This is a genomic window from Bacteroides sp. AM16-13 (genome assembly GCF_003602705.1).
Lineage (GTDB): Bacteria > Bacteroidota > Bacteroidia > Bacteroidales > Bacteroidaceae > Bacteroides > Bacteroides xylanisolvens.
In genome coordinates, this window is record NZ_QTLK01000005.1 from 46630 (window position 1) to 104300 (window position 57671).

38 protein-coding genes and 1 pseudogene (1 of these 39 running past the window's edge) are annotated in these 57671 nt (G+C 43.6%); 7 read left to right on the forward strand and 32 right to left on the reverse strand.

The annotated features are described in order from the left end of the window. Positions 1-454: 454 nt before the first annotated feature. From DW173_RS05060 to DW173_RS05100, 9 genes are all read right to left on the reverse strand, one after another. Positions 455-1663, reverse strand: a complete 1209-nt coding sequence (locus tag DW173_RS05060; protein ID WP_120143948.1) for a PepSY-associated TM helix domain-containing protein — start codon at positions 1661-1663, stop codon at positions 455-457. Positions 1664-1752: 89 nt separating this feature from the next. After that, positions 1753-3141 (reverse strand): DUF4374 domain-containing protein, encoded by a 1389-nt coding sequence (locus DW173_RS05065; protein ID WP_049702344.1) that lies wholly within the window; start codon positions 3139-3141, stop codon positions 1753-1755. Positions 3142-3181: 40 nt separating this feature from the next. Continuing rightward, entirely contained in the window at positions 3182-5596 is a 2415-nt protein-coding gene (locus tag DW173_RS05070; RefSeq protein WP_120143950.1) for a TonB-dependent receptor, read from the reverse strand. A 191-nt stretch (positions 5597-5787) separates the two neighbouring features. Beyond that, positions 5788-6639, reverse strand: a complete 852-nt coding sequence (locus DW173_RS05075) for an SDR family oxidoreductase (protein ID WP_008770745.1) — start codon at positions 6637-6639, stop codon at positions 5788-5790. Further along, positions 6636-7859, reverse strand: a complete 1224-nt coding sequence (locus DW173_RS05080) for an NADH:flavin oxidoreductase (protein WP_004315786.1) — start codon at positions 7857-7859, stop codon at positions 6636-6638. Before DW173_RS05080 ends, DW173_RS05075 begins: the two co-directional genes overlap by 4 nt. 51 nt (positions 7860-7910) lie before the next feature. Further along, complete coding sequence (locus DW173_RS05085) at positions 7911-8672, reverse strand: DUF1295 domain-containing protein (protein WP_087320508.1); 762 nt, start codon at positions 8670-8672, stop codon at positions 7911-7913. 193 nt (positions 8673-8865) lie between these two features. Next, on the reverse strand, positions 8866-10209 hold the full coding sequence (locus DW173_RS05090; RefSeq protein ID WP_004299485.1) for a citrate/2-methylcitrate synthase: 1344 nt from the start codon (positions 10207-10209) through the stop codon (positions 8866-8868). Between the two features lie 20 nt (positions 10210-10229). Then, entirely contained in the window at positions 10230-11426 is a 1197-nt protein-coding gene (gene icd, locus DW173_RS05095; RefSeq protein WP_008650282.1) for an NADP-dependent isocitrate dehydrogenase, read from the reverse strand. Positions 11427-11429: 3 nt separating this feature from the next. Then, positions 11430-13673, reverse strand: a complete 2244-nt coding sequence (locus DW173_RS05100) for an aconitate hydratase (protein WP_008024798.1) — start codon at positions 13671-13673, stop codon at positions 11430-11432. 66 nt (positions 13674-13739) lie between these two features. On the opposite strand from DW173_RS05100, the gene DW173_RS05105 reads away from it, so the two are divergent. After that, entirely contained in the window at positions 13740-15677 is a 1938-nt protein-coding gene (locus DW173_RS05105) for an AAA domain-containing protein (protein ID WP_055236385.1), read from the forward strand. A gap of 143 nt (positions 15678-15820) precedes the next feature. On the opposite strand, the pseudogene DW173_RS05110 reads toward DW173_RS05105, so the two are convergent. The 6 genes and pseudogenes from DW173_RS05110 to ilvD all read right to left on the reverse strand — a co-directional run bounded on the left by DW173_RS05110 (position 15821) and on the right by ilvD (position 24074). Next, positions 15821-17789, reverse strand: a pseudogene (locus tag DW173_RS05110) (LruC domain-containing protein). A gap of 191 nt (positions 17790-17980) precedes the next feature. Continuing rightward, entirely contained in the window at positions 17981-19024 is a 1044-nt protein-coding gene (gene ilvC, locus DW173_RS05115; protein WP_008024804.1) for a ketol-acid reductoisomerase, read from the reverse strand. A 67-nt stretch (positions 19025-19091) separates the two neighbouring features. Then, positions 19092-19835 (reverse strand): acyl-[acyl-carrier-protein] thioesterase, encoded by a 744-nt coding sequence (locus tag DW173_RS05120; RefSeq protein ID WP_087320514.1) that lies wholly within the window; start codon positions 19833-19835, stop codon positions 19092-19094. 5 nt (positions 19836-19840) lie between these two features. Beyond that, positions 19841-20398, reverse strand: coding sequence for an acetolactate synthase small subunit (gene ilvN / locus DW173_RS05125; RefSeq protein ID WP_004299476.1), 558 nt, complete (start codon positions 20396-20398; stop codon positions 19841-19843). A 57-nt stretch (positions 20399-20455) separates the two neighbouring features. After that, positions 20456-22150, reverse strand: coding sequence for a biosynthetic-type acetolactate synthase large subunit (ilvB, locus tag DW173_RS05130; RefSeq protein WP_004313582.1), 1695 nt, complete (start codon positions 22148-22150; stop codon positions 20456-20458). A gap of 124 nt (positions 22151-22274) precedes the next feature. Next, the gene (gene ilvD / locus DW173_RS05135) at positions 22275-24074 is read right to left on the reverse strand and encodes a dihydroxy-acid dehydratase (RefSeq protein WP_004306743.1); all 1800 of its coding nucleotides are present in this window, start codon (positions 24072-24074) and stop codon (positions 22275-22277) included. Between the two features lie 481 nt (positions 24075-24555). Here ilvD and DW173_RS05140 point away from each other — a divergent pair, with 481 nt between their 5' ends. After that, positions 24556-25134 (forward strand): peptidylprolyl isomerase, encoded by a 579-nt coding sequence (locus DW173_RS05140; protein WP_004313581.1) that lies wholly within the window; start codon positions 24556-24558, stop codon positions 25132-25134. 134 nt (positions 25135-25268) lie between these two features. On the opposite strand, the gene DW173_RS05145 is transcribed toward DW173_RS05140, so the two are convergent. Then, positions 25269-26555, reverse strand: a complete 1287-nt coding sequence (locus tag DW173_RS05145) for a serine dehydratase subunit alpha family protein (RefSeq protein WP_087320519.1) — start codon at positions 26553-26555, stop codon at positions 25269-25271. Between the two features lie 133 nt (positions 26556-26688). Between DW173_RS05145 and DW173_RS05150 the strand changes: the two genes are divergently transcribed. Then, the gene (locus DW173_RS05150; protein WP_087320523.1) at positions 26689-27774 is read left to right on the forward strand and encodes a PCMD domain-containing protein; all 1086 of its coding nucleotides are present in this window, start codon (positions 26689-26691) and stop codon (positions 27772-27774) included. 121 nt (positions 27775-27895) lie between these two features. Next, on the forward strand, positions 27896-28681 hold the full coding sequence (locus DW173_RS05155; protein ID WP_008997271.1) for a porin family protein: 786 nt from the start codon (positions 27896-27898) through the stop codon (positions 28679-28681). A 104-nt stretch (positions 28682-28785) separates the two neighbouring features. Here the strand turns inward: DW173_RS05155 and DW173_RS05160 are convergent, their stop codons facing one another. Then, on the reverse strand, positions 28786-29352 hold the full coding sequence (locus tag DW173_RS05160) for a calycin-like domain-containing protein (RefSeq protein ID WP_087320526.1): 567 nt from the start codon (positions 29350-29352) through the stop codon (positions 28786-28788). 162 nt (positions 29353-29514) lie between these two features. On the opposite strand from DW173_RS05160, the gene aroC reads away from it, so the two are divergent. Both aroC and DW173_RS05170 read left to right on the forward strand, forming a co-directional pair. After that, positions 29515-30591: a chorismate synthase gene (aroC, locus tag DW173_RS05165; protein WP_008024813.1), complete on the forward strand. Its 1077-nt coding sequence runs from the start codon at positions 29515-29517 to the stop codon at positions 30589-30591. Next, positions 30591-31955 carry a dipeptidase gene (locus tag DW173_RS05170; protein ID WP_087320529.1) on the forward strand — a complete coding sequence of 455 codons (1365 nt, stop codon included), beginning with the start codon at positions 30591-30593 and terminating at the stop codon, positions 31953-31955. The genes aroC and DW173_RS05170 overlap by 1 nt, the downstream gene beginning before the upstream one ends. A 113-nt stretch (positions 31956-32068) precedes the next feature. Here DW173_RS05170 and DW173_RS05175 read toward each other — a convergent pair whose 3' ends face one another. From DW173_RS05175 to DW173_RS05200, 6 genes are all read right to left on the reverse strand, one after another. Further along, positions 32069-33127 carry a linear amide C-N hydrolase gene (locus DW173_RS05175; RefSeq protein ID WP_120143951.1) on the reverse strand — a complete coding sequence of 353 codons (1059 nt, stop codon included), beginning with the start codon at positions 33125-33127 and terminating at the stop codon, positions 32069-32071. A 169-nt stretch (positions 33128-33296) separates the two neighbouring features. After that, positions 33297-34118 carry a hypothetical protein gene (locus DW173_RS05180; RefSeq protein ID WP_120143953.1) on the reverse strand — a complete coding sequence of 274 codons (822 nt, stop codon included), beginning with the start codon at positions 34116-34118 and terminating at the stop codon, positions 33297-33299. Continuing rightward, positions 34115-37045, reverse strand: coding sequence for a tetratricopeptide repeat protein (locus DW173_RS05185; protein WP_120143955.1), 2931 nt, complete (start codon positions 37043-37045; stop codon positions 34115-34117). Before DW173_RS05185 ends, DW173_RS05180 begins: the two co-directional genes overlap by 4 nt. 26 nt (positions 37046-37071) lie before the next feature. Beyond that, positions 37072-38163, reverse strand: a complete 1092-nt coding sequence (locus DW173_RS05190; protein WP_117810010.1) for a carboxypeptidase regulatory-like domain-containing protein — start codon at positions 38161-38163, stop codon at positions 37072-37074. A gap of 41 nt (positions 38164-38204) precedes the next feature. After that, positions 38205-40244, reverse strand: coding sequence for a hypothetical protein (locus tag DW173_RS05195; protein WP_120143956.1), 2040 nt, complete (start codon positions 40242-40244; stop codon positions 38205-38207). 109 nt (positions 40245-40353) lie between these two features. Continuing rightward, positions 40354-42531, reverse strand: coding sequence for a DNA topoisomerase 3 (locus tag DW173_RS05200; protein ID WP_008024816.1), 2178 nt, complete (start codon positions 42529-42531; stop codon positions 40354-40356). Between the two features lie 123 nt (positions 42532-42654). On the opposite strand from DW173_RS05200, the gene DW173_RS05205 reads away from it, so the two are divergent. Further along, a complete protein-coding gene (locus tag DW173_RS05205) occupies positions 42655-44217 on the forward strand; it encodes an ATP-binding protein (RefSeq protein ID WP_008641128.1) in 1563 nt (520 codons plus the stop codon). 47 nt (positions 44218-44264) lie between these two features. Here DW173_RS05205 and DW173_RS05210 read toward each other — a convergent pair whose 3' ends face one another. The 9 genes from DW173_RS05210 to DW173_RS05250 all read right to left on the reverse strand — a co-directional run. After that, on the reverse strand, positions 44265-45983 hold the full coding sequence (locus DW173_RS05210) for an ATP-binding protein (protein WP_008015586.1): 1719 nt from the start codon (positions 45981-45983) through the stop codon (positions 44265-44267). A gap of 285 nt (positions 45984-46268) precedes the next feature. Beyond that, a complete protein-coding gene (locus DW173_RS05215; RefSeq protein WP_117683237.1) occupies positions 46269-47036 on the reverse strand; it encodes a DNA-binding domain-containing protein in 768 nt (255 codons plus the stop codon). A gap of 199 nt (positions 47037-47235) precedes the next feature. Beyond that, on the reverse strand, positions 47236-48816 hold the full coding sequence (locus tag DW173_RS05220; RefSeq protein ID WP_120143958.1) for a BT_3987 domain-containing protein: 1581 nt from the start codon (positions 48814-48816) through the stop codon (positions 47236-47238). Between the two features lie 35 nt (positions 48817-48851). Continuing rightward, positions 48852-50150, reverse strand: coding sequence for a DUF1735 and LamG domain-containing protein (locus tag DW173_RS05225; protein WP_120143959.1), 1299 nt, complete (start codon positions 50148-50150; stop codon positions 48852-48854). A 12-nt stretch (positions 50151-50162) separates the two neighbouring features. Then, positions 50163-51065, reverse strand: a complete 903-nt coding sequence (locus DW173_RS05230; RefSeq protein WP_008024826.1) for a glycoside hydrolase family 18 — start codon at positions 51063-51065, stop codon at positions 50163-50165. 25 nt (positions 51066-51090) lie between these two features. After that, entirely contained in the window at positions 51091-52731 is a 1641-nt protein-coding gene (locus DW173_RS05235) for a SusD/RagB family nutrient-binding outer membrane lipoprotein (RefSeq protein ID WP_008024828.1), read from the reverse strand. Between the two features lie 5 nt (positions 52732-52736). After that, positions 52737-56099: a TonB-dependent receptor gene (locus DW173_RS05240; protein WP_008024830.1), complete on the reverse strand. Its 3363-nt coding sequence runs from the start codon at positions 56097-56099 to the stop codon at positions 52737-52739. A gap of 228 nt (positions 56100-56327) precedes the next feature. Then, the gene (locus DW173_RS05245; protein WP_004313561.1) at positions 56328-57335 is read right to left on the reverse strand and encodes a FecR family protein; all 1008 of its coding nucleotides are present in this window, start codon (positions 57333-57335) and stop codon (positions 56328-56330) included. Positions 57336-57398: 63 nt separating this feature from the next. Further along, positions 57399-57671, reverse strand: the end of a protein-coding gene (locus DW173_RS05250; RefSeq protein ID WP_004313560.1) for an RNA polymerase sigma-70 factor. It continues 279 nt past the right edge of the window; 273 of the gene's 552 nt are visible here — the last part of the coding sequence; the start codon falls outside the window, past its right edge — the gene reads right to left on this strand; its stop codon occupies positions 57399-57401.

Here is a 57671-nt window from a genome sequence, read left to right on the forward strand (position 1 = left end):
TGTTGCAGATAGGTTGCAGATCAAAGTATCTGCAACACAGTATAAGCCTTGCAAAGCCAATTCTCCATGGGTGCAAAAGTTTATTATATACATTAACTTCCCGTTTCCAGGCGGGGAACTGTCGTTTCCGGCATTAGAAATTACAGTTTCCACGGCAGGAAACGAGAGTTTCTAAGGCGGGACACTACAGTTTCTACGTAAGGATACTGTCGTTTCCCCGTAGAGACACCACAATTTCTCCATAGGGTCACCCCAATTATCCCATAGCTTTGCACAAAGGAAGCAAGGCTTTTTCTTTGATTATATAACGTGTTGCAGATACTTTATCTGCAACCTATCTGCCACAGGTATCTGCAACGTTACAACTATCTATTGACTAGTGTATTACACGCGTTTCGTTGCAGGTGGCAGATGTTTTTATGTTTTTCAACTTTATAGTAGGAAAAAATTTCATTCATTTCCGTACCTTTATGAGTCTTTTTATCCATAAATAATATCCAGTCAGTGGTAGTGCAGCCCCCAATAAGGCAGCAATAAAGGTAAGTATGCGAGTAAACATTCCTCCCCAGTTACCAACATGCACAGAATAAATCCAACCACGAATCTTTCCCGACTTGTCTTGATGTTGATAAAGACTTGTTTCTGTAAATTCACCATTATCCGTATTGAAAGAATAACGGTCAGATGCCCGCTGATTCCCGAAACGGTTGAAAGACACGCTTGCCGTACCAGAAGAAATACTGATTTGCTTATACTCCGGATTCTGACGTCTTAGTTTATCATAAATCTCCTGCCAATAAACGAATGGTGAAGTTACCGAGTACATATCACTGTGATTGTTTTCCGGACGTCTGCTTCTTTCACCCTTTCGAACCTCATTTCCTTCTCTTTTCTTTTCCCGATGGGCTGCCAGTTTGGTATCCCTCTTTTGAGCATCACTTTTCTGTTCATGTCCTTGGGCGGCACGTTGCTGTACTTCCACCCCGAAGACCTTATAGAAAGCTGTCCGATACCACGGAAAAGACCAGGTCAATCCCGTCAGTGCCATAGCCAGTAGAAAGATCAGAGCATACATTCCACCTGCCACATGCAAGTCATACCAAAACCTTCTCCAACCTTTTGTTGCTGTTATTTTCAGGCTATTCTTCAATGCTTTACGTGTACGCGGCCACCAAATGACAATTCCCGAAATCAGTACAAAAACAAGTAAAAGCGTACTGACACCTACAATCATTTTGCCCCAAAAGATCCCTTCATTTCCCGGATTCATACTATCCAGCAGCCAGCGATGCATTCGGAACATAAACATAAAAAAGCCGCTACGCTCACTTTTTCCTTTTACTTCGCCCGTATACTGGTCTACATACAAAGATGCACGACGTGGTTTGGAAAGACTAACCTGATACGCACGTCCGGGATCAGAAGATATGCTGACACCGGTCACCGATACACTGTCAGGCAATGTCGTTGCCACTTTTTCAAGCAGCTTATCCATAGAAAGAGGAGACTCCTTTACCGTTTCTACGTAGTAAAGATCGCGTCGAAACCACTCATTCACCTCATTTTCAAATACCAGCATGGCACCGGAGAAGCAGACAAGAGTTATTATCAGTCCGAAAGGGACGGAAAGCCACAAATGTATCTTTCTGAATATTTTTTTCATGTTTTCAATCCTATTTCTTGAAAAAGCCTGCAAAGCTTTCCGCTCGGCAGGCTTTTATATACAAAAGATTCTCTATTTAACCGACTGTATTATTTTGAAAGATATTCCATCTTACCTACCGTAGTGATAGCGTCAGCTTCTACCGTCAAACCTTTGACTGCCTTGCCTGTTTTTGCGTCTATTTTATAGAAGGCCGGTTTCTCGCCCGTAGTCACAGTGACAGCCATATAAGCATACCCTTTTTCTCCATAAGGCTCGCCACCAAACTTTCCGTCAGCCGGCAGACCTGTAACAGGCATAATCGTCTGATCTTCCGCCTTGAAAACAGCTAATTCGCTGACATCTGCACTTGTACCGCCATTAATCATATCTTCCGCTCCCTTTTTATACAATTGAAGCAGGAAGTAATCTTCAGAGATGTGCCAGCAACGGAAAATAGGGTGTTTTGTGCCTATCTCTTCAAAGTTCACATAGTAATCCGGATCGAAATCTGTTGCGCCTGCTTTGATACGCATTGCGCCCGAAGGCTTCTGTCCTGTTACCTTCTTCAAATCTGAAGATGAAACTGCCGTACGTCCATATCCGGGAGAGAACACATAGACGTCACCATTATCAGCAGCCCAAATGGTCTGATAATATTGTGAACGCATACGACCGCATGCATAGCCTATTTTATCAGTCTTGGCAATCACCGGAGTCTCATTGAAGTTCGTGCCACTATAAATTGCCACGTAAGCATTATCCGGGTATTGTGTAGAAGGAATAACACCGGCTGTATATGCACCGCTGCCGCTACCACCGTCAGTCTTAGTCACAAGTTCCTGATCTGTCACAGCTTCCGGCCATTTTTTAATACCGTACTTACTCATTCCCATTGGGATGACAGACGTATAAATCTTATTGTTAGCTTCAACCAGACCTGCCCATGAAACTTTTTCACCATTACCCAAGTAATTTTCGGCAAGCAAGGTACCCTCTTCCTGACTGCCGTCGGTTGCATCCAGATAGTTGAACAACAATGCTTGAGCCACATTCTGATCCTCATCCGTTATTTTCGAGTCCCCGGTGGAAACAGTCACCACTTTATCCCCCCAGGTTCCATAAGACGTGATACGATTATAAGTGTATGTGTACTTTTCTTTCATTTTACCATCTGCACCCAGATAATAGGAAGCTCCTGTACCTGCGCCACCTTTATTATAAACTAAAGCAAACACATAATCCAATCCTTTATATACCCAATAGGTACCGCCAATCACTTCAGTTCCATTCCCTTGAGTCGACACTGTTCCTTCATCCAAAGAATTGGCTACTACCAAATAACTTGCTTCACCAGTTGTGGCAGCCACCACATAAGCCGTTTCTCCATCAATCGGAGGGTTATCCACCGAATTATTATCATCGTCGCAAGATGCCACAAACACACCGCTACTCAAACAAAAAGCTACAGCAAAAGCCTGTAATAAAAACTTCTTCATATATTCTTTATTATTGATTGATACTAAAAACTTACTCTTATTATTTACCGAAAAACACTCTGAACTTTCCATAGAATGCGCGCCCCGCTTTTTGCAGGCTAAAATTGTCAAACAGTTGGGCATCGGTGAAATTCCGACATTCAAATGATACATTATAACGTCCATTCTTCATGGTGTAGGACAAAGACAGATTATGAGAAAACTGTTCCGGCACCATATTCTTTGAATCTTTATCTCCGAGATTTTCCCAATAAAGAGGAAAATCGTGCTGCCAGTAGCTATCATAGCCGATGCTCAACACATTTCCTTTGACAAACAGGTCATTCCAATAAAAATTTGCATTGATATTAGCATAACGATAGGGCAGATTCGGCATACGCACCTTATAGTGCATGCTTTCCTGCAAAGAAGAACCCGCCAGAAACTTTTCGTAATCACGAGTATCGATGCTATTGAATGTTCCTCCTATATCAAACCAATGCGAGAAGCTATAAAGCAATGACAAATTATACCCTTTGGTCCTTACGTGACCGTGGTTCTCATAATATCCGTAGCTTGTTCCTCCCAATACGTCCAGTCCTCTTTTTATGTAATCTTTCGTATCCCGATATATCAAACCGGCCTCGGCATACAATCCATGCTTGCCAAACTGATGATTATAGCTGAAACTCAAATTGACATTATCACTTTTCTCCGGTTTCAGATTCATTTTGCCAGCTTCAAGGTCTTCATCTCCAAAGAGTTCGTCCGTGGTCGGCAGGCGGAAAGCCTTTTCGTACGAAAGTTTCACCTGAAGATCTTTCCATATAAAATAGGTACCTGCCGCTCCATATCCAAGAGCGCTTGCCGTATTGGACAGATTGATATAATTGCCTATTCCATCCGTATTCTGCGATACCGGTCCCTTGTTGTATTGCCGGTAATATTTGGCAAATGCCGACACATTCCATCTGTCCGACGGCATCAGACGGTAAGAAAGCCCGCTGACGTTTTTACGGGTGATTTTAGGAATAGAAAAGTCCGTGAATTTGGAAGAAGCACCGATGGTAGAGCGGCTCGTACGTTCAAAATCACTGATTACATGACTGAAAGTAAACGTATGCGCCTGTCCGATATGATAATTCATCTTCAGCGTCCCATTCCAGTTTTTATTTTTAGATTCACTGTTCTGGTAAGACTGTTCTCCCCGGCTACCTTTTTCATAAAAATCTCCACGCCAGTTGTAAGCCCGCGAAGCGGTATCGACATTATTGGTGATATTATGATTGTAATTGGCAGTCAACAGCAGATCCAGGTTTTTCACCAATAAGTTCTTTTTGTAATATTCTAAAGAAGGGACCAACGAATGTCCTTTGCGGAATTTTTCACCGAACACGACATCTTGATAAACGCCTGTTTGTATCTCTTTATAGAAATGAGAATAATTGAAACTCAACGCCAAACGATCTGCCCATTTCTTTCCTACCAGGCCGATTTTTCCAATCACGGCTTCATTATGATACTGGTCATTAAAACGTTTCAGATGATAAATCTTATTTTTGTCAAGTGGCGGAAAACGTACGCTTCCATCTTCTTTAATCTCAAATTCGCGTACATAAGTGTCTACATAATAATCATTATCCGAGAAATTCTGAAAAGCATTGACCTCATACATAAAACCATTCTTGAACGTTTGTCCGAAGCGCACGTATGATTTATGAGTATTAAATGACCCGTAAGAATAGGAAGCGTCCATAAACCACTTTCCGGGTTGCTTGTTGGTGACAATATTAACCACTCCCCCAATAGCATCGGTTCCGAATCCTACAGGAACTACTCCTTTATAGACTTCTATACGGTCGGCAAAATTAATAGGAACATTGTTCAAATCGAATGCGGCACCGGCTCCCTCCTGTGGTATGCCGTCAATGAAGATTTTCACATGTTTCCCGCTAAAGCCATCGATATACAATTGCATATCCGACCCCACTCCACCTGATTCGCGGAGTTTTACACCGGGCACTTTAGTCAGTGCACCTGCCAAAGTCTGCGTACTATTATGCAATTTCTTCGCATCAATGGCTACCGCATTAAAAGCAGACTGATTCACACGACCGACTCCGGATGTCGTGACCAGCACCTCTCCCAGTTCTTTTACCGCCGGTGCGATAGTGACGTTTACTTTTATTCTTTCTCCCTTGGCTAATTTAACTTTCTTTTCTACCGTTTGATAACCGATAGCCGAAACGACAAGTGTATATTCACCGGCTGTAGTTTTCAAATGATATATACCTTTTTCATCTGTATAGCATCCTTGGTTGGTTCCTTTCAGATAAACTGTCGCAAAATCCACCACTTCTTTCTCCGTGGACATTACTCTACCCGAAATTAAACTATTACGGTGACGCCCATGTTGTGAATATACGGATACGGAAAACAAGAATGCCAGAAAAACCAAAAAATATTTATTGCTCATCTCCTTTTTACCTTTTTACTTTATACCTTTTCATTGCTCTAAAAGCGATGCAAAGGTAAGCAGAAAGAGGGATGCCAAACAATCCCTATCTATTGGTAAAAATAAGACAACAAAAATGAGATATATAGATATGTACAATACCTATATATAAGTAAATACTGGATAATTTAAATAAAAAAAGAAAAGAAAACCTACTTCAGCCAACTCGCCAACGCACGTTCCGTTACCTCCCACAACTGCTCTTTTTGCACATGATTCGTGTATTTATCAGACAAGTTTTTCCGGTGGTTATTGACATACAGTTGTCCTGTCACACCGGCTTCCTTTTCGTCCAACAGTAAACCGATTGCCGTAGAAGCCCCTTTCTTGGGTTTACGGATAAAAGGACGGAAAAAAATATCCGTTAACGGATCGAACCACTTGTGCATAGTGATGATATCAGTAGAAACAATTCCCGGATCGGCAGCATTGACGGTAATCCCCTTCTCTCGAAGTTGCTCGGAAAGCTCGAAAGTAAACAATAATAAAGCCAACTTCGTGTTACTGTAAACAGGAATCCGCCAAAACGTTCCCGTTTTCCCTCTATGAAAGAAATCTGGGAAGTCGAGCTTGCCGATTGCGTATGTACAGGAAACCATATTTACGATACGCGCTCCACGCACCATCAACGGAATTAATTTCCGGGTAAGCAGATAAGGTCCCATGTAGTTCACACTTACTGTTCGTTCGAATCCTTCGGAAGTAGTATGAAAACCTGTCTCCATCGTTCCGGCATTATTCATTAACAAAGAGATGGGAAGATTCCTTTCTAAGATCTGACTGGCAAAAGCAACTACGGATTGCATAGAAGATAAATCGATAGCTATTACTTCCAAATCCGGGTTTCCAATTTCCTTGCTCAAACGTTCACGAACAACCTCCGCTTTCTTCGGATGATAACAAGCCATTATGATTCGATAACCGGCTTTGGCTACGGCACGTGTTATTTCTGTTCCCATTCCTCCGTCCGCACCGGTGATGATTGCCCATTTCATTTCACTCATTTTTTCTCCAGTTTATCAATCTCCTTTTGTAAAGAGGAAGGTAATTGTTCTTTCAAATGTTGATGACAAGCCATTTCTATCGTATACATACGTCCTATGCAATAATTACTGTGTCCACAGTTGCAGCGTGCTTGTTCCTCCTGTTTCATCCGGTTCACGAATCCCGGTTCGTTCAGTAATGCTCTCGCCATCTGCACGGCATCAAAACCGGAATCGAGCACTTCATCTATTTTCTGACGGGAAACAAGACCACCGACATAAATCAACGGCGCATCCGGAAGAGCCGCACGGAATTTCAGTGCATCTTCAAGGAAATAGGCCTCTTTGAAGGGCACAGAGGGGATCATCCATTTGCCAAACATACGGACTCCGTATTTCAGCCACCAACAATTCATATAGTAAGACATCGAACGAATCGGCATGGCACCTCTCATTACATACATCGGCGCTTTGCTGACAAAACCACCACTCAACACCAATCCATGAGCGCCAAGTTCCAACAGTCGTTTAGCCACTTGTATGGATTCGTCAATCTCCATTCCTCCTTTGAAACCGTCGCGCATATTCATTTTTACGAAAACTGCCATATCACTGCCTGCCGCTTTCATCACTTCTTCCATCACCATATCCATAAAACGCATCCGGTTTTCGAGCGAACCGCCATATTCATCTTTCCGATGATTGGTGTAGGGAGACAGGAATTGACTAATCAAATAGCCGTGCCCCGCATGTACTTCAACGGCGTCAAATCCGGCTTTCCTCGCCAGATTGACTGCATTTCCATACGCTTTCGCCATTTCCGGCAGCTCCTCTTTTTCCATTCCACGCACAAACGTAGGAGAATAGAGGTTGAAGCCTGAAGATGCGGATATAGGAGTGACACCACATATATTTTTATGGGACATATTTCCACAATGCCCGATTTGTATACCTACTGCGGCACCTTCATCGTGCACGGCTTTTGTCAGTTCGTGTAAACGGGGAATAATGGACGGACGCAACCACAACTGACGGTCGAAAGAAAGTCCGCTTTGTGTCACGGCAGCATAAGCCACTGTTGTCATACCCACTCCCCCCGCAGCTACCGACCGATGGTAATCCAGCAACATCTGCGTGGGAGTATTCTCCGGACACATGCTCTCAAAAGCTGCCGAACGGATTGTTCGATTCCGCAGCGTCAAAGGACCAAAGGTGACCGGGCTAAAAAGTTTAGATTCCATAGTAGTTGATATTTTATTTAAGTCATACGTAAGTCGTGATGAAAAGCGCCCCTAATAAAGAAAAGGGAACACTCGTTTCCGTTCTCCCACTGCGTCTCCGAATTCTTCGCGGTAACGGCACCAAATAGCGTTGGCACGGGGAACAAGGTTAGCAATCGTCCACCAAAGGAAGACCAGACCGGAAAGTGAACAAGTGAGTATCGCCCAACCTGCCCATTCTACTATCTCACCGAAATAGTTGGCGGAAGTGACATAACGGTACATTCCTTTTTGAGGCAGATAATGCCGGGTGTCTCCCGGTTTGCGCAAATGACGGATGATATAATCCGACTGCCAGTTCAACAGCATACCTGCGAAAAAGAGCAGTGTGCCGATAATAAACCACGGTGAAGTGAACCAACCGGATTGATACATCGTTTCGGGAGCAAGATAGAAAATCCATTTTCCTTGCATATAACCATTCAGCAGATTAAAAAGAACTCCCATCGACATGATTGCCAGCGGCATCTTACTTTTTCCTTTCAATAGCAAAGGGAAGATGAAAGCACGCTGAAAATAGTGAATCTGAAAGAAGAGGAAGAAAGTGAAAATCACCGGCTCGAACCGACGTTCGGAATAGATCCACATCACGCACATCACCACGAAAACCGGAGCTTCCATCAATATCCAGGCTAGTTTATTGGAGATAGCTACTCCCCACGATGCTGTGCGGAAAATACCATATCCGGCTTTCACAAAGTAAAGGGCGATAAAAACAAACAAAGCAATCAGGCTCATCACCCCCAGAAACAGATTAAAAGTATCTATACTCATACCGATCTATTTTGTAACACGCAAAAATAACAAAAATGAGATAAATGACGATACAAAAAATAGAAAGAATCTGAAGTACATTCTTTTACGAACATAAAAAAGGAGAAAATGTAAAATTTCCCGGATGCGCTTCTGAAATGATCGGGCACACATCCGGGATTACTTATCTATTTAATAAAAGGATTTGTTCTTATCAGCGTTTCTTAATTGGGATATAAGCCAAATCATCAAGTACATTTTTATAAGCCGGGCGGATAATCCGTTTACCGTCGAAGGTTAATTCTTCATTGCGGTGTGCACACCAGCCTACGATACGCGCCATGGCAAACAGTGGAGTGAAGATTTCCTGCGGCAAACCGATCATTTCATACACGAAGCCCGAATAAAAGTCGATATTGCTGGACACTGTCTTTCCGTTGTTTTTAACCCGTCCGAAAGTAGCGATGGCACGTTCTTCCAGCAGTTCAAGAAAAGCAAATTCGCTTTCTCTGCCTTTTTCACGGGCAAGGTCGCGAGCCAGTTCTTTCAATAGAAGAGCACGAGGGTCGGAGATGGTATAAACGGCATGTCCGATACCATAGATCAATCCGGTTTTGTTATACACTTCTTTGTTCAACATTCGGGTGTAATAAGTGTCTATCTCATCTACACTTGTCCAGTCTTTAATATTTTCCTTCAGGTGCTGAAACATGTCGGCAACCTGAATATTGGCACCTCCGTGAAGCGGGCCTTTCAGCGAACCGATACCGGCGGCGATGGCCGAATAAGTATCTGTTCCGGTAGAAGAAGTAACGCGAACGGTGAAAGTGGAGTTATTACCACCACCGTGCTCTGCCTGAAGAATCAATAACAAATCGAGGGTACGTGCATCCAGTTCGGTATAGTCTTTTTTCAGCATATACAGGAAATTCTCGGCAATAGAGAGCTTTTCCTGCGGATGGCGGATATGCAGAGAACGTCCGAAAGTAGCATGACGAAGCATATTATAAGCATAAGCGATGATAGTGGGGAACTTTGAAATCAGTTCAATACTCTGACGCATCAGGTTATCCCGGGAGGTATCATCCGCATTTGCGTCAAAACGATACATTTCCAATACGCTGCGTGAAAGAATATTCATGATGTTGTTTCCTTCCAACTCGATGATGTTCATTTTCGTTTTCTGTTCCAACGGCATATTGTCATTAATCAACTCACGGAAAGAAAGCAATTCTTCTTTATCCGGCAGACGTCCGGAAAGCAATAGGTAAGCCACTTCTTCGAAGCCAAAGCGTTTCTCTTTGATTATAGCGTGAGAAATATCTTCTACATCATAACCGCGATAGAACAGTTTTCCCGGTATGGGTTTCAGTCCCCCCCCCGGAACACGTTCATATCCTACTACATTACCGATTCTGGTTAAACCTACCAATACACCTGTGCCGTCTTCATTACGCAATCCGCGCTTCACATCAAACTTGGAGAACAATTCTGTATCAATCCGGGTAGCTTCCTTCATTTCCTCGGAAAGCTTGTAAATCAAGTACTCTTTTTTCATCTTTCTTCGTTTTTTATTCGTTACTTTTGTTTTTCAATTCTTTCCACGATCTCACGAGTGAAAGCGGAAGTAGAGAGGGAGGTTCCATTCGGCATAAAACGGGCTAAATCGTGTGTAGCACGAGCGTCCAAGAAGCTTTGTTCCAAGGCTTTCTCTATCAGAGCAGCCGCTTCTTTCCAGTCAAAATATTCGAGCATCATTACTGCCGAAAGGATAATAGAACAAGGGTTCACCACATCTTTTCCCGCAATATTGGGGGCTGTTCCGTGAGTCGCTTCAAAGATGGCATGACCTGTCTGGTAGTTGATGTTTGCTCCCGGAGCGATGCCGATACCGCCTACCATGGCCGCCAGTTGGTCGGAAACGTAGTCTCCATTGAGGTTTAAGGTGGCTATTACGGAATATTCTTCGGGAATCAGGAGTGTATTTTGTAAGAAAGCATCTGCAATGCAATCTTTTATCACCAGTCTGCCATCTGCCAAAGCATCGCCAAATTCACGTTGCGCCAGTTCGTAGCCCCATTTTTTGAAACCACCTTCGGTAAACTTCATGATATTCCCTTTATGCACCAGTGTTACGGAAGGCAAATGATGGTCGAGCGCATACTGGCAGGCAGCACGTACAAGACGCTCCGTGCCCTCACGTGATACAGGTTTCACACCGAAAGAAGAGGTTTCCGGGAAACGGACTTTTGTCACGCCCATTTCGTCTTTCAAGAATTGATAGAACTTTTCAGCTTCCGGAGTTCCGGCTTCCCATTCGATACCTGCATAAATATCTTCCGTATTTTCACGGAACACACACATATTCACTTTCTCCGGTGATTTGACAGGCGACTGTACTCCCTGATACCAACGAACCGGACGAAGACAGACGTATAAATCAAGTGTCTGACGCAGTGCTACGTTCAACGAACGGATTCCACCTCCGACAGGAGTTGTCAACGGACCTTTGATTCCTACCAGGTATTCCTGAAAGGTTTCCATTGTTTCATCCGGCAACCAGGAACCAGTCGCGTTGAAGGCACGTTCTCCCGCCAACACTTCTTTCCATTCGATCCGACGTTTGCCGCCGTATGCTTTCCGGATAGCTGCGTCCACTACGGCTTGCATGGCAGGAGTTACTTCGGCTCCTACTCCATCGCCGGTAATATAAGGTACGGTAGGCACATCGGGTACCAACAGCGTACCATCTGTTTGCATGGTTATTTTGCTCATTTTTTATCTTGTATTTAAGGCAGAACCGGCACGGAACCAAGCTATCTGCTGTTCATTATAGGTATGTTGCACTTCAAAACTTTCTTTCGTTCCGTCTTCGTGATGAAGAATAATCGTCAGATTGCGCCCCGGTGCGAAATGGACTAAGCCTGATACGGACAAAAGATCGTGTTCCCGAATCTTGTCATAGTCTACTTTATCTACAAAAGTAAGAGCAAGCATTCCTTGTTTTTTCAGATTTGTTTCGTGGATACGGGCAAAACTCTTAGCCAAAATGACACGTACATTGAGGAAGCGTGGTTCCATGGCTGCATGTTCACGGCTGGAACCTTCTCCATAATTCTCTTCGGCAACAACAATAGACGGAATACCTTCGGATTTATACATCTTTGCCGTACCGGAAACTGTTCCATAAGTATTTGTCGAACGATTCCAAACACTATTCGTTTCACCATTGAAAGCATTGACAGCTCCCATCAGCATATTGTCGGAAATATTCTCCAAATGTCCCCGGAAGCGGAGCCATGGACCTGCCATAGAGATATGGTCGGTAGTACATTTTCCCTGTGCTTTAATCAATAAAGGCATGTTCAGCAAGTCCTGTCCGTCCCATGCCGGGAAAGGAGTCAGAAGCTGGAGACGTTGGGAATCCGGTTTTACCCTGATTTCCGTTTTTGCTCCGTGGGGGGCAATATATCCCTCATTTCCCTGTTCAAAACCTTTCAAAGGAAGTTCATCTCCTACAGGCTCGGAGAGTTTCACTTTTTCTCCGTTATGATTCACCAGTCTGTCTTTCAACGGGTTGAAACAGAGATCACCGGCTATTGTTAACGCCATCGTTAGTTCCGGAGAAGCTACAAACGCGTATGTGTTGGGATTACCGTCAGCGCGTTTGGCAAAATTACGATTGAAAGAGGTGACGATTGAGTTTTTTCGTGTCGGATCGTCCGTCTGACGTTTCCACTGACCGATACAAGGTCCACAAGCATTTGCCATAATCGTGGCTCCCAACCGTTCAAAAGCTTCAATCATACCGTCTCTTTCGGCAGTAGCCCGGATTTGCTCCGAACCCGGATTGACGATCAGCGGAGAAGCGACGCTCAAATTCTTTTCTGTCACCTGCTTTGCCAGAGAAGCTGCACGGCTCAAATCCTGATAAGAAGAATTGGTACATGAACCTATCAAGCCCACCTCCATTTTACGAGGGTAGCCGTTCAATAACACTTTTTCTGCAAATTCAGAGATAGGAGTAGCGGCATCCGGTGTAAACGGCCCGTTTATATAAGGTTCGAGTTCTGACAAGTCAATTTCAATCACACGGTCGTAATAGTTGGATGGTTCGTCGGTCACAATGTCGTCTGCACGAAGGTCTGCACCAACAGATTCAGCCCAATCGACTACACAATCTCTTCCGGTAGCTCTCAAATAAGTAGCCATGCGTCCGTCAAACGGGAATAAAGAGGTAGTAGCTCCAACTTCGGCACCCATATTGCAAATGGTAGCTTTCCCGGTAGCAGAAAGGGATTCGGTTCCGGGACCAAAATATTCGATAATAGCATTCGTTCCTCCTTTTACGGTAAGGATGCCGGCCAGTTTCAGAATCACGTCTTTCGGAGAGGTCCAACCGCTTAGTTTTCCGGTCAGACGGACACCGATAATCTTCGGCATTTTCAGCTCCCATTCCATTCCTGTCATCACATCCACGGCATCCGCACCACCAACACCGATAGCCACCATGCCCAGTCCGCCTGCATTAGGCGTATGAGAGTCTGTTCCCACCATCATACCGCCGGGGAAAGCATAGTTTTCGAGCACTACCTGATGGATAATTCCTGCTCCCGGTTTCCAGAAGCCGATACCATAACGGGAAGATACATCACGGAGGAAGTCGTATACTTCTTCATTGGTTAGTCTTGCCGTAGCAATATCCGCCTTTGCACCTTTATACGCCTGTATCAAGTGATCGCAATGCACTGTTGAAGGCACAGCCACCTGATCCTTACCTGCATTCATAAATTGAAGCAATGCCATCTGCGCAGTTGCATCCTGCATAGCCACACGGTCGGGACGGAAATTCACATAATCCTCCCCCCGTTTGTAATCTTTCAAATCGGCTACATCATACAGATGAGCATACAAAATCTTCTCGGCCAACGTCAAAGGGCGTTTCAGTATAGCCCGTACGTGTTCTACCTTTCCTTTATAAGCAGCGTAGAAAGCTTCTAACATAGTCACATCATATACCATATTGCTTTTTGTTTTTTTAGTCTATCTATTAAAATAACGAACGACGTTCGAGTAATGTTTAACAAAATGAAATATTTTTTCTACCCGGAACGAAGATTTGTTACCTTTGCGCCTATTATGAGTAATAATCCGAAAAGTCCCATTATAGACCTTCAGCAGCAGCAACTCCTCCTGCGGATGGAGTATGAATATGAGAAGGAAGAATTTAAGCGGCAGACCGAAACAATGGGCGTTGCCCGTAAAGTGAAGCGCGGTCTCTGCTGGTATCCTGTCTCTCTTGGCCGAAGTTACTACAATTCGCTGAATCAGCTTGTAATAGATATTACACGGACCGAAAATAAAGAAATAGAGCATTCCTTTGAGTTCGGCCGTCCTGTTTGCTTTTTCCACCAGTCATTCGAAGGAAAAGTGAAGTATATGGATTTCATCGCTACCGTCAGCTTTGCCGACGAAGAACGAATGGTCGTTGTACTCCCCGGAGCGGGAGCTTTAGCGGAACTGCAAACTGACGGTATACTGGGGGTACAACTTTATTTTGACGAAACATCGTACCGGGCCATGTTCGAGGCACTGGAAGACACGATACGCGCCAAAGACAACCGCCTGGCGGAACTGCGCGACATTTTGTTGGGTACCCAAAAACCGGGATTCCGCGAATTATATCCTGTCCGCTTTCCATGGCTGAACAGTACACAGGAAACAGCAGTCAACAAGGTGCTATGTACGCGTGACGTATCTATTGTTCACGGTCCTCCGGGAACCGGAAAGACAACGACTCTTGTCGAAGCGATTTACGAAACGTTACACCGGGAACCACAAGTGCTTGTCTGTGCACAAAGCAACACGGCTGTCGACTGGATTTGTGAGAAACTGGTAGACCGGGGAGTACCCGTGCTCCGCATTGGAAATCCGACCCGAGTCAACGACAAAATGCTTTCATCCACCTACGAACGCCGGTTTGAAAGTCATCCTGCCTATCCGGAGCTTTGGGGAATCCGTAAATCTATCCGCGAAATGGGTAGCCGGATGCGCCGGGGTAGTTATTCTGAACGGGAAGGAATGCGTAATCGCATGAGTCGTCTCCGCGACCGTGCCACGGAGTTGGAAATACAAATCAATGCCGATCTTTTCGACAGTGCCCGTGTGATTGCTTCTACCCTAGTCAGCAGCAACCACCGCCTGCTCAACGGACGTCGTTTTTCGACTTTATTCATCGACGAAGCTGCACAAGCCCTCGAAGCTGCCTGCTGGATCGCTATCCGCAAAGCAGACCGGGTCATCCTTGCAGGAGATCATTGTCAGCTTCCGCCGACTATCAAATGTATAGAAGCTTCCCGTGGAGGATTGGATCATACATTAATGGAAAAAGTCGTTCAACAAAAACCTTCCGCGGTCTCTCTATTAAAAGTACAGTACAGAATGCATGAAACCATCATGCAGTTTCCCTCCGACTGGTTTTATCACGGAGAACTGGAAGCTGCTCCGGAAGTACGCTATCGGGGGATTCTTGATTTCGACACTCCCATGAACTGGATCGATACTTCAGAGATGGACTTTCACGAAGATTTTGTAGGAGAAAGCTTCGGACGCATCAATAAGCAGGAAGCCAACCTACTACTGCAAGAACTGGAAACTTACATCGAACGTATCGGCAAAGAGCGAATACTGGATGAAAGAATTGATTTCGGTCTGATTTCGCCATACAAGGCACAAGTGCAATATTTGAGAGGAAAAATAAAAGGAAGCAGCTTTTTACGCCCTTTCCGCAGCCTCATCACCGTGAATACGGTAGACGGCTTTCAGGGACAGGAGCGAGACGTTATTTTCATCAGTCTCGTACGTGCCAACGAGGACGGACAAATCGGGTTTCTAAATGACTTGCGAAGAATGAATGTAGCGATTACGCGGGCACGAATGAAACTTGTTATATTAGGAGATACCTCCACCCTTGCCAAGCATCCTTTCTATAAAAGGTTGATGTTATTCATTAAAAAGGAGGATTAAATACTTAATCCTCCTTTTAACAAAGCACACTTTCTCCCGAAACCACACTTTTTTTAACACAAACAAAACAAACAATATTTTACATCAGTACTATTCTTAATTTTTCACCCTCAAAGATAGTCGATTATTCCAATGCACTCCAACTATTTCCACCATTTTATTTGCGGATCGCGCGTTTTTGCCCATTCTGCAAATTTAGGATATGTTTTATCAATGCGCTGATTCTCCTTTTTAAGATCTAAATTCAAAATAGAAGCGTCCAAACGAGCATCTACATGAATTGCAAACGGAAAACCATCTTTGCAAATGAAATAGGCACCATCTACATCACCACGAGAAATATCAGCTCCGGAAGGGAAACGATTATTCGCACCAGTCGTCGGCTTATGATCTGTCAGATGGACTTCTGTGGCAGAGTTGAATACTTTTATAAAAGGGTTATAAGGAGCTACCACCACTGATTTATCAAGAGTAGGGTTATTAAATTGTATGGATACCGTATATGTCTTCTCTTGAATATTCTGATTAATCATATCCTCCGCATTCACATTGGATACTCCCAATTCAGCTTTAGCATCCTTGAATAATGTTATCACATTACCTGAATAGGAAGTAATTTCATCGCCATTGATTATTACTTGGGACGCTTTACTCAAATCGAAAGGAACCTCATACGCAAACGAGTTTTTATAATTAGCTCCCGTCCAAGCCAATGTGAACTTATCAATAATATTAAGAACTTTATTATCTATATTATAATCAACACTTGACTGATATTTCATGACTACATCATTCAAGTCATAATCTCCTTGTTCAGGCCAGTTATCTTCAAAGCCAAGCACTCCAGAATACTTTTCTGTTCCTTGTCGATCACCCGGATTAGGAACATCCGGAACTTCAATAGCAGCAATAGGATTAGAAGAGATAACGAAAGCAACATCATTATAGTCATTTTCACCGTTTTTCCAGTCTTCCATAGTGATAACATTCACTCTATCACCTGCTTTATTTTTTGCTGCAAAAATTGCAGTGTGAGAAATTTTGTCACTATTCAAAGATTTGGTTGAGTAGAACATATTCCCATTAGCCTTAACACCTCTCCAACCGTCATTCCAAATTAGGAAACCAATCTTTGTACCTGCTGGGATACGTTCCGGTTCTTCTTCCGGAAAGCTGCCTGTCTCATCAATATATTTCAAATTCACCGCAACCCCACTATAATTACCCAGACTACTTTTATGTACATTAGGGAAGATTACACATGCATGCTTTGCAGCTTGTCTTATTTTATCAATACTGGCATTTTCCGAATAACAATAGTAAGCAAACACACTTTGCGCACCTGTATCTCCTCCGAAATAGTTGACAACGACATTCGCATCTTCTTTTATCAGAATATCAGCATCATCAGAGACTAAATTAGTTCCTACATTATTCTTTCCTTCCGGAAAATATGTCGTTATATAACTCTTGAGAGTTGCGTCCACATTTATTTTTTTGGAAGCATCCAGATAGTTAGGTCTACCAGTATTTACATTCCAAGTTCCTAATACATTCGGAATTACATTTGTAATAAATTTCAAAGAGGATCTTGTTTGTGCACTTCTCGTTGATGAATCCACAGGAGTAACATCAAGAGCATTCTCGAAGGTTATTTTTGCGCTGACATCCGAACCGACAACTTTAGTTTTATACAAAGTCGGCACACCAAAATCCGGAGAATAAATATAAACTTCTGAAACAGCTGTCGGGAAAGAAGCCGGTTTGATATAACGTCCTTGTATATCTGTAAATCCGGTTGCAATGTGTGACACCCCTGCTTTCTTTATAATCTGACCGCCTTCTGCCACATAAGAAAGCGGATTTTCAGCATAAACTTCAAAATAAGCTCTAGGACATTCCTTTTCCATAATCAATATTCAATTGAATATTTTTAGTAGTAGCAAAGTCGAAATAGTTATCTAAAGTAACCTCCTCTTCTTTATCTCCTGAATTAGCAGGATCATATACATCTTTCTGCAAACAGCTGGAGAAAGCAACAGAAACAACACCAATAACACATACTAATTTAGTAATGTTAATCATTCTTTTGGGCAAGTTAAAATACATCATACTTCTCGTTTATTTTATTTGATGGTGCAAATATAAACATAAACTTGCATATTTTAGTCATATTATAGATATATTTTTCTAAAAAAAGCAATTTAAAGGATTCACTCCTCCTTTTATACAATGTATTTCCAATAAAAAAGGAGAGAACTATTTGCTCTCTCCCCTCTTAAAACTTGTATAATTTATCCAGTTTAATTATTCTCCGGACGAAGTTTACGAACAGTTACAGCAGTCTGCCACATTTCGCTCTCGCGTAATTGACGGAGTTCTTCGTTCAATTTTTCACGATAATCAGGTTGTGAATTACTGTCGATAGAAATCTGTGCTTCGTTACCAGTCTTCACACTGTTATACAACTTTTCAACTACCGGTTTGATAGCATCGTGGAATGGGCCCATCCAATCGAGAGCACCACGTTGAGCAGTAGTAGAGCAGTTAGCGTACATCCAGTCCATACCGTTCTTTGCGAACAACGGCATCAACGACTGTGTCAGTTCTTCCACTGTTTCATTGAATGCTTCAGAAGGAGTATGACCGTTTTCACGCAATACTTCGTACTGTGCCAGCAACAAACCTTGGATAGCCCCCATCAATGAACCACGTTCACCTGTCAAGTCAGAAGTAGCTTCACGTTGGAAAGTTGTTTCGAACAGATAACCAGAACCGATACCGATACCCAGTGCGATGGTTCTTTCGTAAGCCTTGCCTGTAGCATCCTGATAGATAGCATAAGAAGAGTTCAAGCCACGTCCTTCGAGGAACATAGTACGCAAAGATGTACCCGACCCTTTAGGAGCAACCATGATAACGTCGATATCAGCAGGAGGAACTACACCTGTACGGTCGTTCCAAGTGATAGCAAAACCGTGTGAGAAATAAAGAGCTTTTCCGGCAGTCAGGTAAGGCTTGATAGTAGGCCATACTGACATTACTGCTGCGTCAGACAACAGACACATTACAATAGTACCTTTCTCGCAAGCTTCTTCGATGCCGAACAAAGTTTCACCCGGAACCCATCCGTCTGCTACTGCTTTATCGTATGTTTTTCCTTCACGTTGACCAACGATTACATTGAAACCGTTATCACGCAAGTTCAGTGCCTGTCCAGGACCCTGTACGCCATAACCGATTACAGCGATTGTTTCATTTTTCAATACTTCACGAGCTTTTTCCAATGGAAATTCGTCACGGATTACTACAGTTTCAGTAGTACCTCCAAAATTCAACTGTGCCATTTTCTTTTTGTTTTTAGTTTTTGATGACTTACGCCATCCGTTATTAATTGATTTTATATTCTCACATTTATTCAAATATCACTTTCGAGCGGCAAACAACTTCGCTGCCATTCTTCTTCACTTCTACATGAAACTCGCTTGCGTTCACTTCATCGCAGAAGAAAGAGAGTTCATCACCAAAATAGCTTTCCGCCACATACGCCATTTCAAAACGACGGATACGTTTGGTCTTATACAGCTCAATCGGGAACAAATCAAGGATATGCTCGATGTAACGGATGCTGTTCACATGACCGTTAATATCTATATCACTGTATTTTGCCGTCAGGGTAGCTATCGGCTGATCGCTTGTCACTTTGATGCGTGAAGGCTTTTCAATAGGGCAAGGTTCATCACAAACATAGTCTACGATACTTCCTCCGTGCAAGGTCAGCAAGTCGGCAGGCTTGCGGGTATTAAGATTAATCATTGCCCATACGGAACGTGCGTAGCCAATCTTCTTCCCATCCTTATCAATAATAGCAAAATTACGGTCCGTAAACAAGCGGTAGACATTTTCCACCCACGTCTGAACCGAGAAATTCTCATACTGATAAGGCATTTCATCCAACTCAATAGCCAGACGTGAAAGCACCCATGTGTAATTGTCCTCATTCAGCGTTGCAATACCAAAACCACGGTCATTGGCGTGAAAACCTGCACAATTCAGCAGATGATTTCCCAGTACCCCCATAGTCAGACGTCCGTTGAAGTCAACATGGAACGGTTCTGCCACAAACTGATAAGTCCCTATTCTATTTTCTTCATTCATTATTCTTATTGGTTTTTACTTTGGTTATACATAGCTTCCCGTCCATCGAGAAACTCATTCACCCGTTCAAAACAGCTGGTAGTAATCGCTACACGTCCCGAACGAACAAACTGCAAAACACAATTCAAAGCCTTCAGTTCACCATAGAGCGAAGTTATATCTTCGCTCATTCCATTTTTCTCGACAATGGAAAATACCGGATTGACTTCCACTATACGTGCATTGTATCTACGGATCAGCTTGGATGCTTCCGGATTCTCCTGAAAAGCAGGAGTAGACACCTTATATAATGCAATCTCGTGGAAATAAATTTCATCCTCTGTGAAATAATGTGCCTGAATCACGTCGATCTTCTTTTCGATCTGTTTCACTACCTTCTCAATGATGTCCTTATCAGTCCAGGCTGTTATTGTATACTTATGTACACCTTTAATAGAAGAAGCAGATACATTCAGACTCTCAATATTTATTTGCCGACGGGTAAATACAGCAGTTACCTGATTCAGCAACCCGGCTATATTCTCCGAATGAACAATGATTGTATATAACGTTTTATCACTCATAACTCTAATTTTTTAAATGCGAACCCTCAACTCTCCATTCTCAACTCTCAACTTCTCCTAGCACTCCAGCAACATCTGGTTTACCGAACCACCTGGAGGAGTCATCGGCAAAACATTGCCTTCTTCCACCACGCAAGCTTCGAGCAGGAACGGACCGTCCGTTGCCAGCATTTCAGCAATAGCTTCCTTCAGTTCTTCACGAGTGAAAGCACGTTTGGAAGGAATATCATAAGCCGAGGCCACTTTCATATAATCCGGATTCAACATCGGGGTAAACGAATAGCGACGGTTGAAAAACATAGCTTGCCACTGACGTACGTTTCCGAGGTAATTATTGTTCAGGCAGATAATCTTCACCGGAGCCTTCTGCTCCATAATCGTACCCAGTTCCTGAATATTCATTTGCAGTCCGCCATCTCCCATAAATACGCATACGGTACGTTCCGGTGCTCCGAAAGTTGCCCCGATAGCTGCGGGAAGCCCGAAGCCCATTGTTCCAAGTCCTCCGGAAGTAATGATACTGCGTTCTTTCGTATATTTAAAGTAGCGTGCAGATATCATCTGATTTTGACCTACATCTGTTACCAAAACAGCTTCATGGTGAGTAGCGTCACTTACCGCACGTACCACTTCCCCCATACTCAACGAGTTTGTGGCAGGATGAAGTTCAGGACGGATTACTTTTTCCTCCTCTACTTTCTCATATTCTTTGAAGCTATCAATCCATTCGGTATGAGTGTGCTTTTTCAGAAGTTTCGTCACAGAAGCCAGTGTTTCCTTGCAATCTCCCAATACAGCTACATCTACCTTTACATTCTTATTAACTTCCGCAGGATCGATATCAAAATGAATCACTTTTGCCTGTTTGGCATAAGTAGCCAAATTACCGGTCACACGGTCGTCAAAACGCATACCGACAGCAATCAGCACATCACATTTATTGGTATTGATATTCGGTCCCAGATTGCCGTGCATACCCAACATACCTTTATTCAACGGATGTTCTGTTGGCAAAGCCGAAAGCCCGAGCAGCGTACAACCCGCAGGCATATCCGCTTTTTCGATAAACTCGCGCAATTCGCTCTGTGCATTTCCCAGTTCAACACCTTGTCCAACCAATACAAGCGGACGTTCAGCGTTATTAATCAGTTCGGCAGCAGCCTGTACAGACTCCTCGTCCGTATCGGGAACAGGAACATAGCTACGGATAAAATCGACTTTCGTCGGTTCGTATTTCGTTTTCTCTACTTGCGCATTTTTGGCAAAGTCCAGTACCACCGGCCCCGGACGACCACTACGGGCAATGTAAAACGCACGTGCTACCGCCCAGGCTACATCTTCCGCACGGCGAATCTGATAACTCCATTTAGTGATTGGCTGGGTGATACCTACCAAGTCAACTTCCTGAAAAGCATCCGTCCCAAGAAAGCCTGTTCCGACCTGTCCGGCAATCACTACGATAGGCGTACTATCGATCATCGCATCCGCAATGCCTGTTACCGTATTGGTTGCTCCGGGACCGCTCGTCACCAGGCAAACACCTACATCACCCGATACACGGGCATAACCCTGTGCGGCATGGGCAGCTCCCTGTTCGTGACGAACCAAGATATGATTCAATATATTTTGATGATCGTACAAGGCATCGAATACCGGCATAATAGAACCACCGGGGTAACCAAAGATGGTAGTCACTCCCTGATGTTCCAAGGAGCGCATCAAAGCCTCTGCACCTGTTATTAAATCTTTCATATTAGTTGATAGTTGATAAATGATAAATGATAGTTGAGAAATGACAGTTGAAAATGAATGGTTTACAATCATTGCGCTAAGTGCTGCGCAGCTAACTATTACCTATCAACTATCACCAACTATATTATATAATTCTCACTGCTCCCTTATCGGCAGAGCTTACCATGCTGGCATACGCCTTCAGGCTCTTCGGTACATAACGGTCACGAGTAACAGGAGTCATCGGACGGGCCGCCAGTTCTTCATCCGTCAGTCGCACGTTAATCTTCCGGGCCGGAATATCGATTTCGATAATGTCTCCGTCTACAATTTTTCCGATATTGCCTCCAGCTGCCGCTTCAGGAGAAATATGTCCGATACTCAATCCGGAAGTTCCACCGCTGAAACGTCCGTCGGTAATCAAAGCACATTCTTTTCCGAGATGACGGGATTTTATATAAGAGGTAGGATAAAGCATTTCCTGCATACCGGGACCACCCTTCGGACCTTCGTGCGTGATGACGACGACGTCGCCACTGACGACTCGACCTCCGAGGATGCCTTCACAGGCTGCTTCTTGCGAATCAAATACTTTGGCAGGTCCGGTAAACTTCCAGATACTTTCGTCTACACCTGCTGTTTTTACTACACAACCATCTTGAGCAATATTACCTTTCAATACGGCCAGTCCGCCGTCTTTGCTGTAAGCATGTTCCAAGTCACGAATACATCCGTTTGCACGGTCCTTATCCAGTTCCTTATAGTACATGCCCTGTGAACCAAGTACGAGATTGAATCTATTTCCGGCTGCACTCGAATATTTTTTAATTGCCTTTTCGCTCACATTCGGGCTGGTGATTGAATATTCGTTAATGGCTTCTGCCAGTGACATTCCGTCTACCCGACGAACGGATGTATCTATCAAACCGCCCTTTGCCAGTTCGTCCATAATGGCAATGATACCACCGGCACGGTTTACATCTTGAATATGATATTTCTGTGTATTGGGAGCCACCTTGCAGAGACAAGGAGCCTTGCGGGAAAGCATGTCGATATCATCCATCTTGAAGTCTACCTCTGCTTCGTGAGCAACGGCCAACAAGTGAAGAACCGTATTGGTAGATCCCCCCATTGCTATATCCAGCGTCATGGCGTTCAGGAAAGCCTGACGGGTAGCGATGCTACGGGGAAGTACACTTTCGTCTCCTTCTTCATAATATAATTTTGCATTTTTCACGATCAGTTCCGCAGCGTCTTTGAAAAGTTGCGTACGGTTTTCGTGTGTCGCTACAATGGTTCCGTTGCCGGGAAGAGCCAGTCCGATTGCTTCATTCAGGCAGTTCATCGAGTTGGCGGTAAACATACCGGAGCAGCATCCGCAAGTAGGACAAGCATTTTGCTCGATATTCGCTACTTCCTGATCGCTAACACTTTCGTCGGCCGATTTAATCATCGCATCGATCAAATCCAGGTGCTGGCCATTCCATTCTCCCGCTTCCATCGGACCACCCGATACAAATACGGCAGGGATATTCAGACGCATAGCCGCCATCAACATTCCGGGAGTGATCTTATCGCAATTGCTGATACATACCATTGCATCTGCCTTGTGCGCATTGACCATATATTCTACGCTGTCTGCAATGATGTCACGTGAAGGAAGCGAATAAAGCATACCGTCATGTCCCATTGCTATACCATCGTCGATAGCTATTGTATTGAATTCCGCAGCGAAGCATCCCAGCTTCTCAATCTCTGCCTTCACCAGCTGACCGATTTCATGTAGGTGTACATGCCCCGGGACAAACTGTGTGAACGAATTGACGATAGCGATAATGGGTTTACCCATCTGATTCTTCTTCATGCCGTTGGCTGCCCACAATGCACGGGCTCCCGCCATCCGACGGCCTTGTGTACTAAACGAACTGCGTAATTGCTTTTTCATTTCAATCTATCTTTTAATTAAAGAGCCTTCCTCACACAAGTGAGAAAGGCTCTAAATTCTATCTTTTATGGTACGAACACATACAACACAAAAACCTTTCTCACGCTCTTGATGGGACCACCACGACGCGAATAATATGCAGGACTGCTAGGTTAATAGATGTATGTAACATATTCATATCTTCTTTTCTTTATTTTCGTGCTGCAAAGGTAAGGGCTTTTTTATTATATCCAAACAAATCGAAGAAAAAAATCACTTAAAAGCGAATAATTGTAAGAAAAGAGAGGTATTATTTCTCTATTTTATCACTTAAAGGTTGAATTTACAACTATTATCTAACTGCGCGCCTCACTTTCTTTTTCTGACAAAAGCACTTAATAATCTGAAATTTACCCTCCCTATACCGGAGTACAAGCAAATAATTCGTATCTTTGTAGACCCGTATTTACGGGAATTATTAATCAGAAACAAAAAAGATCAGATGGAAACAGTAGAAAACAAGTACATTACCGTTGCATACAAACTATATACAATGGAAGATGGTGAAAAAGAGTTGTTCGAAGAAGCAAAAGCAGAACATCCCTTTCAATTCATTTCAGGATTAGGAACAACACTCGAAGATTTCGAAAATCAGATAACTGCTCTTTCTAAAGGTGATAAATTTGATTTTACCATTCCGGCAGATAAGGCTTACGGACAATATGACGAACAACACGTTATTGACCTCCCCAAAAATATTTTTGAAATAGATGGCAAGTTTGACAGCGAACGTATTAAAGAAGGTAACATCGTACCTTTGATGACTGGCGACGGTCAGCGCGTGAATGCCAGCGTAGTAGAAATCAAACCGGATGTTGTAGTAGTTGACCTCAATCACCCGTTGGCTGGTGCCGACCTGATTTTCGAAGGTGAAATACTGGAAAGCCGTCCTGCTACCAACGAAGAAATCCAGGAATTGGTGAAAATGATGAGTGGCGAAGGTGGTTGCGGTTGCGGATGCGACAGCTGCGGTGATGGCTGTGGCGACGACTGCGGTTGCGAAGGTGGACACTGTCATTAATTGAAGTATTAAGTATAAAGTATTAAGTATTAATTTCGTGCGGATATAGCCGGAGTTTTAATACTTAATACTTTTTTTATGCCGTCATTCCGGCTAATACTTAATGCCTAATACTTAATACTTGATACTTAAAATCAGCATCCTTTGTGCGTCATGATGTCAAGTACCATTTTATCCGTTTCGTTCATGGCTTGCGAGCCGATTCTTGTCAGGTTACGGATACTTTGGTCTACATCTTCATCTATAATTCCTTCTACGGAAGTCACACAACGGTCTTCCATTGCCATCATGGCAGACAGTACGGCTGTCGAAACTCCGGTAGTTACCTTCAAAGCACAACTCGGTTTTGCGCCGTCACAAATCATTCCTGTCAGATTGGCAATCATGTTTTGAACAGCGAAAGCAACCTGATTGTAGTTTCCTCCCATTAACCAGGTGATTCCACAACTGGAACCTGTGGCAGCTACCACACAACCACACAAAGCAGACAGACGTCCCAAACTTTGTTTGATATATATAACAGTGAGATGGCTAAGCATTAAAGCACGAATCAGTTCTTCTTCACTTTTTCCGTTTTCTTCTGCAAAGACAACGACAGGAAGTGTAGCGGATATCCCCTGATTACCACTGCCGGAATTACTCATTACAGGAATCATAGCACCGGCCATACGGGCGTCGCAGGCAGCCGACGTATAAGAGAGGATATGAGAAAACACGCTATCCCCCATCACTTTATGTTCATAAGTTCCCCGAAGCATTTTCCCTAAAGAATGTCCGTAGTTACCTTTAAAGGCTTGTTCGGCAGCAGCTTTGTTCAAACGGGCTGTGTCAAGGATGAAACGGATTTCATCCAGCGGAGCAGTCAGTGCAAAGTCATATACTTTACGCAAGTTTAGTTCGGGCGAAGCCTCTTCCTCTTTCTCGCTGACTGTCTGTTGCTTGTCGAGCAACGTTTGTTCATTTTTGGCTATATATATAAAGGTAGTATGTCCACCGGCAATGATGGCTTTAGCCGTTTTATCTTCCGTTTTACAGATTACTTCGATATAAAGCTTTTCCGTAATATCTTCTTTTAGAGAAATACAAATCCGTTTTTCTGCGATAAACAGTTTTCCCTGTTCCACCGCTTCCGGCGTACAATCTCTCAATACCTCCAACTGATAATCTGATTTGCCAATCAACGCACCCAAAGCAACCGCTATGGGAAGCCCGACCATACCCGTTCCCGGTATTCCGACTCCCATGGCATTCTTTAATATATTAGCACTTAACAGGACTTCTATCTTTTCCGGTTTCGCTCCCAGTGTTTCGGCAGCTTTAGCTACACAAAGTGCTACTGCGATAGGTTCCGTACATCCGATAGCCGGAATGACCTCCTTCTTAATCAATTCTATAATTTGCCTTCTTTCTGATTCAGTCATAGACTTATAAGTTTTGATTCCACAAAAATAGGAAATTCTTTCTTTTCCAACATTCTATAATGAACAAATAAAATCTCATATTGTTATAAAATCTCCCATATACCAAACTTTAACAGAAAGAATTGATAGAAAAATGAAAGCAAAACACGTAATTGTCTATTTGCTACTAGCTATTGTTTCCTCTTCATGCATCCGCGAAGAAGCTCTCAATGCAGAAGCAGACATATTAAGTTGTATACTACCGGGAGTAGCCATGACAACCAGCCCTATTATTAACAATAATTCCATAACTATCTTTGTCGGTCCGGGAACTGATATTTCAGAACTCAAACCTGAATTTACATTGACTCCAGGAGCTACGATCAGTCCACTTAGCGGCACAGAACGAAATTTCAATACCCCACAGGAATATACTGTCACAGCTGCCGACGGTATTTGGAAAAAAGCATATACAGTATCAGTGATCGACACGGAACTTGCCACGAACTATAACTTCGAAGATACACTGGGCGGAAAGAAGTACTACATATTTGTAGAACGCGAAAGAGATAAGGTCGTCATGGAATGGGCCAGCGGAAATGCGGGTTATGCCATGACCGGAGTAGCCAAAACAGCCGATGATTATCCCACTTTCCAAATAACGGACGGAAAAGCCGGCAAATGCCTCTCCTTAGTGACACGCAGTACCGGATTCTTCGGTCAGATAGCAGGAATGCCTATTGCAGCAGGAAATCTGTTTATTGGTTCTTTCGATGTGAGTAACGCAATGAGCAATCCACTGAAAGCGACTAAATTCGGCCTTCCTTTCCGGCATGTACCCACTTATCTGGCTGGTTATTATAAATACAAAGCAGGAGATCAGTTTACAGAAGGAGGAAAACCTGTGAACGGGAAACGGGACATCTGTGACATATATGCCATCATGTACGAAACCAGTGAATCTGTTCCCACTCTCGACGGAACAAATACATTCACCAGTCCGAACCTGGTTTCAACAGCACGGATTAATAATGCCAAAGAAACGAACGAATGGACTTACTTTAAACTTCCTTTCACCACTCTCCCCGGAAAATTCATTGATAAGGAGAAGCTAAGGGATGGGAAATATAATATAGCCATTGTGTTTACCTCAAGTCTGGAAGGAGATCATTTTAACGGAGCAATCGGAAGTACATTACTGATCGACGAGGCCGAATTAATCTATCACTCGGAAAATTAGCGGGATTTCGATGAAGGATTTTCCATAACAATACCTCATAATACACTCAAGCAATGTACCCACACAAAACGTGCACATTATCAAACGAACGGAATTAAATAACTTTATAACAACCATAATGATGAAAATCTATCCGTATATATTCAGTTTATTAGCCTGTATAGGAATAGCTCTCCCTGGCTATTCACAGGTAGACCGAAATGAAACGCTGATCCGTTCCGCCCTTCACGGACTGGAATATGAAATCAAAGCAGGTTTCAGCATTGGCGGCACAGCCCCGCTTCCCCTTCCGGTAGAAATCCGTTCGATTGACGGATATAACCCGACACTGGCCATCAGCATAGGGGGCGAAGTAACCAAATGGATTGCCGTTCAGAACAAACTCGGAATCATAGTCGGACTCCGGCTCGAAAACAAAGCAATGACCACCGAAGCCACCGTGAAAAATTACAATATGGAAATTCTCGGACAAGGAGGTGAAAGAATCAGCGGAGTATGGACGGGCGGAGTGAAAACCAAAGTACATACCGCCGGACTGACTATACCTCTAATGGCTACCTACAAACTAAGTAACCGATGGAACATCAAAGCCGGACCTTATTTCTCGTATCTGCTTTCAAGAGAATTTTCAGGTCATGTGTACGAAGGATATTTGCGGGAGGATGATCCTACCGGTCCGAAAGTAGAGTTTACCGACGGCAAAATTGCAACCTACGATTTCTCGGACGACTTGAGACATTTCCAGTGGGGATTACAGGTGGGAGCCGGATGGCGAGCTTTCAAGCACCTCAATGTGTATGCTGATCTCACCTGGGGATTGAACGATATATTTAAAAGCGATTTTAATACAATCACTTTTGCAATGTATCCTATCTATTTGAATATAGGTTTTGGGTACGCATTTTAAGTCTCACCACAGATTACACAGATTAGCACAGATTATTTATATTGATAGTCTATGACTTATAAATCAATCTGTGTTAATCTGTGTAATCTGTGGTGAACAAGGAATTAATTTCCACCAGACTCCGCCACCTGTTTCACTCCAGAATAGGTCACTTTTACAGTCTGTTGCAATGTAGGCACTTTCACGTTAATGGTCATGTCTGCATTTCCATCTTCTACCGTTCCCGTAACAGTTACAGGACAGGTACCCAAAGCAGCGGCATTTCCCTCAAACGTAAGGTCTTGCTGTCCGGTAAATGTAGACACACCTTCCCCTTTCTTCACTTCACACTTATCAACAACAATATCTCCAAACTTCAGAATCTGTTGATTGATGAACAATTCAAACTCCTTCAATTCAATCTTCACCTCCGTATTGCTGACCTGCGATAGGGTGATAAACTTCTCTATTCCATCTCCTATGACAATTTCCTGGTCAGAACCATCCGGTATCATGGATATATCCAGATTTCCCCAATACGTTCCGACTACATCCGGAGCCGTTATCACAGCTTCCTCTTCAGGAGGATTCCCATTATTCTTGTTATCACTGTCGTCATCGTCACTGCTACAAGCAGCAAAGAAAGTAAGAGAGCAGACCAATGCCAATAAATACAATAGATTCTTTTTCATACGTCTTTGGTTTAGTTATTATAATAAATTTCGTCCCTTATAAACTAAAAAGAAGAAAAAAGGTTCAATATGCTTCCTTTTTCGAAGATATTTCGAGTTCACAACTTTCTTATCGAAAACTTTGTTATATTTGCATATAGTAATTTTAAAAAAGCCACAACTATGTTTAATTCATTTGGCAATATCTTTCGGCTCACAAGTTTCGGTGAGTCTCATGGAAAAGGAGTTGGAGGAGTGATTGACGGATTTCCGGCAGGAATTGTCATCGACGAAGAATTTGTACAACAAGAACTTAATCGTCGCCGTCCGGGACAATCCATTCTTACCACTGCACGTAAAGAAGCTGATAAAGTTGAGTTTCTTTCAGGTATTTTTGAGGGGAAATCCACCGGATGCCCTATTGGTTTTATCGTTTGGAATGAAAACCAACACTCCAATGACTACAACAATCTGAAAAATGTATATCGTCCTTCACACGCTGATTACACGTACACAGTGAAGTACGGAATCCGTGACCACCGTGGCGGCGGACGTTCTTCCGCACGCGAAACGATTTCGCGCGTGGTAGCCGGCGCATTGGCTAAGTTAGCACTTCGTCAACTGGGTATCAATATCACTGCCTATACTTCGCAGGTAGGTCCTATCAAATTGGAGGGTACTTACTCGGATTACGATCTTGATTTGATAGAAACAAACGATGTACGTTGTCCGGACCCGGAAAAAGCAAAAGAAATGGCAGACCTTATATATAAGGTGAAAGGAGAAGGCGACACCATCGGTGGCACACTGACCTGCGTCATCAAGGGATGCCCCATCGGACTTGGACAACCTGTTTTCGGCAAACTCCATGCTGCCTTGGGTAACGCCATGTTAAGCATTAACGCTGCCAAAGCATTCGAATACGGCGAAGGATTCAAAGGACTAAAAATGAAAGGTTCCGAACAGAACGATGTTTTCTATAATAACAACGGACGCATCGAGACACATACCAACCACTCCGGAGGTATCCAGGGAGGATTGAGTAATGGTCAGGATATTTATTTCCGTGTAGTATTCAAACCGATTGCAACGTTGCTGATGGAACAGGAAACCGTCAACATTGATGGTATCGACACCACCCTGAAAGCACGCGGACGCCATGACGCTTGTGTACTGCCCCGTGCCGTGCCTATCGTAGAAGCAATGGCCGCCATGACTATACTTGATTATTACTTACTGGATAAAACGACGCAACTGTAATGAACGAAATTCAGAAATACATAATAGCGCACGAGCCAGAAATGATGAATGACCTGTTCAGCCTCATCCGCATCCCCAGTATCAGTGCTCTGCCGGAGCATCACGATGATATGCTGGCTTGTGCGGAACGCTGGGCGCAGTTGTTACTTGAAGCCGGAGCAGATGAAGCATTGGTGATGCCCTCAAAGGGTAATCCGATTGTTTTCGCTCAAAAGATGGTCGATCCGGACGCAAAGACTGTATTGGTTTATGCTCATTACGATGTAATGCCGACCGAACCGCTGGAGCTTTGGAAAAGCCAGCCGTTCGAACCGGAAATACGGGACGGATATATTTGGGCACGTGGAGCAGATGACGACAAAGGACAATCATTCATCCAGGTAAAGGCGTTCGAGTATCTGCTTAAAAACGATTTACTGAAGAATAATGTAAAATTCATCTTCGAAGGTGAAGAAGAAATAGGCTCACCCAGCCTGGAGGCTTTCTGCGAAGAACACAAAGAGTTACTGAAAGCAGATGTCATCCTTGTCTCGGATACGAGTATGCTGGGAGCTGAACTTCCGTCTTTAACAACCGGTCTTCGCGGACTGGCTTATTGGGAAATAGAAGTGACCGGACCGAACCGGGACTTACATTCCGGACATTTCGGCGGTGCGGTGGCTAATCCCATCAACACACTTTGCCAGATTATCAGTAAGGTGACGGATGCCGACGGACGGATTACCGTTCCCGGATTCTATGACGATGTGGAAGAAGTTCCGCAAGCCGAACGGGAAATGATTGCGCATATTCCTTTTGACGAAAAGAAATACAAAGAAGCAATCGGCGTAAAAGAGCTTTTCGGAGAAAAAGGATACAGCACATTGGAACGTAACAGCTGTCGTCCGTCTTTTGACGTATGTGGCATTTGGGGCGGATATACGGGAGAAGGTTCTAAAACCGTACTTCCTTCAAAGGCGTATGCCAAAGTTTCCTGCCGGTTGGTTCCGCATCAGGATCATCATAAGATTTCGCAGATGTTTGCAGAGTATATTTCAAGCATTGCTCCGGAAACTGTTCAGGTGAAAGTGACTCCAATGCATGGAGGACAAGGATACGTATGCCCGATTTCGCTTTCTGCTTATCAGGCTGCCGAAAAAGGCTTTGAAATTGCTTTCGGAAAGAAACCGCTGGCAGTACGCCGTGGTGGTAGTATTCCTATCATTTCTACTTTTGAACAAGTATTGGGAATCAAAACTGTATTGATGGGATTCGGTTTGGAATCAGACGCCATCCATTCACCAAACGAAAACTTTTCACTGGATATTTTCCGTAAAGGGATAGAGGCAGTCATTGAATTTCATCAAGAATACGCCAGACGATAAAGCGGACAGACAAAAAGTCTAATTATAAACGGTATATAAAAAAGAGCGATGGACAAGTGTTTGATTACAAACCTGTCCACCGCTCTTTTTATATATTTACAGATACCAACAAATTACATGACCGGAGTCTGGAAAAGGAAAGTAAACGATTGACTGTCTTTCAAATCCTTCACTGCATCACCTGCATAAATCTCTCCCTTTGTCAGAGACAATTTCTTAATCCCTGCTTTCGGACTAAAATCAATTTTCTTCAGGTCCAGCCAAAACATATTCGGTGTCAAAGTAGATTCGAAATAATACACTTTATTTTTCTGATCGGAAACGGAACGCCAACGGGTAGAAGAAATATAAGGCTTTTCCGGCGTATTAATACCAAATGGCACGGAAACATTACGCATCACACTCAATACACTGGGAACTGCAATTTTTGCATCAGCAGTTTGCGGAATGGCATGAATGTAGAAAGAAGCCCTGACAAAGCGGTCACTCGCACGATTTGTTCCCGGTAGCATCTGTAAGCCACCAATTTCTTTCCAATAATCATTAATAGCCAACTGATAGTCATATCGGGGAGAATTTGTCATCACCCGGTATTCTTTCCCTTCGTGAATACTTAATTTTCCATCCAGATATTCCAATACAGCCGTATTTCCTGTTTCATCGGTTATAGCCAGATGTAAGGTAGATTCCGGTCCCCCATTCGGCATACGGGGAGCATCAATCCGGAAAGTCTCTTTTTTCAGTTCATCCACGGCTTCGCGTACCGTAGCAAAGTTATCGAGTACGTACTGTGTCCAAATGCTGATTCCCATTGCCGGACGGGTATCACCGGGAAGAGAGTAAATAGATTCCGGCAAGAAAAGCAGGCTCGCCACCAATCCTTTCTCATTCATTCCATCGCAAGTACCAATATCATATCCTGTGGCAATTACACTTCCGTATTTGACAGTCCAGTTCACCGTTTTATCCTTGTTATGTCCCGCACGCTGAATACCACGTGGAAACACATAGATATTCGTCATGATATCTTCTTTCCAGTCCATGGTACGCCCCGTTATCACCATCTGGTCAGGACCTATGTACACTGCACGCGTACATGCTTCCACAGGCTGTATACTCCCCCAAGAGACGGTAGCCAACACCAATGCAACTCCTACTAATCCTTTCTTCATATTCTTTCTATTTAAATAATTGATACTCTCATTTATAAATAACAAATATGCCACAATTATTGCTCACAAGAAAGAGGATTTTAATGAAAAAAAGGAATTGATTCAATAAGGAAAGAAGTTCTTGGTTTTCGACGCATGATAGCTATCATCGCAGGAAGCATTTTCTTTCTTATTCATTCTGTTTGTACTTTTCCTCTAATTGTTGTAATGCCTGCTTAAGCTGGATAGCTTTTTCTTGAGATGCGCTTCCCCCCTCCTTTTCGTACCACATTAATTGCTGTTTAATGAGCTTACGAGTAGTTTGCAATGACTGTTGCAATGAATCACGTTGCGCCACCTTATTACTAAATTGCTCCACAATGCCCGATGCCTCATAGATGTGTATAGCACCATCAATGTCACCCTTCTCCACTAATGCCAACGCTTGCCGCTCCATAGCTGATAATTCGTCCTTGTTAATACGCGCAAACTTATCGGCATAGTAATCCAGCAACTTCATACGCTTGTCATACTCCTGATTGAGTTGTGCCATTTCTTGTTCAAAAGCAGTAGCATCTGCTTGCTGCAACTCACGTGTCACACGAAGTTCCTGTAGTTTACGTTCATACTCTCGCTGATAATGACTTTTACCAATGTTATAAAATTTACGTCTACTCTGCTCAATATATCCTTTCGGGCAAAGTACTACTTTATAGAGTATATCTTCGCTTGCCACCCACTGTTCCACCTCTTTGAGATTAACGATTTCCATCCCCTGTTTACTAATGCGAATGTCGAAAAGAAGATCGCCCGGTTCCATTTGAGGTAGTTTCAGTATAAAAGTACCTGCCCCATCGGTGAGAGTAGGCACACTACCCTGCATAACAACCTCTACCCCTTCTACAGGAGTAAAGGCAGAATTCATTTTCACCGCCACGCCCTTGAGCGTAACTTGAGCATGGATACTAAAGCCACATAACCCACAGAAAGCAAACAACAAAAACTTTTTCATGACAACAATTGAATAAGTAGATTAAGTGTGGGTTGATAGTCTTGATTTATATGGTCTTTCATCTGTTTACCATAAAGCAACAAAACAGGAGCATAATATTCTTCACTTCCACGCAGCTTACGAGTTTTGAGATGAGCTACCAGTTCCTTACCCGCCTCGACATCAGTATGTAAAGCGTAAAGTGCCAGCATAAAAGCCTGTTGAATGAATCCCTGACGAGCAGTTTTCATCTGCCGCATGGTTTGTTCTGTTTTATAAAAGTCATTATCTAGTAGTAATGACGACACCCAACCATACATATAAGTATAACATTGCACATTTGAGTTTGCATGATATTCATAAAATGAAGAGATAGCATTTTCGTATGCATCAAGAGTCTTGTGATATTGGTGAGTGAAGTAAGCCAAGTCTCCACATTTATTCAGCAACAGTATTTGCATATAGGCACCTCGAATAGGAGATTCCTCGGTCAAACCATTCACAACATCGGACAGTTTAGAAATTATATCATTAGCCTGTTTATATTGTTTGTCTTGTATAGCATAATAGAGACACAAAAAATAGTAATCAGACATCAACTCATAATAACTAAAGAGGCTATACCTGCGCACATCCTCGACCTCGGCCGCGAAGCGGTCAAAGTAGGATTTCGCCTCCTGTTTGATGTTCATACATAATACTGCCTGTGCCAACGATGAGCGAGCACGTCCGGCTGCAACGTCTTGCGCCGGCATCTGATTCATGAGTTGCGAGATGCGCTTAGCTTCGTCCCATTGCCCCAGCATCATGTGAGCCATCATTTGAACATACTTCAACTGTGCAAAACTGTCGTCATTGGCCTGCCGTTTCTTTAATTCGTTTGCTATAGCCGGAGCACTGGCAATAACTTCCTGCGCCCGATGACACATAAGACTAAGTGACAAACGGTTGAGTTTATTGTAAGCCAACATACGCGTATGTCCGTGCTGAGTAGCGCACTGATCGCTAAGGTTGTAGAAATGAAGAGCTGTATCGACATGACCGATATTAAAAAAGAGTGCCCCCAGCAAAGCATAACAAGCATTGACCTTTGAATAAAAAGTCTTATTATCTTGACACACTTTAAGAGTTTCGAGAATCTCTTTTCCATATTCCAAAATTTCATAACGTCCCAAATTATAAGCAGCATTGAGAGCTGTAAACCATATACTTACAGCATATTGCGGCTCCTCAATCTTCAAATATGGATGGATTTTTTCAATAGCATCATAAGCTTCATTATACTGTTGGGTGTAATAGTAGCACTGATAAAGATTGTAATATAAGTTATAATAGAGTTCACGCTGCATATCTTTCTCCTCGTCAGGAAGGGTATTGAAAATAGCCAATCCCTCTTCATCAACGCTCACCGCCTCAACATACCGGTCTAACTCATAGTAGGCGGCAGCCAACAACTGATAGACAGTGATACGCTCTATCTTATACTGACGGGGATTGTTACGATACAATTTTTCTACAACCTCATCAGCTTTCTGACAAGCAGCCAACATCTCGGCATATTTTTGATTGTAGTGAGCATGATTTACCTTTGACACCCAATAGTCTAGTTGTGTATCGGCTTCCGCACTAGTCATATTGAGTTTGTCGATACCCGCTTGAACTTGTGCCAGTCCTTTCTTGTCGTCAATTATTCTATAGAAAACAGCCATGTCTTGATAACAAACCATGAGTTTCGATTCGTAATCTTGCATCTGCGTAGGTCCCAGAGCTAACAGGATATTCACAGCCTCCTTAAGCATATTAAGTGCCAATTGGCACCCCTTCTTTTTTTCGTTATCTGCACTTTTACGCACTATCTTAAGGAGTAGAACCGAGAAATTGATATTGAGGTTTACGGCAAGTTCTGCTGTAGCCAACATGTTTCTAGGTAGCTTATCAAGCACCTGTATCGCTTTGTTAAAATAAGCAAAGCTCTCGTCCAAACGGTTCACATCATCATAGATAAGCCCCAACTTAGTGTACCAATCCAAGAGATCATAGGGCATTTTGCTATGTGCAACCGCTTTCTTGTAGTAAATCTCGGCATCCGTAAAGTTTCTCTGATGATAAGCGAAGTTCGCATAGTCGGCATTACGATTCATGTGCGTAGGGCTGCTGTCGGCTATCATTTTAAACAACTTTCCCGCCTTTTGATAACTCTCCTCACCACCTTGCAGTACCAATGTTTGCGCAAATCGTTCTAAGGTGGGTATCATGTCTTCAATATCTTCATCCCACTGTTTCTTTAGGCTAAGGTCATGCGCCAACTTCTTTTCCAATTGTAATCCTTCGTACAGGCCGATAGCCTCATCGAGTTTTCCCTGTGTCACTAGCTGCTGTGCCTGTTTCTCTATAGGCTCCAAATAATCTGTATTAATAGCTACTAACAAGGGAACATAACAATCCAACATTTCTTGCGCATTGTTCAGGGCTGCTTGTATCTCTTTCCGACGCTGCATATAACGGTCGCTACTCACTTTACCTTCCTCTTTGAGTTGTTTAAGCTGCGCCATGGCACTAGTGTACTTAGCCTTCGCATTGGTTTTACCTATTTGGTAGAATTGCTCTACTCTAGCTGTATACTCCTCTTTAGCACACATATCCACCCGATAGTTTTTAGTAGGTGCATATACCCATTGGTTCACCATGTGTTGATTGACCACCACCCAGTCACGATAGGCTATCTGTTGTATAAGCAGCCGTTGCCCCTCTATATGATTGGGTAGTTGTACCTCAAAACACCCCCGTGCATCACTGGTAGTGGGTGTAGCCCCCTCTATCACTATATTCACTTGCGGCAAGGCTTTTTTGCCCGAATTTTGTATTACTACAGTACCGCGTTGACTCTGTGCACGTACAACCAAAAGAGTAGCTACACAGAGCACAACTGTAAGCAGGATTTTTTTCATGAGTACACTATTGTTTGAAGGTTATACTATTTTTTGCGCAAGGCTATGCGCATCTGCTCGGTAGGCGACGGAGCTACCCCATTGTAATCCCAGATTTCGAAGCCTTCTTTCATCACTGTGAGACGATAACTAATGGCTTGCTGCGATAATGGCACCTCTATCAGGAAGGAGCCATCGGCTCCGGTCTGTGCAGAGTAGTCCAGTACCTGAACATGAGCATCGGCTACGGGTCTCCTCTCTTCATCAGTCACTATCCCTTTCAGCACGCCAGCATCATTATTACGACAGATGTTCAGAGAGCAAACATGGGTGTAACTTAGTGTAGTATCTACAGCCATATAGCCCTTAGCTTTGAAACTTAGCGTGAAGTCGTCGAGCCAAGCATGTTTGCGGTTGATGCCTTCAAATTCCACCACCTCTTGCAACGTAGCCAGTTCACGGGTTTCCACTACATCGGCATACTTCAGCGTAAGCGTAGCTCCCCGGAAAGGCAGTGTGGTAGCTATATTCTCCTTTAGTTCGACCCTAAACGTCACAGGTTGCCACAACTGATAGGCCAGCAAGAAGAGAGCCACTATCACCACAGGCAGCAAACAAAGCAGTACAAAACGTCTCACGCGTGGCAAGTCTACAGGATCGGGACGTATGAAACCTTCGTTTTCCAGTTGCGTTAACTGATAGTCAAAGTGATGAAACAATTCATTGTAGTCGGCATAAGTATCACAGAAGTGTCCATATTCTTGCTCACTATATTGCTTTAGTTTCTCTAGTAGTGCCGTACCATGCTCATCGCGTTTAGCATAAATGTAAATTTTGGGACGTTTACCACCACTCGCCTTCACTTGTTCAAAAGCTACTTGCAGTTCGCGTAGCGTATATTGCCCCAAACGAGTGTGGAAAAGAAAAATCACAATATCACATTGGCGAATGTAATCATCATACCTATTCTGCAAATGCTCCTCGGAAAGGTAGCTGGGAAAATCACGCCAGGTACGCTGTTCGAAGCAAATGGCACGTTTCCTATATCCCTTATTTTTCTGTGAAAAGTAGAGGTCCATCTGCAATTTATCTTCATCGAGTTCTGCCGATGAAGCAATAAAGACTTTCACGTTTTTCATGTATTAAAATGTTGTGTCGTTATATACAAATACTAAATGGTCTATTGATCAGCCAATCTATAAAGCTCATATCCTCCCAATGCCAGTATGTAGGGCAGATTATAAATAACATCAGCATCCTTCTCTACCTCTTCGGGATGCTTTTGTAGTAGTTCGTAGAAAGGCATAATAAGAGGATGTTGCAAAAATACCTTATCCTTCACCTTAGCACGTTTCCAACCGGCCACCGTACGCTCGGCATTCCATCGGTACTTCTCCATGCGTACTAACAGATATAAAACTTGAGCTGGCAGATCTTCATTGAACATAGATTCGGATATGTGTGCCGGTGAGTGGTCACTCCGTCTGATGCCGTAGCCCAGTGTGCGACAAAATACACTATAGGCATCCAGCTGATAGCGATTAGCCCAACGTAGTGGTTCGCTTAGTTTATTCCACAAATACTGCGCCTGGTGGTTCATCAAAATAAAGTCGGCAGAGTGGTTACCATAGGATTCATACATCTTCTTCAATACCTCTTTTTGTTTGAGGCTTTCATCAACATAACAACAATCGTATAAGTAATTCACATACAAAGCCAGTTTATCTTGCAAGATGTTTTTCTTTATTCCCCTGTCTACCATACCAAACACCTTGACATAGCGATAGCGTCCCTTCTCGTCGTCCACCATCGACGACAAATCATTATTAAACTCCTGACGGATCAGCACACGACACTGATACTGATAAACTTCATGTGGTAAGTTGAGTCCTAATGAAAGACTCAAATCAGGATCATGCACACAAATGGCCACTGTAAGCATACAATGCTTATTTTGTGCCCATTGTTGCAGACGGGTACGCATAGCAGTACTGCAAATATCGTCATGGCAATATTCCACCTCAATATCATCTATTTGACTCTCTATATAGGGGAATTGAGCTTTGAAGTAGTCTTTCTGTGCCTCCATCTCGCGATCCACTAAAGTGATACGAGTACGTATACGTTCATCCGCAGGCAGGCGGTCATCATAATTGGCATAATGGCAGATACGCAATGCTTCGAGTAGCAGCGAGCGTCCCACTCGATTGAATCCCACGATAACCAGATGCACATAGTCTTGACTGGTAGCGCTCCAACTTCCATCAGGTTGTTGTGTAATGCTTATGGGGCGGTAATCCAGCGGATCATAACGCCTTTCACAATCAGCTCCATAAAGGCTCCATAGCTGCCGGGCCAAGTTTTCATGGAGATTAAAGGGCCGAAAGAAAATATTAGGCTTGCCTTCTATACAAAAGACTTCGGGCGGCAGATTCATTTTCTGTATGTTAGAATACGAAGGGATGCTATCAAACTGTACATACACAGGCATCATCTTACCATCAGAACATTTACCACGCAGAGTACTTACCAAGTGCATAATAGCTATATTTTTAGCATCGCGCCCGTAACGTTCTTCATCACCCAGCACATATACTTCAATAGCACTCTCTATGTTCAACCGCTGAAGTTCTTCGATCGACTCAATGTTGCCAAAGTAAACAAGCACTTGTCGCTCAACTTCAACAGGCAGGGCCGACTGTATACGATGCCGCACCGTTGCCGACTCCATACCGCTCATCAGCAAAATACGTGCCGAAGGACATTCGTCATACAGTTCACGTATCATATTGATAGACAATTCGTTGAATCCGATCAGTACATAATGATTTTTTATATTACGGTAGGTCATTCGCCCCGCGTATACCACTCCCACACGCCGCTCTATAATATTAGAGATAGTAGAGATGAGCACACCGCCCAGTAAAACGGATCCCGAAATGCTGATAAGCCCCACTAATATCCTGTTAGGCCAGGCAGTCTCTTCTATTTGGTTACCGGGATCGACAAAGTTGTTGTACACTGCCCAGAGCCTTTCTCCCCATTCCTCGTGTCCATGCAATTGGATGGAAAAGAGCATCGCGATAATAAAAAAGATAGCCAGCGCCGTAGCAATGGTAACGAGTAGCAAGGTGAGCTGTGACTTGATACCGCCCGAAATGGTGCGATCTATATACTCTTGCGAGAATATCTTCTTGTAGTAGTTTGCAAAACGGTTCATAGTAGTCCATATAGATTTATGTACAAATATAATGTATTTTTCTATAAATCAAGTAGTTTTCCACTAAACTATTTCAGCCATACACTTTACCTCGTTACTGTGCAGAAAATTAGAAATTCTTCCGGAAAGTACATCCATTTCTCCATTCCGAACACCCGTAAGCAGTCTTCCCTTTAATGATGGTTCCTTTACCACAAAGTGGACAGGGTTGACCTACAAACGCATCTACCTCACCTGCTGCAGAAGGAGTTGAAGCTGCCATGGCCACCGGAGCAGGAGAACCGGGCGAATCAGTCTTCACTTCATTCGTCGTTTTTTCCGCTTTTGGTTTCTTTTCTTTCGGTGTACTCGGTTTTCGTTCACGCTTTTTAGGTTCTTTCTTCTCTTTCTCTTCGGCTTTTGCAGCAACTGCGTCCTGAATAGTTATGCGTCGATTCGTATTATCAGAAAGTACACTCATTACGATCTCTGAAACCATCTGCTTTAGTTCTTCGAGGAACTGGCGGGCATCGTATGTTTTCTTTTCAATCTCACGCAACTTCTTTTCCCAAATACCTGTCAATTCTGCCGATTTCAATAATTCTTCGTGAATAAGCTGCACCAACTCCACTCCTGTCGGGGTGGCAATCAGGTTCTTTCTTTCCTTACGGATATAATTTCGCTTGAACAACGTCTCAATGATTGCAGCACGGGTAGACGGACGACCGATACCATTCTCTTTCAAAGCATCGCGAAGTTCATCATTGTCCACCAGTTTTCCGGCTGTTTCCATTGCACGAAGCAAGGTTGCTTCAGTATAAGGTCTGGGCGGCTGTGTCCATTTTTCATTCAGGTCCGGAATATGAGGACCACTTTCACCCTTCACAAAAGCAGGAAGTACATTTTCATCCTCTTCCTCTTTTTCTTCAGTAGGGTCTTTTACTTCCTTGGCAAACACGACACGCCATCCCGGTTCCAGAATTTGTTTTCCGGTTACCCGAAACTCTATCTTATCCACTTCTCCCATTACGGTGGTAGTAGAAATTTTACAGTCCGGATAGAACACGGCTATAAAACGACGGGCTATCAAGTCGTAGACACGACGTTCCATATCCGTCAAGTTTTGAGCATAGACTCCGGTTGGGATAATGGCATGGTGATCCGTCACTTTCGAGTTGTCAAATACCTTTTTTGATTTAAGAAGTGTAGTGCCAGCTAACGGAGCTGTCAAGACTTCGTAATCACGGAGTCCTTTCAGGATAGCAGGACATTTCGGATAAATATCATCGCTCAAGAAAGTGGTATCCACACGCGGATAGGTAGCCACTTTCTTCTCATAAAGAGACTGGATCAGTTTCAGTGTTTCATCGGCTGAATAAGCGAATTTCTTGTTACATTCTACCTGAAGGGAAGTCAAATCGAACAAACGTGGAGCGTATTCCTTCCCGTCTTTCTTGCCGACATTGGTGACTACAAAAGGTAGGTCTTTAATACGTTCTACCAATGCTTCGCCTTCTTCCCGGTTGGCAATAGGGTCGATGCCCGGGTTATCTATTTTCTTTTTTCCGCCGTTCTTTTCCTCTTCCGCGGCAATTTCTTCATCACTTTTGCGAATGAGTGCAGAGAAAGTAGTATTACGATAGTTTGTTTTCAGTTCCCAATATTGTTTAGGTTCAAAATTGGCTATCTCCAATTGACGGTTGACAATCAATGCCAGCGTCGGTGTCTGTACACGACCGATAGAGAGCACCTGTTTGTTTTGACCGTATTTAAGGGTATAAAGACGGGTAGCGTTCATTCCCAACAGCCAATCACCCATCGCACGGGAAAGACCGGCTTCGTAAAGTGATTGAAATTCAGCTTGGTCTTTCAGTTTCGAGAATCCTTCACGAATAGCTTCTTCCGTCAACGAAGAAATCCACAGGCGCTTCACCGGACAGCGTGCGCCAGCTTTTTGCATCACCCAGCGCTGAATCAATTCTCCCTCCTGCCCGGCATCACCGCAATTGATGATTTCATCCGCATTCTGCATCAGCCACTCTATCACATGAAACTGCTTCTCAATACCCGGATCATGCCCAATCAGCTTGATACCGAAACGTGGCGGAATCATCGGCAGACTGCTCAAGCTCCATGATTTCCAGTTAGGGGTGTATTCATGTGGCTCCTTCAGGGTACAAAGATGCCCGAATGTCCAGGTCACCTGGTATCCGTTTCCTTCTATATATCCTTCTTTTCTGGTATGAGCGCCGAGTACTTCGGCTATATCACGTGCTACAGACGGCTTTTCGGCTATGCAAACTATCATTTTTTCTCTTCTTGTTTTTAAACTATCAATTTGCAAAGTTACACGAATATTTGTCTAAAAGAACAATATCCCACAAAATATGTTACCTTTGCAAGAGTAGAATTCTTATAACAAAGAACAAGTATGATTGATTTAAACCGCAAATTGCCCATCGGAATACAAACTTTCGAGAAAATCCGCAAAGGAAATTATCTGTATGTAGATAAAACCGCCCTTGTCGGAAAAATGGTGTCCACAAGCATCCCCTATTTCCTTAGCCGTCCCCGACGTTTCGGAAAAAGCCTGCTGATTTCCACTTTCGAGGCTTACTTTCTGGGACGCAAGGACTTATTCGAAGGACTAGCCATCTCACAAATGGAAGTTGACTGGCAAGTCTATCCGGTTTTTCATATTGACTTGAATGCACGCAAGTATGATTCTCCGGCAGATCTGATAGCGATGCTCAACCAACATCTGGAAAAATGGGAAGCAATCTACGGAACCGAAAAGCAAGATCGACAACCGGAAGAACGATTCGCCTATATTATAGAACGCGCATGTGTGCAAACCGGAAAGCAAGTAGTCGTATTAGTAGACGAATATGACAAACCTCTTTTGCAAGCTCTGGATAATCTGCCCTTGTTTGAAGAATACCGCAAAATGCTAAAAGCATTCTATGGAGTATTGAAAAGTGCTGACCGCTATCTGCGTTTCGTATTTCTGACAGGTGTTACCAAATTCTCACAAGTCAGTGTATTCAGTGATTTGAATCAACTGAATGATATCAGCATGAAACCGCCTTATGCCACCATTTGCGGCATCACCAAGCAGGAACTGATAGATACATTCACTCCGGAATTGGATAAGCTGGCCTCATACAACCGGATGACACCAGAAGATACAATCCATAAGATGACCTCACTTTACGACGGGTATCATTTCTGTGAATATGCAGAAGGCATGTTCAATCCGTTCAGTGTATTAAATGTGTTCGATGGATATAAATTTGAGAATTACTGGTTTCAGACAGGCACTCCTACTTTCCTTGTCAAGATGCTGATGGATAGCAACTATGACCTGCGAACGCTCATTGACGGAGTGGAAGCAAACGCAGCGTCATTCAACGAGTACCGGGCAGAAAGCAGGAATCCTATTCCGCTGATTTATCAAAGCGGGTATCTGACGATTAAAGAATACGACCCTCGTTTCAAGACTTATCAACTTGCTTTTCCCAATGATGAAGTGAGATATGGCTTTATGAATTTCCTTCTGCCATTCTACTCTAATATTCCCGATAATGAGCAAGATTTCTATATTGGCAAATTTGTCCATGAGTTGGAAAGTGGCAATATCAATGCTTTTCTAACCCGCCTTCAAGCCTTCTTTGCCGATATACCTTACGAACTGAATGACCAGACAGAGCGGCATTACCAGACTGTTTTCTATCTGATATTCAAACTCATGGGACAGTTCACACAAGCAGAAGTACGCAGTGCAAAAGGACGGGCTGATGCAGTTGTCAAAACACCGAAGTATATTTATGTATTCGAATTCAAACTAAATGGCACAGCCGAGCAAGCATTACAGCAAATCGAAGATAAAGGATATCTTATCCCTTATCAGGCAGATGAACGGGAAGTCAAAAAGGTTGGAATAGAATTCAGTACTGACACACGAAATGTCAGTCGATGGCTACCCGAGGAATAAGAGAGTATAATTACTTCTTCCTCATATTTATCTACAAATGATTCATATTAAACCTCCCAACACTTCCACCCTTTGTTGGCACAGATATACACAATGTACGAACGAACATGGTAATTGGGGAATTTTCTTTTTGTATCTGCGGCATAACCTTTCACTTGCTCTACGTGTTCTACCAGCGGTTCGGTGAGCGCAAGCATACGGTCGGCATCTTTGGAACGATAGTATTTAAATTCCACCACGCGATCGTCCGTGTAATAATCCGTGCCGGGGATGCCGATCATTTCAAAATCCGAACGACCGACGGAGTTATTTTGTTCGATGGCAAAAGTGTAACAATGGCTCAAATAGCGGGAGACAAGCTCGTAGAAAGAACAACGGATAAAGTTCTCGTTGATCTTATCGAAAACCTGTGCGGGGAATTGTCCCAGATATTGCTCGAAATAGTTCTGCACAAGGGGTTCAAAACTACGATTGGAATCATAAAGTTCATAAACCGGGACGTAACGACTGGCGTTACCTTCGATCTTGTTCAGTTGGTTGTAATAATCCATGTAGATGCTGCGCATGGTCATGTTGGGGAGCACCATGCGGTATGCACTCTTCAGGGTAGTCATACCTAAGTAGAACAGGCTGACGGGATAGAATTCTTTCTCAAAAAATTTCTTCTTGTTGAATTTGCCGGACAGATCTCTGACGTTGTATGACAATTCACCGCCTATCACCAGGGCATCGAGCATCTCTTTGGCGTTGTTCTGCGAAAGAGTCAGGCGGCGAATCCAGTTGATGTCCGTACGCAGGTTCTCATCGATCAGTTCGGAGGGAATACTTCCGGCATTAGCGGCAAATTTCTTAAAAAAATAAGTTAAGATAGTGGAGTTAAAAAGACGTTCACCGACAGGGCTAAAACGATAACCGTCGTAGTTGTTCACAATAAGCTGCCAGATTTCCTCGAAGCGTTCTTCGCTTGCACCGGGAGCATATTTATCAAGTACATAGCGCAAGTATGTTTTCGTTTCTTCATAGGTGAAGCCGAGCATATTCAAAAAAACGGGTTTGAATGTGAGGATTTCCGCAATGTTGTACCCGCTGGTCAGGTCGTCCATGATGACAGGCAATACGCCTGTGCAGAAACAAGTGCGAATCGTGCCTTCGCCGATACCCGCTTTGATAACTTTAAAAAAGGTGAGAAGAAAACTATCACTAGTGGTTACTTCCTCATAAAGTGAGTCATTATAGGAAGTAAGCAGTTGATTGGTGAAGTTATCGTATTCGTCAATCAATATATATGCTTTAGGCAATCCATGTGAGCTGATATAACCCAAAAGTTCCTCCAACATCTGCACAGCATTTCCTCGAGTTGTAAACTGAAAATCACCAAACAGGTCTCGGTTATGTTCTACCGTAACTTCCACGGGTCCACAATTCAGGTCATTGAAGTTCTGTACCACCCCTTCCATATCATCCGCCATCACCATAGCCGAGAAGTCATAACGAATCACCAAATATTGATTATGTTCTTCCGTAGGATGTTCGCCAATCCAGGTGCCGCCAAAAAGTTCTTCAAAACGATTCGCTTTCGTACGGTCGTAGTAGTGGGCCAACATGGAGATGAGCAGACTTTTCCCGAAACGACGGGGACGGAGAAAGATGGGAGCATTATAGTCTTCAAGCCCCGGAATGTAATTTGTCTTATCAACATAATAAAAGCCACGTTCACGCATTTCTGCGAAGTCGGCCACTGCGTATGGAATCGTTATTCTTGCCATAATCGTTGATCTTTTCTTTCGGTAAAGACAAAAGTACTAATAAATTAGTACCATAAAAAAGATAATGCGAAAAAGATAAATAAATACCAAGCTCAATTATGGCTATATACATAAGTCTTTGATGAAAAAGAGGGCAAAACAGAGAAAAAGATCAAAGTTATGCATTTAGCATGTATAGCCCTATACACGAAGGCTGCACAACTCTATACATGATGCGTGTATAGAGCTATGCAGCCTCTCTGCATAAACCTGGCGGGACATTGCTCCGCCAGGCCAAGAGAACATTTATGCCGCAGGATCGGGAGCCTCTCCTCCACCGCCTTCGCTACCACCGGAACCGGAGCCGCCTCCTGCATCGGGTTTCGTGCCGACGTAGAAAGTAGCGATAGCGGTTCGGGGTGTCTTCAGGAGCGTGCTTCCTGCATACTGTGTAGTGACGGTGAGGGTATATTCGCCATCGGCCAGACCGGCAGGAACAATGAATGTGAGTTGTGACGGGTTGTTGACGGCCAACATATTGAGGTCGACAGGTGTGGTTTGTTCTTTGCTGTCGGTGATAGTGATGCCGACGGAAGAATCCGTACCTGCAATTTTCAACATACGGCCATTGACTGTGAACGGACGGCCTGCAGTGGCGGTGGCAGGTGAGAATCCGGCAACGTACATCACGCTTTGGCGTTCGCCCAAAATACTGATAGAGGTTTGGGCGATAGCTTCACGCAGTTCTTTGTCTTGGGTGAAGGAGACGTAGACGGAGTTCTTCTCGGGATTCCATTTTCCGCCATCGATAACACCGCGGAGTTGCGCTACGGCGTGGTAAAGACCGGTGTTGACACTATATCCGCTAAGGATGAGATCGCTCACAACACGGTTGTAGAGCTTCACGACGTGCTCGATGGTTTCGGGACGGAGCCCGGTGTCTTCCTTGTGCATCTCATCGAGTATGTCCTGCAACGAGAGATTACCGGACGATTCGAGCTGACCGATCTTATCGTCTTTGTTGTCGACGGTTACAGTGTTGTCGACTAACCAGATTTTCAATACATTCTTCATTATTCAATTTATTAGTAAAAAAGTTATTTTGTTGTATTCAACTATAAATTACAGACATATTCGCCATCAGCCAGTCCGAGATGACTGAGAACTGTTTGATTACGAATTCTGATATACTACTTTATTATCAAAAGAATAAATAATAGCCACCAGAAAAGGTTTATGGATTCTCAATATGGAGAATTAGCATCTTAAGCTGTTACCAGTCTTTACGGAAATAAGTATTATCAGCATCATTTCCAACTGCACCAGCCTCGTGAGGATTTTTAAGTACTTGAGTTTCAAAATTAGGATCATATAAAAATTGCATATCTTCCATTGGAGCTCTTATAAGATCCTCCATTCCTCTTATATTATCACGTAAATCATAAGCAATATACCCTTTTTTGCTCTCATTAAAAACTATAAGTCCTGGAAAACTACCGGTACCCTCCATATCTAGTAAAAAGTTGAGATAAGCTTCATCTTCACCATAGATATCTGTAAGTTTCTGAGTGAAATTTTGAGTAAAACACACAAAACGATTCTTTTCTAGCCCGGCAAATGGTTGTCGTCCACAAATCATCCATTCAGTTTCAGGCACTTCAAAATCAGTCCAAAAAGGAATAGAATATTGATTTATATATCCATTGTAAGCATAATCAATGTATTTGCCAACTTCTATACCACCACATTTTTCTTTGTCAAAAAAGGTTGCTGTCGCTTCCCCCTTATCAGCAACCGTTAACATAGTTTCCTTTGATAATGCCCCACGCAAAGCTTTTATTAATTTTGGGTAGGCACTAGCGTTCTTTATTCCATCTGCTCCATATTCATCACTATCGTCCCAAAGATCGATGCCATCCAATCCATACAATTCCACTGCGATCTTCACTTGTGCTACCAAATTATCAATCTCACCATCTGTCAGATGACAAAAGCCTATATCTGAACTATTTTTCACCGTCAGACAAACTTTCATGCCCATTAACTGCAAGGGACGGATATACTTATCTGCATTTTTCAGCACATGACTTATGTCTGCATTCAATTTCAGTTCACCTCCTGCACCAACAGTAGCTCTTAGCAGATTTACAACATCAAAAAGTTGAGATAGTTTAGTATAATCGCCATCCATAGAATTTTCTTGCAACCAATACACAGAACTTACCAAAGGACTCATCTTTTCAGTATCAACATATCCTATACAAGTATATCCTTTCCTGGATGAAGTCAAACGATGCTTTCCATTTGTCCAGTTGATACGATAAAGCAATGTTTGATATTTACCATCTTCCTTTATTTTAAGAGGAAGTAAATACTGAGAAGCTCCTAAATTAAAATTTTCTGGAACCGGTAACATCCATCCCTTAAGAATTAAAGTCATCTTACCCGATTGCATAGCTCCGGCAGCAATTGTCAGACTACCACCATTGCCCAATTCATAAGCATTATCCGGTAACAATGTGTAATTCGAGTTGGTATATGCTAATTGGAAAGCTTCCACATCGAAATCTTTATCTACCACCACTGTCAAATTCTTCGTTCCCGTAGCGGCTTCTTTCAGTACAACAGACACTTGGTCTGTTACGACCTCATTCTCTTTATCAGTAACTATAAGGAACACCTGTTGATTATCTGTCTGCAACTCGCTGCACAGTCTTGGTGAATCACCTATAACCACTTCGGTCGGTTTATCATGCGAAACATCAGGATTGATTACAGCTGCTTCTTCCTCACAAGAAGAAACGCATAAAGACAGCAACCCCCAAAGCCAGATATATTTTAATATTCGTTTCATATCGTCATTCGTTTTTAGTTTATAACCACTTTGACTTATTTATTCATTATAGGCACTTCCACACCACTGGGCCATAACTCTGCTTCCGTTTTCGGACGTGGCTGTGTATAGGTTCCATCCGTAAAGTATGGAATCATCTTCGCATCATTATGGTGTCCGGTCCGATCTATAATAGAATTCCCTGTACCTTCGTCAAATTTCCAGTAAGCCTGTAAATCAGATTCGGCTGCCGGGTCATCGATATTATACATATTCTCATAGATTTGCTGTTCGGTACGTGCCACGCTCCATATACGGGCTTCACAAATATCACCGTTTAACTGACGGCTAATGTCGTTAGATTGTCCGTACGAGCGTCCGAAATAGAAATTAAAGTCACCGCCATTGCCTGTGTCATCATCCGCCAGTTTATCCCCCAAACTAATGGTTGTTACATCGCTCTTGCCGTGTCCTTCTTCCCTGCTTTGCAATTTTCCATTCACATAGAAAGCAATCACCTGCGTATTCAAATCCCACGTCAATGCGATGTGATACCACTCTCCCGCTTGAAGTTGGAGTTTTTTGTCGGCAGTAGGAAATTTACCCACAGGGGTCTGAACCTGCAACTGCTGACGGGGGAAGCTCGTATCTCCCAAACGCACACACAAATACTGCTCGATACCCATTATGGAGGAAATATCTGTTTCATCATCAAACTGGTTAATCCGTATGATTGCTTCCATTGTAATAGCTGTCAGATTATTCACTACATCTGCGGTAGGGCTTCCCTTGTCGAATCCCGGAACGGCAACATACACGTTCTTCAGGTTCATTGCCGTAGTGATGGCACTGGAACGACGCACGAGGTAATACATTGTGCGTGAACCGTTCATGATGCCTACTCCTTCGGCTCCTCCTATAGAAAGAGGACAAAGATAGGTAGCATCAATCTCCAATTCATCAAGTTTCAGAAACTTGATGCGTACTTCTTCGGAGGTAGTCTTCCCTGCCGGAATAGTCACCGCGTCTGTCGACAGCTGGTAATATGCTTCGGGAAGTGCTTCATAGTGAGTATCATTCTTTGCATTATAGGTGCTAATCATTGAAGGGTCTACCTTTAGACTGACCTTCACGTCATTCCCCGACGGATAAGTCAAGTTCACGTTAAAGACTTTCGTTTGGCTTGTCACCTTACGGTTAAAAGTGAAAGCCTCCGTATTTTTACTGGCAGCCACATTCAAGTATGCCGAATTATCGAACGGTGACTTTTCGCTGTAATCCGTATTATCGCAGGCAACCGGCAGAAGTAGCAAAACTGCGGCTGCAAAGCACTGATAAAGTTTATGTATTCTCATAGCTTACATCGTTTAGTGAGCCGAAGCAGGATTCAGGAATTGAATACCTCCACGGGTCTGTTTATAAATAATATCAGTATCGTAGTAATCGGCAGAGATATTGTAAATAGCAATACCTCCCAATGGTGTTTCCATATTGAGAGCACCGTAAGCAGCACCGGCGATGGCATTGCGCGTCACTCCGTTATAGTCGGTCAATGTACCGTCAGGAGTGACAGCCAACAACAGACGGTCCGGAGCGGCCTTGCCATATCCGGTGGCATAAAATACGGAGGTTTCTATATCATATTCATCGGATGCACCGGAAATATCAAGTACGAAATAGTTGAAAAGGCTGCGCTGCGCTTCCGGCAACAAGGAAGGGGTACCTTCAAAAACTAACAGACACGGTGTCTGTCCCAAAGCATCCAGTAGCGACTTTAACGCCGAGACGTCTACCGCAGAGCCTTCCGAACCGAGGGCAAGCCCGTCAAATGTCCCTGTACGCACTGCCTCAACAGCAGAAGTAATAGAGGTATTCAGTTTATCTTTAGCCGTGCAATCTATATAGTAAAGCACTTTCGTACCATAATCCTCACGTACCAACTTCATATCCTCCCGGTCATATTCGGACAGACGGTCGGCATTACGCATCGTCACTATATCGATACTGTCCGGCAACGCACGGAGAAAGTCCTTCTCACCGGTAGATACTTCCGGAGCATTATCCAACCGGGCATAAACGACAGCATGTTTCGTTGCTTTATATGCGCGAAGATTCTGCGTATATGCCGCATATTCTTGCGGATTCTGTTCCTTAAACCCATTCACCTGACTATCGTGTATTTCCATTTCCGTCCAGTCGTCGCAACTGATGGTGGCAACCGACAGGAAAGTAGTCAGTAGGCATAACTTAAAGATTGATTTATATTTCATAATCTCATTGATTTAAAGGTTCGTTCTAGTTTGAAGATTGACTATTCTCAATGGAATGGTCTTTCTTATCCCACCAAAGTTTAGTTCCTGCGGCATCGGGACCATTCAGCATTTCTACAGCTTGATCGATGTATTTCGGATTTCCCGTATATTCATCTGCAGGGAAAGGCAGACGACGGGGACCGATTGTTACATTCACACTATTATTGGGGTCTTTATTCTCCACGGCAGGCAACAACTTCGGGTAGCCCGTACGACGATGTTCCGCCCATGCTTCCAGCCCCAGCGGGAATATTGCAATCCATTTTTGAGTAATGATACGCTCCAGGTTCCGTTCGAAATACTCCGCTCCAGGTTCCCAGGCAATCGTAATGGTACTTACCGCCGGATGGCTATACTTAATATCAGCCCCGTCCATCGGGTTCACATAGTCTATAGGCTTTTTCGTCGCATCCTTCACATATTGGTCCGCTCCGGTGGCTCCGCCACGCTCTTCGAATGAAAGGGCAATAGCCTTTTCATACAATGCCTGCGCATCGCCTCCCATATTCCAACCACGCAACGCGCCCTCGGCACGAAGGAAAGTCACCTCCGCCGCATTCATCCAGAGATAAGGATCGGTGCTGGAAATCACCTGCTTTGAGTAAAGGTTAATCATGTCGTCTTTCTTCTGGGTAAATATGCCGATACGTACACCGTAATAATCGTATACATCGACTTTCTCGCCATCCTGATCGACTGTCTGCACACCTTTGACAAACATCTTATCCAAACGCGGATCTTCATAACCTTTCATAATAGAAACTAAATCGGCACTGATACGGTAGTCATTCCAGTTATTAAATAGCAACTCCGAACGGTTCTCCGCCACATGAAGCATGGCGTTGTCCTCATTCGATTCAATCACTCCCGCTTCCACAGCCTTCTGCGCAATACGTTGCGCCTCGGTAGGATTGACATAGCTCATACGCATGGCAATGCGAAGTTGCATGGAATGTACAAACTTACGCCATTTGGAAATATTTCCGTAATACAAGTCTTCCAGTTTGCGGAAAGCCTCGGACGACAGGTCTTTGTTTTCCTCCAACACTTTATCCGCTTCTTCCAGTTCTTTCAGCATCTGTGTATATACCTGCTCCTGCGAATCGTAAGGGACAGCCAGGTCTTCACCCGAATTATCATTATCCATCATCTTCGAATAAGGAATCGGACCATAAATGTCCGTCACACGATGCATGATACACACCCGGAGAATTTTACCAAAAGCTAAAGCCACAGGGTCATCCGTCTTGTTCATCATATCGCGGTACTGCGGGTACATGTCTTTAATCGGATCGGCAAACGGGGATTTGAGCCATCCCTGTTCGGGATTGAAAGTAGAGAATTTCATCACCCAAGTGTCTACAATTCCTTCCAGATAACCACCGTATGCTCCTCCTGCCATGGCATCCATAAACTGGTAAAGGTGTTCACGTGTAGGAATCACCAATCCCTGCATTCCTTTGAGCGTAGCACCTACAATATGATTCTCACGCTGCATTTCTTCTCCGTCCGCTTCGTACATACTCCGGTTGATGTCGCTGTCGAAACAACCGCCCAACGGAAGCAGAAATAATGAAAGGATCATTATCAGAAGAATGTTATATATTCGTTTCATGTCCATCATAGTATTTAGAAGTTAATCTTTATGTTAAATCCTATATTCCGGGTACTCGGCATCATGAAGTAGTCGATTCCCTGATAATAGTTGTTCGTAGTAGCTACTGCTTCAGGATCGAAAGGAGCTTTACAGTAGATCATCCAGAGATTTCTGCCCACAAGGGATACATTGATATCACAGACATTGCCCAGCCAGCGGCGCGGAACGGTGTAACCGATATGTGCCTCCTGCAGACGCAGGTTGGTAGCACTATAAGTATAGTAGGTAGGCAATCCGCTCTGCGATGCTACCACTTCATAGAAGCTTTGCGGATTCACGCGGCTACGGCCGTTTATCCATACTCCTCCGGCATCACGCGCGGCAGCAGATGTTTCAGATACTCCGTAGAGATCAAGATAAGCCTGTGTTGCCGAATAAACGATTCCGCCCAAACGGGCTGTCAACAAGAAACCGGCATTGATACCTTTATAAGAGAAGCTATTATTCCAGGCTAAATTTGCCTTAGGAAGTACGCTTCCCAACTTTATGTCACCGGCATTGTCGATGGCTGTCACATTGCCGCTATCGTCAATCAGGATATTACCGTTAATATCACGCTTCAAATCGGCATGGGTATAAAGATCGCCCAGCGTACCACCTTCCTTCAGGATAAATTTCGCCTTTCCGAATCCGCGACCTTCATCGGTTTTGAGTTCCAGTTTATCGACGTTGTAAGTTTTGCCCGTTTCCGGGTGAACATAATCCTTCACTAGTTCGACGATTTCATTCTTGTTGGCCGAGAAAGTAAAGCTGCTGTCCCAGCCGAAATCTCCCCAACGATGCCCATAAGACAACATAGCCTCGAAACCATAGTTGCGTACATATCCGGTCTGTACATACAATTTGTCATATCCTGACGAAACAGGAAGCCGAGGATCAAATGTCTGATTATAAGTATTGGCGTAATAGAAAGATCCGCTCAATTTGAAATCTTTAAACAGGGTTGCATCCAGACCTACTTCCCATGAGTCAGTACGCTCGGGGTATAGTTTACCAATGGGATAATTCGTCTGCGATTTCCAGTCCTGCTTATTGGCATCATACGAGTAAGTAGGATAGGTAAGAAAACGAGGATAAGGATTACCTACGGAACTGAACGCTCCGCGTACTTTAAGATAATCCACCCAATCAGGCAGTTTCAACATTTCAGTGATGACAGCCGAAAGCCCTACGGAAGGATAGAAGAATGAAGCCTGCGGAGAATGTGTCAGCTGCGAAGCCCAGTCGTTACGTCCTGTAACGGTGAGATAAAGCATACTTTTCCACCCTACTTCGGCACTGGCAAAAATAGATTCGGTCGCTTCGCGCCAACCCACCTGCGTAGCACGTTTTTTTGCGTTGTCAAGGTCGTAAACATTGAACAGATTAGGAATACCAGTTTCTCGTATAGGCCCCGCATAGCCCAATTCCTTACTAGTCACTCCACTATAACTGGCACCGATATTGGCTACAATCGTAAAATCCTGAATACGTTTATTAATATTCACCAACACATCGGCATAAGTCTGCGAATATTGTCCGTTATTTACTGTATAATGGCCTTGTGAACTACCGTCAGTCAGCGTGTTGCTACTGCTTGCATAAAGCTTGCCTTCATATTCGCTATGAGTATTGTCGATGCGGACACGCCCTGCCACATTCAGCCAGTCAAGAATCTGGTAACTCAAACCTGCTGAAGCCATATAGCGTTTCTTATTGTTGAGACGGAGATTACGGTAAGCAATCCAATAAGGATTCTGCATACGAAGGTCACCTTCGCCCTGCGGCCAAAACTGTACGCTAATTTTCCGGGCTTCATCCCAACGCTCGAAATTCTTCACTATAGAGAAATCATCCCCACGAGGGAAAAGATAAGCAGAAACCAACGGATTGGAGTACTGCCCCTGATTGGTCATATTACGGTCGTTCTGAAGAATATAGCTTGCACTTACATCCAGTTTCATCTTATCATTCAAGAAACTGGTCGTATTGCGGAAAGTGAAATTATATCTGTTATACCTATTGTTGGGAACCATCCCTGCCGAATTGACGGCAGCCGCAGAAAAGAAAGTCTGATTTTTATCCGTTCCGGTAGACAACGTAACGGAATTTGTATATACCGCACCCGTATCAAAAAAATCATCCGGCTCATATCCTGTTTGAGCAGCCGAGTTTAACTTCGGTCCCCAGCTATAAATATTGGAATTTCCTGTTTTACCATTACTACCTGTACCATAACGGTCCTGGAACTCGGGCATCTTAAAAGCATTCAACCATTCGATGCCACTTGATACACCTACTTGCAGCTTACCTACCTGTCCTTTTTTTGTAGTAATCACAATCGCACCGTTTGCCGCATTACTACCATAAAGGGCGGCAGCTGCCGCTCCAGTCAGTACGGAAATGCTTTCTATATCTTCCGGATTAATATCAGCAATGGCCTCGGTAGCTCCCTTTGAACCAAATTCCGTATCTCCTCCGCCACCGAAATTATACATCGGAATACCGTCAATCACATACAAGGCGTTACTACTCTGTTCAATAGACTTTGTTCCACGCATCACCACTCTACTTGCCCCACCGACACCGGAAGAGCTCGTATTGATAGTAACACCCGCAACTTTACCATTCAGGCTGTTTACAAAATTAGCATCCTTAATTTGGGTCAGTTCGTCGGACTTTACTTGCTGTACGTTGTAGCTCAATGCTTTCTGCTCGCGTTTGATGCCAAGTGCTGTTACAACGACTTCACTCAACAGTTTTGTATCCGAAGCCAGTTGCACGCTATATGTATTCTGTCCGGTTACTTTTACCGTCTGTGGAGTGTAACCTACATAACTGATACTCAACACACTTCCTGCAGGAGCTTCGAGCGAAAAGTTACCGTCTATGTTTGTGATAGTTCCAATGCTTGTACCTTCCACACGTACATTGACACCAATCAACGGTTCTCCGCTATCATCCAGTACGCGTCCGGTGATACGTTTGGTGGAAGCAGTTTCGGTTGCTTTCTGTTCTTGTGGAACGATGATGACATATTTTCCTTTGAGCTGATACGTATATCCTGTACCTTTTAGGATTTCCGTGAGAGAGTTCTCCAACGTGGCTTTTTCCAACGCCAAATCGATGGAGGGTTTGTTTTTCAACTGCGACTCGTTGTAACCAACGGACAGTTTCGTTTGTTTTTCCACTTCTTTCAATGCCTCGATGACCGATATGTTTTTCTTATGGATCGTAATCCGGGCATTACTACTTTGAGCAAAAGTAGGGGTAGAAAGGAGCAGACAGCACAAAAAAAGCATAAATACTCGACTGATTGCCTGCTTATTGGCTATAAATTCATAAATTTGCTGCATCTTCTTAGTATTAGTTTATACAGATAAAGTTAGATTCTCGAATTTAGTAGCGTCTGGTTAACGCTAATAGTAAGAATTTCGATTTCACATCCGGGGGAAGGTTGCAGCTTCTCCCGGATATTTTTTCCACATAGGCTCAATGTATTTTAAGGTTAATATTCAGTGTTTACAAGTTCTATTTTGTTCCCCGGTGCCGAAGCATGTCTTCCCCGGTACCGGAGCCTATCTTCATCGGTGCCGGAGACGCCCTTCCCCGGTGCCTGAAATATAGCACTTGTCTCCCACTATTTTATAGTCCAGATTTCCCGTCACACGAGCGATAATATCCATCACTTCTTCCATAGAAGCATTTTGCCCGAAAGTAAGATTGAACCGGTCTTCTTTCAGACTACGGAAACTATAAACAAAGGTGTAAGGGTATTTGCGTTCGAGACGGGTGAAGATTTCTTCCAATGTCATACTGCGGAAAACGATTTCGCCACGTTGCCAAGCAGTGACATCCTGCATATCAGGATGAAGTACGTTTCCGGAGCGGGTACGTTTGTTATAAGCCAGTTGCTCGTTCGGCTTCAAGATCTCCTGCCCCTGCTGATTATTGTACTCTACCAACACTTTTCCGGAAATCAGGGTAGCTGTCACTTCCTCTTCGTCGGGGTAGGCTGTCACGTTGAATTCCGTTCCGAGTGCCGTCACCTGAAAGTCCGAGGACTTCACGATAAAAGGATGCTCTTCGTCACGTTTCACCTTGAAGCCGGCTTCTCCCACAAGATACACACAACGGGTATCACCCTTAAATTGCTGTGGATAAAGTAAAGTGCTTTGGGAATTAATCAATACCTGCGTACCATCCGGCAAAGTGATGTTCCGCATCTCGGCGGTAGGAATATATGCTTGCAACAAATCTGGTGCCTGCCGGTTCTGCAAAGCCAGATAGATAGAAACGGAAGAAAATGCAATCAACAAAGCTGCCGCTACGCGCCACACTACCAGATGAGTACGTAAAGAATGTATCCTGCGCCTCGTTCCGATGCCTGTCAGTTCACGCATCCGTTCCAAAGAATGACGGTAGCCGGAAGTCGTTGCCGATTCGGTAGCCTCCCAAAGTTGATTGAGTTCATGATCTTTTTCATCGGCACGTTCTTCGTCGGTCAGCCATGTACGGAAATCCTGATCGACTTCTTTCGGATAGTCGTGATTGATATAACGGTCGATTACATCGCGAATATAATTCTTCATAAGGTGATATTTATTGTTCTGTTTAGAAACGCTTACGTAAATATCACTACTCAGCAAGGACAACTACGGGAAAAGACGGAATAGAATAACAAACATTAACACTTTGCGGAGTTCCGTCAATGTTTTATAGATGTGATCTTCTACGGTACGCAAGGGGATTTGCAGTTTATCTGCTATTTCTTTATGAGAAAGTCCTTCAAAACGGCTCATCTCAAAAACCCGTCTACGGCGATCAGGCAACTGACTGAGTGTCATCCTAATAAGCATTAATACTTCTTTATAGTATAGATTTTCTAACAGGGAGGAATCTTCGTCACAAAGTTCACCCAACAACTG

Excerpts from the sequence above, each read along its gene's own strand:
- DW173_RS05150 (WP_087320523.1), top strand. The coding sequence starts at position 26,689 with ATGAAAGCAAAACACGTAATTGTCTATTTGCTACTAGCTATTGTTTCC.
- DW173_RS05080 (WP_004315786.1), bottom strand. The coding sequence starts at position 7,859 with ATGGAATCTAAACTTTTTAGCCCGGTCACCTTTGGTCCTTTGACGCTG.
- ilvC (WP_008024804.1), bottom strand. The coding sequence starts at position 19,024 with ATGGCACAGTTGAATTTTGGAGGTACTACTGAAACTGTAGTAATCCGT.
- DW173_RS05210 (WP_008015586.1), bottom strand. The coding sequence starts at position 45,983 with ATGGCAAGAATAACGATTCCATACGCAGTGGCCGACTTCGCAGAAATG.
- DW173_RS05240 (WP_008024830.1), bottom strand. The coding sequence starts at position 56,099 with ATGCAGCAAATTTATGAATTTATAGCCAATAAGCAGGCAATCAGTCGA.
- ilvD (WP_004306743.1), bottom strand. The coding sequence starts at position 24,074 with ATGAAAAAGCAATTACGCAGTTCGTTTAGTACACAAGGCCGTCGGATG.
- aroC (WP_008024813.1), top strand. The coding sequence starts at position 29,515 with ATGTTTAATTCATTTGGCAATATCTTTCGGCTCACAAGTTTCGGTGAG.
- DW173_RS05090 (WP_004299485.1), bottom strand. The coding sequence starts at position 10,209 with ATGAAAAAAGAGTACTTGATTTACAAGCTTTCCGAGGAAATGAAGGAA.
- DW173_RS05220 (WP_120143958.1), bottom strand. The coding sequence starts at position 48,816 with ATGAAACGAATATTAAAATATATCTGGCTTTGGGGGTTGCTGTCTTTA.
- DW173_RS05190 (WP_117810010.1), bottom strand. The coding sequence starts at position 38,163 with ATGAAAAACGTGAAAGTCTTTATTGCTTCATCGGCAGAACTCGATGAA.
- DW173_RS05060 (WP_120143948.1), bottom strand. The coding sequence starts at position 1,663 with ATGAAAAAAATATTCAGAAAGATACATTTGTGGCTTTCCGTCCCTTTC.
- DW173_RS05230 (WP_008024826.1), bottom strand. The coding sequence starts at position 51,065 with ATGAAATATAAATCAATCTTTAAGTTATGCCTACTGACTACTTTCCTG.
- DW173_RS05085 (WP_087320508.1), bottom strand. The coding sequence starts at position 8,672 with ATGAGTATAGATACTTTTAATCTGTTTCTGGGGGTGATGAGCCTGATT.
- DW173_RS05215 (WP_117683237.1), bottom strand. The coding sequence starts at position 47,036 with ATGAAGAATGTATTGAAAATCTGGTTAGTCGACAACACTGTAACCGTC.
- DW173_RS05160 (WP_087320526.1), bottom strand. The coding sequence starts at position 29,352 with ATGAAAAAGAATCTATTGTATTTATTGGCATTGGTCTGCTCTCTTACT.
- DW173_RS05175 (WP_120143951.1), bottom strand. The coding sequence starts at position 33,127 with ATGAAGAAAGGATTAGTAGGAGTTGCATTGGTGTTGGCTACCGTCTCT.
- DW173_RS05120 (WP_087320514.1), bottom strand. The coding sequence starts at position 19,835 with ATGAATGAAGAAAATAGAATAGGGACTTATCAGTTTGTGGCAGAACCG.
- DW173_RS05180 (WP_120143953.1), bottom strand. The coding sequence starts at position 34,118 with ATGAAAAAGTTTTTGTTGTTTGCTTTCTGTGGGTTATGTGGCTTTAGT.
- DW173_RS05155 (WP_008997271.1), top strand. The coding sequence starts at position 27,896 with ATGAAAATCTATCCGTATATATTCAGTTTATTAGCCTGTATAGGAATA.
- DW173_RS05105 (WP_055236385.1), top strand. The coding sequence starts at position 13,740 with ATGAAATATTTTTTCTACCCGGAACGAAGATTTGTTACCTTTGCGCCT.
- DW173_RS05225 (WP_120143959.1), bottom strand. The coding sequence starts at position 50,150 with ATGAGAATACATAAACTTTATCAGTGCTTTGCAGCCGCAGTTTTGCTA.
- DW173_RS05070 (WP_120143950.1), bottom strand. The coding sequence starts at position 5,596 with ATGAGCAATAAATATTTTTTGGTTTTTCTGGCATTCTTGTTTTCCGTA.
- DW173_RS05065 (WP_049702344.1), bottom strand. The coding sequence starts at position 3,141 with ATGAAGAAGTTTTTATTACAGGCTTTTGCTGTAGCTTTTTGTTTGAGT.
- DW173_RS05140 (WP_004313581.1), top strand. The coding sequence starts at position 24,556 with ATGGAAACAGTAGAAAACAAGTACATTACCGTTGCATACAAACTATAT.
- DW173_RS05075 (WP_008770745.1), bottom strand. The coding sequence starts at position 6,639 with ATGAGTGAAATGAAATGGGCAATCATCACCGGTGCGGACGGAGGAATG.
- icd (WP_008650282.1), bottom strand. The coding sequence starts at position 11,426 with ATGAGCAAAATAACCATGCAAACAGATGGTACGCTGTTGGTACCCGAT.
- DW173_RS05185 (WP_120143955.1), bottom strand. The coding sequence starts at position 37,045 with ATGAAAAAAATCCTGCTTACAGTTGTGCTCTGTGTAGCTACTCTTTTG.
- DW173_RS05145 (WP_087320519.1), bottom strand. The coding sequence starts at position 26,555 with ATGACTGAATCAGAAAGAAGGCAAATTATAGAATTGATTAAGAAGGAG.
- ilvN (WP_004299476.1), bottom strand. The coding sequence starts at position 20,398 with ATGAGTGATAAAACGTTATATACAATCATTGTTCATTCGGAGAATATA.
- DW173_RS05100 (WP_008024798.1), bottom strand. The coding sequence starts at position 13,673 with ATGGTATATGATGTGACTATGTTAGAAGCTTTCTACGCTGCTTATAAA.
- DW173_RS05235 (WP_008024828.1), bottom strand. The coding sequence starts at position 52,731 with ATGATGGACATGAAACGAATATATAACATTCTTCTGATAATGATCCTT.
- DW173_RS05205 (WP_008641128.1), top strand. The coding sequence starts at position 42,655 with ATGATTGATTTAAACCGCAAATTGCCCATCGGAATACAAACTTTCGAG.
- DW173_RS05195 (WP_120143956.1), bottom strand. The coding sequence starts at position 40,244 with ATGAACCGTTTTGCAAACTACTACAAGAAGATATTCTCGCAAGAGTAT.
- ilvB (WP_004313582.1), bottom strand. The coding sequence starts at position 22,150 with ATGAAAGATTTAATAACAGGTGCAGAGGCTTTGATGCGCTCCTTGGAA.
- DW173_RS05200 (WP_008024816.1), bottom strand. The coding sequence starts at position 42,531 with ATGATAGTTTGCATAGCCGAAAAGCCGTCTGTAGCACGTGATATAGCC.
- DW173_RS05245 (WP_004313561.1), bottom strand. The coding sequence starts at position 57,335 with ATGAAGAATTATATTCGCGATGTAATCGACCGTTATATCAATCACGAC.
- DW173_RS05170 (WP_087320529.1), top strand. The coding sequence starts at position 30,591 with ATGAACGAAATTCAGAAATACATAATAGCGCACGAGCCAGAAATGATG.